Annotated in this window: 54 protein-coding genes and 12 tRNA genes (2 of these 66 running past the window's edge); 44 read left to right on the plus strand and 22 right to left on the minus strand. The window is 34.4% G+C overall.

All coding sequences use genetic code 11. The annotated features are described in order from the left end of the window. The 9 genes from Q0910_RS15320 to Q0910_RS15360 form a co-directional block, all read left to right on the plus strand. On the plus strand, positions 1-1,343 hold the 3' end of the coding sequence (locus Q0910_RS15320) for a DUF6443 domain-containing protein (protein ID WP_299218314.1). The gene continues 3,187 nt to the left of window position 1, outside the view; the window shows 1,343 of its 4,530 coding nt (coding positions 3,188-4,530); the start codon falls outside the window, past its left edge; it ends in the stop codon at positions 1,341-1,343. A gap of 192 nt (positions 1,344-1,535) precedes the next feature. After that, positions 1,536-1,952: a hypothetical protein gene (locus tag Q0910_RS15325; RefSeq protein ID WP_299218317.1), complete on the plus strand. Its 417-nt coding sequence runs from the start codon at positions 1,536-1,538 to the stop codon at positions 1,950-1,952. Between the two features lie 6 nt (positions 1,953-1,958). Beyond that, entirely contained in the window at positions 1,959-2,999 is a 1,041-nt protein-coding gene (locus Q0910_RS15330) for a S41 family peptidase (RefSeq protein ID WP_299218319.1), read from the plus strand. Then, a complete protein-coding gene (locus tag Q0910_RS15335; protein WP_299218321.1) occupies positions 2,999-3,739 on the plus strand; it encodes a hypothetical protein in 741 nt (246 codons plus the stop codon). The genes Q0910_RS15330 and Q0910_RS15335 overlap by 1 nt, the downstream gene beginning before the upstream one ends. A 233-nt stretch (positions 3,740-3,972) precedes the next feature. Further along, positions 3,973-4,149, plus strand: coding sequence for a hypothetical protein (locus tag Q0910_RS15340; RefSeq protein ID WP_299218323.1), 177 nt, complete (start codon positions 3,973-3,975; stop codon positions 4,147-4,149). 96 nt (positions 4,150-4,245) lie between these two features. Continuing rightward, positions 4,246-4,452 (plus strand): class I lanthipeptide, encoded by a 207-nt coding sequence (locus Q0910_RS15345; protein WP_299218325.1) that lies wholly within the window; start codon positions 4,246-4,248, stop codon positions 4,450-4,452. 82 nt (positions 4,453-4,534) lie between these two features. After that, on the plus strand, positions 4,535-4,744 hold the full coding sequence (locus Q0910_RS15350; RefSeq protein ID WP_299218327.1) for a hypothetical protein: 210 nt from the start codon (positions 4,535-4,537) through the stop codon (positions 4,742-4,744). Positions 4,745-5,099: 355 nt separating this feature from the next. Then, on the plus strand, positions 5,100-6,407 hold the full coding sequence (der, locus tag Q0910_RS15355; RefSeq protein ID WP_299218329.1) for a ribosome biogenesis GTPase Der: 1,308 nt from the start codon (positions 5,100-5,102) through the stop codon (positions 6,405-6,407). Between the two features lie 11 nt (positions 6,408-6,418). Continuing rightward, positions 6,419-7,033 (plus strand): hypothetical protein, encoded by a 615-nt coding sequence (locus Q0910_RS15360; protein WP_299218331.1) that lies wholly within the window; start codon positions 6,419-6,421, stop codon positions 7,031-7,033. A 16-nt stretch (positions 7,034-7,049) separates the two neighbouring features. On the opposite strand, the gene Q0910_RS15365 is transcribed toward Q0910_RS15360, so the two are convergent. The 3 genes from Q0910_RS15365 to Q0910_RS15375 are packed head-to-tail and all read right to left on the minus strand — an operon-like array spanning position 7,050 to position 9,483. Beyond that, positions 7,050-7,379: a MerR family transcriptional regulator gene (locus Q0910_RS15365; RefSeq protein WP_027395257.1), complete on the minus strand. Its 330-nt coding sequence runs from the start codon at positions 7,377-7,379 to the stop codon at positions 7,050-7,052. A 2-nt stretch (positions 7,380-7,381) separates the two neighbouring features. Further along, the gene (locus Q0910_RS15370; RefSeq protein ID WP_299218332.1) at positions 7,382-8,500 is read right to left on the minus strand and encodes a CapA family protein; all 1,119 of its coding nucleotides are present in this window, start codon (positions 8,498-8,500) and stop codon (positions 7,382-7,384) included. A gap of 5 nt (positions 8,501-8,505) precedes the next feature. Further along, positions 8,506-9,483 carry a peptidoglycan DD-metalloendopeptidase family protein gene (locus tag Q0910_RS15375; RefSeq protein WP_299218334.1) on the minus strand — a complete coding sequence of 326 codons (978 nt, stop codon included), beginning with the start codon at positions 9,481-9,483 and terminating at the stop codon, positions 8,506-8,508. A gap of 174 nt (positions 9,484-9,657) precedes the next feature. Between Q0910_RS15375 and alaS the strand changes: the two genes are divergently transcribed. Beyond that, complete coding sequence (alaS, locus tag Q0910_RS15380; protein WP_299218336.1) at positions 9,658-12,288, plus strand: alanine--tRNA ligase; 2,631 nt, start codon at positions 9,658-9,660, stop codon at positions 12,286-12,288. Between the two features lie 57 nt (positions 12,289-12,345). Continuing rightward, the gene (locus Q0910_RS15385; protein WP_299218338.1) at positions 12,346-13,293 is read left to right on the plus strand and encodes a GSCFA domain-containing protein; all 948 of its coding nucleotides are present in this window, start codon (positions 12,346-12,348) and stop codon (positions 13,291-13,293) included. 42 nt (positions 13,294-13,335) lie between these two features. Here the strand turns inward: Q0910_RS15385 and Q0910_RS15390 are convergent, their stop codons facing one another. Further along, positions 13,336-13,755, minus strand: a complete 420-nt coding sequence (locus tag Q0910_RS15390) for a hypothetical protein (protein WP_299218340.1) — start codon at positions 13,753-13,755, stop codon at positions 13,336-13,338. A 447-nt stretch (positions 13,756-14,202) separates the two neighbouring features. On the opposite strand from Q0910_RS15390, the gene Q0910_RS15395 reads away from it, so the two are divergent. Continuing rightward, positions 14,203-17,436, plus strand: a complete 3,234-nt coding sequence (locus Q0910_RS15395; protein WP_299218343.1) for a M14 family zinc carboxypeptidase — start codon at positions 14,203-14,205, stop codon at positions 17,434-17,436. 194 nt (positions 17,437-17,630) lie between these two features. On the opposite strand, the gene Q0910_RS15400 is transcribed toward Q0910_RS15395, so the two are convergent. Then, positions 17,631-19,391, minus strand: a complete 1,761-nt coding sequence (locus Q0910_RS15400) for an aromatic amino acid hydroxylase (RefSeq protein ID WP_299218345.1) — start codon at positions 19,389-19,391, stop codon at positions 17,631-17,633. A gap of 209 nt (positions 19,392-19,600) precedes the next feature. Here Q0910_RS15400 and Q0910_RS15405 point away from each other — a divergent pair, with 209 nt between their 5' ends. After that, the gene (locus tag Q0910_RS15405; protein ID WP_299218347.1) at positions 19,601-21,283 is read left to right on the plus strand and encodes a T9SS type A sorting domain-containing protein; all 1,683 of its coding nucleotides are present in this window, start codon (positions 19,601-19,603) and stop codon (positions 21,281-21,283) included. Positions 21,284-21,374: 91 nt separating this feature from the next. Here Q0910_RS15405 and Q0910_RS15410 read toward each other — a convergent pair whose 3' ends face one another. After that, positions 21,375-21,803 (minus strand): META domain-containing protein, encoded by a 429-nt coding sequence (locus Q0910_RS15410; RefSeq protein WP_299218349.1) that lies wholly within the window; start codon positions 21,801-21,803, stop codon positions 21,375-21,377. Between the two features lie 142 nt (positions 21,804-21,945). On the opposite strand from Q0910_RS15410, the gene Q0910_RS15415 reads away from it, so the two are divergent. The 23 genes from Q0910_RS15415 to Q0910_RS15525 all read left to right on the plus strand — a co-directional run bounded on the left by Q0910_RS15415 (position 21,946) and on the right by Q0910_RS15525 (position 42,627). Next, positions 21,946-22,515 (plus strand): TetR/AcrR family transcriptional regulator, encoded by a 570-nt coding sequence (locus Q0910_RS15415; RefSeq protein WP_299218351.1) that lies wholly within the window; start codon positions 21,946-21,948, stop codon positions 22,513-22,515. A gap of 78 nt (positions 22,516-22,593) precedes the next feature. Continuing rightward, on the plus strand, positions 22,594-23,667 hold the full coding sequence (gene paaE / locus Q0910_RS15420; RefSeq protein ID WP_299218353.1) for a 1,2-phenylacetyl-CoA epoxidase subunit PaaE: 1,074 nt from the start codon (positions 22,594-22,596) through the stop codon (positions 23,665-23,667). A gap of 70 nt (positions 23,668-23,737) precedes the next feature. Then, a complete protein-coding gene (gene paaA / locus Q0910_RS15425; RefSeq protein WP_299218355.1) occupies positions 23,738-24,694 on the plus strand; it encodes a 1,2-phenylacetyl-CoA epoxidase subunit PaaA in 957 nt (318 codons plus the stop codon). 55 nt (positions 24,695-24,749) lie between these two features. Continuing rightward, on the plus strand, positions 24,750-25,034 hold the full coding sequence (gene paaB / locus Q0910_RS15430; RefSeq protein WP_299218357.1) for a 1,2-phenylacetyl-CoA epoxidase subunit PaaB: 285 nt from the start codon (positions 24,750-24,752) through the stop codon (positions 25,032-25,034). Positions 25,035-25,067: 33 nt separating this feature from the next. Beyond that, complete coding sequence (locus Q0910_RS15435; RefSeq protein WP_299218360.1) at positions 25,068-25,418, plus strand: four helix bundle protein; 351 nt, start codon at positions 25,068-25,070, stop codon at positions 25,416-25,418. A 56-nt stretch (positions 25,419-25,474) separates the two neighbouring features. After that, positions 25,475-26,230, plus strand: coding sequence for a 1,2-phenylacetyl-CoA epoxidase subunit PaaC (gene paaC / locus Q0910_RS15440; RefSeq protein WP_299218362.1), 756 nt, complete (start codon positions 25,475-25,477; stop codon positions 26,228-26,230). A 46-nt stretch (positions 26,231-26,276) separates the two neighbouring features. Then, positions 26,277-26,831 carry a 1,2-phenylacetyl-CoA epoxidase subunit PaaD gene (gene paaD / locus Q0910_RS15445; protein ID WP_299218364.1) on the plus strand — a complete coding sequence of 185 codons (555 nt, stop codon included), beginning with the start codon at positions 26,277-26,279 and terminating at the stop codon, positions 26,829-26,831. A gap of 80 nt (positions 26,832-26,911) precedes the next feature. Continuing rightward, entirely contained in the window at positions 26,912-27,064 is a 153-nt protein-coding gene (locus tag Q0910_RS15450; protein ID WP_299218366.1) for a hypothetical protein, read from the plus strand. Positions 27,065-27,149: 85 nt separating this feature from the next. Next, the gene (locus Q0910_RS15455; protein ID WP_366142669.1) at positions 27,150-27,473 is read left to right on the plus strand and encodes a VOC family protein; all 324 of its coding nucleotides are present in this window, start codon (positions 27,150-27,152) and stop codon (positions 27,471-27,473) included. 54 nt (positions 27,474-27,527) lie between these two features. After that, on the plus strand, positions 27,528-28,307 hold the full coding sequence (locus Q0910_RS15460; protein WP_299218370.1) for an enoyl-CoA hydratase-related protein: 780 nt from the start codon (positions 27,528-27,530) through the stop codon (positions 28,305-28,307). 73 nt (positions 28,308-28,380) lie between these two features. Continuing rightward, a complete protein-coding gene (locus Q0910_RS15465; protein ID WP_299218372.1) occupies positions 28,381-28,743 on the plus strand; it encodes a four helix bundle protein in 363 nt (120 codons plus the stop codon). Between the two features lie 74 nt (positions 28,744-28,817). Next, the gene (locus Q0910_RS15470) at positions 28,818-30,014 is read left to right on the plus strand and encodes a 3-hydroxyacyl-CoA dehydrogenase NAD-binding domain-containing protein (RefSeq protein WP_299218375.1); all 1,197 of its coding nucleotides are present in this window, start codon (positions 28,818-28,820) and stop codon (positions 30,012-30,014) included. Positions 30,015-30,056: 42 nt separating this feature from the next. Continuing rightward, on the plus strand, positions 30,057-30,440 hold the full coding sequence (locus Q0910_RS15475; RefSeq protein ID WP_299218377.1) for a four helix bundle protein: 384 nt from the start codon (positions 30,057-30,059) through the stop codon (positions 30,438-30,440). Positions 30,441-30,446: 6 nt separating this feature from the next. Further along, positions 30,447-30,869 (plus strand): hotdog fold thioesterase, encoded by a 423-nt coding sequence (locus Q0910_RS15480; protein WP_299218379.1) that lies wholly within the window; start codon positions 30,447-30,449, stop codon positions 30,867-30,869. A gap of 30 nt (positions 30,870-30,899) precedes the next feature. Beyond that, a complete protein-coding gene (locus tag Q0910_RS15485) occupies positions 30,900-31,448 on the plus strand; it encodes a hypothetical protein (RefSeq protein WP_299218381.1) in 549 nt (182 codons plus the stop codon). Positions 31,449-31,511: 63 nt separating this feature from the next. Then, positions 31,512-31,880, plus strand: coding sequence for a four helix bundle protein (locus Q0910_RS15490; protein ID WP_299218383.1), 369 nt, complete (start codon positions 31,512-31,514; stop codon positions 31,878-31,880). 60 nt (positions 31,881-31,940) lie between these two features. Continuing rightward, positions 31,941-33,149 (plus strand): 3-oxoadipyl-CoA thiolase, encoded by a 1,209-nt coding sequence (locus Q0910_RS15495; RefSeq protein WP_299218385.1) that lies wholly within the window; start codon positions 31,941-31,943, stop codon positions 33,147-33,149. 394 nt (positions 33,150-33,543) lie between these two features. Beyond that, a complete protein-coding gene (paaZ, locus tag Q0910_RS15500) occupies positions 33,544-36,039 on the plus strand; it encodes a phenylacetic acid degradation bifunctional protein PaaZ (RefSeq protein WP_299218387.1) in 2,496 nt (831 codons plus the stop codon). Between the two features lie 17 nt (positions 36,040-36,056). After that, positions 36,057-36,809, plus strand: coding sequence for an enoyl-CoA hydratase/isomerase family protein (locus tag Q0910_RS15505; RefSeq protein WP_299218390.1), 753 nt, complete (start codon positions 36,057-36,059; stop codon positions 36,807-36,809). Positions 36,810-37,101: 292 nt separating this feature from the next. Next, the gene (locus Q0910_RS15510; RefSeq protein WP_299218392.1) at positions 37,102-37,698 is read left to right on the plus strand and encodes a transferase hexapeptide repeat family protein; all 597 of its coding nucleotides are present in this window, start codon (positions 37,102-37,104) and stop codon (positions 37,696-37,698) included. 139 nt (positions 37,699-37,837) lie between these two features. Then, positions 37,838-39,178, plus strand: coding sequence for a dihydrolipoamide acetyltransferase family protein (locus Q0910_RS15515; protein ID WP_299218394.1), 1,341 nt, complete (start codon positions 37,838-37,840; stop codon positions 39,176-39,178). Between the two features lie 142 nt (positions 39,179-39,320). Then, positions 39,321-40,394, plus strand: a complete 1,074-nt coding sequence (locus Q0910_RS15520; protein ID WP_299218396.1) for a branched-chain amino acid aminotransferase — start codon at positions 39,321-39,323, stop codon at positions 40,392-40,394. Positions 40,395-40,470: 76 nt separating this feature from the next. Next, complete coding sequence (locus Q0910_RS15525; protein ID WP_299218398.1) at positions 40,471-42,627, plus strand: alpha-ketoacid dehydrogenase subunit alpha/beta; 2,157 nt, start codon at positions 40,471-40,473, stop codon at positions 42,625-42,627. Positions 42,628-43,876: 1,249 nt separating this feature from the next. On the opposite strand, the gene Q0910_RS15530 is transcribed toward Q0910_RS15525, so the two are convergent. The 5 genes from Q0910_RS15530 to Q0910_RS15550 all read right to left on the minus strand — a co-directional run bounded on the left by Q0910_RS15530 (position 43,877) and on the right by Q0910_RS15550 (position 47,130). Further along, on the minus strand, positions 43,877-44,977 hold the full coding sequence (locus Q0910_RS15530) for a slipin family protein (RefSeq protein WP_299218400.1): 1,101 nt from the start codon (positions 44,975-44,977) through the stop codon (positions 43,877-43,879). 668 nt (positions 44,978-45,645) lie between these two features. Next, positions 45,646-45,705, minus strand: a tRNA-OTHER gene (locus Q0910_RS15535). Positions 45,706-46,095: 390 nt separating this feature from the next. After that, positions 46,096-46,290, minus strand: coding sequence for a hypothetical protein (locus tag Q0910_RS15540; protein WP_299218402.1), 195 nt, complete (start codon positions 46,288-46,290; stop codon positions 46,096-46,098). Positions 46,291-46,616: 326 nt separating this feature from the next. Beyond that, positions 46,617-46,781 (minus strand): hypothetical protein, encoded by a 165-nt coding sequence (locus Q0910_RS15545; RefSeq protein WP_299218404.1) that lies wholly within the window; start codon positions 46,779-46,781, stop codon positions 46,617-46,619. A 28-nt stretch (positions 46,782-46,809) separates the two neighbouring features. Next, the gene (locus tag Q0910_RS15550) at positions 46,810-47,130 is read right to left on the minus strand and encodes a hypothetical protein (RefSeq protein WP_299218407.1); all 321 of its coding nucleotides are present in this window, start codon (positions 47,128-47,130) and stop codon (positions 46,810-46,812) included. Positions 47,131-47,480: 350 nt separating this feature from the next. Here Q0910_RS15550 and Q0910_RS15555 point away from each other — a divergent pair, with 350 nt between their 5' ends. Then, positions 47,481-48,335 (plus strand): bile acid:sodium symporter family protein, encoded by an 855-nt coding sequence (locus Q0910_RS15555; protein ID WP_299218409.1) that lies wholly within the window; start codon positions 47,481-47,483, stop codon positions 48,333-48,335. Between the two features lie 80 nt (positions 48,336-48,415). On the opposite strand, the gene Q0910_RS15560 is transcribed toward Q0910_RS15555, so the two are convergent. The 11 genes from Q0910_RS15560 to Q0910_RS15610 form a co-directional block, all read right to left on the minus strand. After that, a tRNA-Ile gene (locus tag Q0910_RS15560) sits at positions 48,416-48,487 on the minus strand. A 10-nt stretch (positions 48,488-48,497) separates the two neighbouring features. Then, a tRNA-Phe gene (locus Q0910_RS15565) sits at positions 48,498-48,570 on the minus strand. A 3-nt stretch (positions 48,571-48,573) separates the two neighbouring features. Next, positions 48,574-48,648, minus strand: a tRNA-His gene (locus Q0910_RS15570). A 17-nt stretch (positions 48,649-48,665) separates the two neighbouring features. Then, positions 48,666-48,736: transfer RNA gene (locus Q0910_RS15575), tRNA-Gln, on the minus strand. A 209-nt stretch (positions 48,737-48,945) separates the two neighbouring features. Beyond that, positions 48,946-49,019 (minus strand) — tRNA-Leu (locus Q0910_RS15580). Between the two features lie 360 nt (positions 49,020-49,379). Further along, positions 49,380-49,452: transfer RNA gene (locus Q0910_RS15585), tRNA-Pro, on the minus strand. Positions 49,453-49,460: 8 nt separating this feature from the next. Beyond that, positions 49,461-49,547 (minus strand) — tRNA-Ser (locus tag Q0910_RS15590). A gap of 382 nt (positions 49,548-49,929) precedes the next feature. Next, positions 49,930-50,002, minus strand: a tRNA-Cys gene (locus Q0910_RS15595). Between the two features lie 4 nt (positions 50,003-50,006). Next, positions 50,007-50,081, minus strand: a tRNA-Asn gene (locus Q0910_RS15600). Between the two features lie 7 nt (positions 50,082-50,088). Continuing rightward, a tRNA-Ser gene (locus tag Q0910_RS15605) sits at positions 50,089-50,175 on the minus strand. Between the two features lie 167 nt (positions 50,176-50,342). Next, positions 50,343-50,415, minus strand: a tRNA-Lys gene (locus tag Q0910_RS15610). Between the two features lie 962 nt (positions 50,416-51,377). Here Q0910_RS15610 and Q0910_RS15615 point away from each other — a divergent pair. From Q0910_RS15615 to Q0910_RS15645, 7 genes are all read left to right on the plus strand, one after another. After that, complete coding sequence (locus Q0910_RS15615; RefSeq protein ID WP_299218411.1) at positions 51,378-51,881, plus strand: hypothetical protein; 504 nt, start codon at positions 51,378-51,380, stop codon at positions 51,879-51,881. Positions 51,882-52,009: 128 nt separating this feature from the next. Then, the gene (locus Q0910_RS15620; protein WP_299218413.1) at positions 52,010-52,690 is read left to right on the plus strand and encodes a hypothetical protein; all 681 of its coding nucleotides are present in this window, start codon (positions 52,010-52,012) and stop codon (positions 52,688-52,690) included. Beyond that, positions 52,691-53,704, plus strand: coding sequence for a hypothetical protein (locus tag Q0910_RS15625; protein WP_299218415.1), 1,014 nt, complete (start codon positions 52,691-52,693; stop codon positions 53,702-53,704). Positions 53,705-53,726: 22 nt separating this feature from the next. Next, entirely contained in the window at positions 53,727-55,274 is a 1,548-nt protein-coding gene (locus tag Q0910_RS15630) for a phosphate ABC transporter substrate-binding/OmpA family protein (protein ID WP_299218417.1), read from the plus strand. Continuing rightward, the gene (locus Q0910_RS15635; protein ID WP_299218419.1) at positions 55,274-56,242 is read left to right on the plus strand and encodes an ABC transporter permease subunit; all 969 of its coding nucleotides are present in this window, start codon (positions 55,274-55,276) and stop codon (positions 56,240-56,242) included. Before Q0910_RS15630 ends, Q0910_RS15635 begins: the two co-directional genes overlap by 1 nt. A 1-nt stretch (position 56,243) precedes the next feature. Further along, positions 56,244-57,053 carry an ABC transporter ATP-binding protein gene (locus Q0910_RS15640; RefSeq protein ID WP_299218421.1) on the plus strand — a complete coding sequence of 270 codons (810 nt, stop codon included), beginning with the start codon at positions 56,244-56,246 and terminating at the stop codon, positions 57,051-57,053. A 130-nt stretch (positions 57,054-57,183) separates the two neighbouring features. Beyond that, positions 57,184-57,671, plus strand: the beginning of a protein-coding gene (locus Q0910_RS15645; RefSeq protein WP_299218424.1) for an RNA-binding domain-containing protein. The gene runs 964 nt beyond the window's last position; the window shows 488 of its 1,452 coding nt (coding positions 1-488); its start codon is at positions 57,184-57,186; its stop codon lies off the right edge, out of view.

Consider the following 57,671-nt stretch of genomic DNA (forward strand, 5'->3'; position numbering starts at 1 on the left):
GATTTAAAGATGGAGCTAATACATCTGATGATTATGTATACGATATCAATGGTAATATGACGGTAGATCGCAACAAAGGAATTACTAATATTCGATACAATCATTTAAACTTGCCGACTGTAGTTACCATTAATGGAAAGCAGATTCGATATACTTATGATGCCACCGGTACAAAACTAACCAAATCAGCAAATGGGAAATTTACGCATTATGATGGTGGCTATGTATACGAAGGCAAAGATCTAATATTTATGAATCATCACGAAGGTTATATAGAACCTTCTGTCACCTCGAGTGGAGTCGAGAAGTTTGACTATGTCTACCAATACAAAGATCATCTGGACAACATCCGTTTAAGTTATAGTGATAGTAATAAAGATGGTAATGTTAGCAAAGATGAAATACGCAAAGAAAACAACTATTATCCTTTTGGATTAAAACATAAAGGATATAATAATACTATTGGAGGTGGTAGAGATCATAAATACGGATTTAATGGAATAGAATTAAATGAAGATAATAATCTTTATGAAATGGATCTTAGGAAATATGATCCGGCTATTGCCCGTTGGACATCCATTGATCCAGTTGTGCATTACTCATTATCAACATACAATGCTTTTGACAATAATCCAGTTTTTTGGGCGGATCCTAGTGGAGGTAATTCTATTATTTCTACAATACAGAAAATATGGGATCAAACTCCAAATGGAGAATCAGCTACATATGATGAAAATGGAAATAAAATAGATGATACGGACCCTAAGAAAGATAAAATAACAACAGATTCGTGCCCAGAACCTTGTGATAAAAAGTTTTTAGAACAAAAATTAGTAAAAAGAGATGCGACTAACCAAAATTTTGTTTCTAATAGATTAAAAGATTATAAGGTTTCTGTAATGAAAAAAGAGCAAGAGATACTAGATAAAAAAATAGAAGAGGTGAATAATCTTTTAAAGATGTTAACTTGGGAAGTTGCAATGGGAATTATTGATGAAACTAAATTGGGGGAAGTAGTGGGAAAGATAAACACTTTAAATACTTTTGTTGGATTAAGAGATGCAGGAACTCAACAAATAACCGCTGAAATGCTCAAATTTGTCATTTCTAGTACAGTAAAAAGAGGAGCGGTTGTAGTGACACTTTTAGATATAAGTATGGAACTTGGAAGGTTAAAGTATGAGCGTAATGTGGATAAAGCTATAGAGTTATATTTAAAAAGGACGGTCGTTGGGTATCCGTATGGTGATACTAATAAGCGTAGAGAATACTGGAAAAATTTTAATAAAAATAATAGTAAAAAAGAAATTAGAGAGTTTAGAGATGTTATATTTAAGAAGTAAAAAAAATAATTACTCTTCAAAGAATGGCTCGCGGCGTTTTGAGTAAGCAATATAGTAAGAAGGTAAATAGCAGTAAACAGTCAACTAGAGATAGTTGGCTGTTTTTTTATGCTTTTTAGAAAACAAGGGGTAACAGTTTCTATGTTTCTGACATAAAGTGCAAGGAAAACAAAAAAGTAAAACAAGTTAGCAATGAGATGTAAACAATTTTTTTGGAGTATACTATTAGTAATATCCTTGGTATCCTGTAGCCCAGATGAAGATATTCCATACGAATCAATCATTTTTGAACCACCATCTTGGATAATTGGGGCTTGGGATAATGAGGATCCAGAGGCTTTTACTGAAACCTTGATATTTACAGAAATTAATATCGTTTCGGAATTTAAAGATGGATCCACACTAGATTATAGTCAATCTATAGCTCCTAACAGAGATAATACAATCATTGAAGAGGTTGCTACAGATAATGAGTATTCCATTATAGTACGGGTAAGTTTTCCCGATGGAGAAGAACTTGTTTTCACTAACACCTTTAAAAAAACATCACTCACTTCTTTAACTGTTTACGACAATTTGCAAGAAATAGGAACTTTTGTTAAAAGATAAAAAATCGTGAAACTTAAATTAAAATTTGTAATTGCTATACTAACAATAGGATTTACAGCCACTTCTTATAGTCAAAATTATACAGTAAAAGACAGTATAACTCTTTACACAGATCGTGTTTTTGATATTTTACAAGAAAAAAACTTGTATCGCGAAAAACTAGATTGGGCTTCTTATAAAGAAAGATTCTTGAAGGTAGCCACTACCAAGACATCGTTTAAGGAGTTCTTACCTATGTTTGGTAAAGTATGGATGGATTTGGGAGATAAGCATACTTCTATAAACACATCAGATATGCAAATCAAAAACCCCACCGTAGGAAATTTTGATGGCAGTGAGTTTAGTGCAGCATTATTAGAAAGATACCAACAAGGGAATTTTAATTTTGAGTGTAAAATATTAGATAATCAATATGGCTATATTCTTATGCCAGGGATTGATTTGCCTGATGGTAAAGATATAAATGCAATAGCCCAAAAAATGTATGATCAAATCCATAAAATATCGAATACTCATAAAATAAAAGGATGGATTATCGATCTTAGACTTAATATGGGAGGGAATATGTGGCCGATGATAGGAGCCCTATATGAGTTGTTGGGTGATGGAGTGTTTGGTGGTTGGAAATTCGAGGATCGAATTGAGAAAATATACCTTAAAAACGGAAAAGCATATCAGGAAGAGGATATGATACTCACCATAAAAAGAAAACCTTCAAATGATATGGATACGGCCAAAGTAGCACTCATAACCGGAGTTTTTACAAATAGTTCCGGTGAGATTACTTCAATTGCTTTTAAAGGAAGAAAAAACACCATTTTTATAGGAGAAAAAACGATGGGATTAACTACAACGAACCATATATATAAAATGCCTTTTGATACGTATTTTAATAATGCAGAAGCTTACGATGTAGACCGAAATGGTCAGTTTTATGAGCAGATTATACCAGATATATCCATCCATAAGTCGGATAACTTTAAAAACCTATTAGAGGATGAGAATATTAAGCAGGCAATAAAGTATTTTAATAACGAGACTAAATAATGACAAAAAAGATAATATGGTTTGTAGTAACCTCACTTTTGGTTTCTTGTGCTAAGAAAAGAAATAGAGAAATAAAAAACACACTTCTTTCTAACTTCGTTGAGATAACTGAAAATGAAAATAAGGGAATAGATGAGGTTCTTGATTTTTATCAAGCAAATTGCGAATATTTCATTGGTTTTTCTTCCTCTAATACAGAAGACTCAAAAAAGTATTTTAAACTTAAAATGAGCAATAGCGAAAAGTTGTATCTACTAGAAGAAGAGCTCGAAATACCTGCTTCTAATATTGCTTATCGTTTTTATAAAAACCTGGAAAATGAAAGGTCAAACTACGATGAAATCCAAACCGTCTTTATAACTAGAGATGGTAATGAAGAGTCTTATGTTTTTAATCGTGAGACTTTAGACTTTATTCATAAAAAGGCCACTTTGGTAAATACAATTTTAGATTCAATGAAACTGAAGGAGTATGATTTTTTAAAATCAACCTTAAGTACCAGAAGTTACGGAGAGCATAAAGGGAGACTGATCAAGGACTTTAAAAAAATGGATAGTATGTATGGTGAAATAAGCAATTATAGCCCGTTAGGGTATAAGGTGTATAGAACAAAAAGTGATCTTAAGATACTTCATATTTCTGGATTTGCTTTAAGAGGAAGACAAAATCACGCACTTAGTTTTTATGTTGATTTCGAATCAGATAAAGATGAAATACTAAAAATACAAGGAGAATTATAACTTTTTCTATTTTCGAATACTGTTCTATTAAGAAAACTAAAAAGGCCAAGCGTAGAAGTTGGTTCTTTTTTAAATAGATATCTCGGATAAACAAATCCGAGATTTTTTTTGAATGGGGGGTAACATTTTCATTTCTGATTACATAAAAGGCACTGATTATGCAATAAAAGACATAAATCTCGAGTGTCTATAAACCAATTCGGGTTTCATAAATCATTAAATTTTTTAAAGTTATGTTACAAAACATGCTAAAATTACCAGGTGTTACTTCACTAAAGAAACAATCTCAAAAGTCAATAATAGGAGGACACGCAAATCCAGATTCCTGTCTTCGCACATGTCGAACGACAAGTGATTGCAGAAATGAAGCGCCAGGTGGCGTATGCATAGATGGGTATTGTCTTACTTAAAACCTCTAAAATTAGTTAGAGATAGCTCGGATGTATCATCCGAGCTTATTCCTATAGTAAGAAAAGTACATAATTCATTAAAAAATAAATAAAGTCATGAAAAAATCAAATAAGAAATCCACAATAGAAAAGCTCTCATTAAATAAGGTTTCTATAGCTAGGTTAAATCAAATGAATGCAATAAAGGGTGGCGCATTTACAAAAAATGGCACAACACCAATATTTGCTGGAAAAGAAAGAGCATATGAAAATATAGAAAGTATTGGTGATCCAGGTTCCGACTTTTATCCAACAAATGGTTAAGCCATTTGAAAAACAAAATAGACATACATCCCGAGTGTCTATAAACTAATTCGGGTTTCATAAATCATTAAATATTTAAGTTATGTTAAAAAACATTTTAAAATTAGAAGGAGCTACATCATTAAGTAAAGAAAAACAAAAATCAGTAAGAGGAGGAGGGTTTCTACCTTTCACTCCTTATGACGCAGAAACTTGTAGAAACGTATGTGGTGGGCAATGGGATGGTCTGTGTATGTTACCAGAAGATTCACCTTGTGTTCAAGACGTTATTTACAATGAACCAGGTATATAAGGTAACACATTAGTTATTTCAAAAAAGCTAGGATATCTCCTCTCCCAATAAGGGATAAAATTGCAATCGTGATAAAGGAATAGAATGGGGTTTTCTATGTTTACCTTTTCATACATTGCTATAATGCAGTTATGGTAGCGATGCTGATTTAATATATAGGAGATTAACATTTCGCTGATAACAGCCACAAACTAAAGTGCGTGGCTGTTATTTTTAAATTATGGACCAAAATTCACTTCTGAAGTATAAATACGTTTAATAGCTTCCCTTTTATTTTATTTGCCTCATATTCAAACTTCAATAGTTTAGGTAGAATAAAAAGACTAATTTTGCACAAATTTTAGAATTTAGGATAATGAGTAATATAGTGGCAATTGTAGGGAGACCTAATGTAGGAAAATCTACATTCTTTAATAGACTGATTCAGAGAAGAGAAGCAATCGTAGATGCGGTAAGCGGAGTTACTCGTGATCGTCACTATGGAAAAAGTGATTGGAATGGTAAAGAATTCTCACTTATAGATACGGGTGGTTATGTAGTAGGAAGTGATGATATTTTTGAAGCAGAGATTGATAAACAGGTAGAGCTTGCTATTGATGAAGCGGATGCTATCATTTTTATGGTAGATGTAGAATCTGGTGTTACTGGTATGGACGAAGAAGTTGCTAACTTACTACGTAAAGTGAATAAGCCAGTTTTTTTAGCTATCAATAAAGTTGATAATGGTAAAAGAGCGGAAAATGCCGTAGAGTTTTATAGCCTGGGGCTTGGAGAATATTATACTATAGCAAGTATTAACGGAAGTGGTACAGGAGAACTTTTGGATGCTTTGGTAGAAGCATTACCAGAAGTAGAAGAAGTAGAGGAAACTGAACTACCTCGTTTTGCAGTGGTAGGAAGACCTAATGCGGGTAAATCTTCATTTATTAATGCACTGATAGGGGAGGATCGATATATTGTTACAGATATAGCGGGAACGACTCGAGATTCTATTGATACTAAATATAACCGTTTTGGCTTTGAGTTTAATTTGGTCGATACGGCAGGAATAAGACGTAAAGCGAAGGTTAAAGAAGATCTGGAATTTTACTCGGTAATGAGATCTGTGCGGGCAATAGAACATAGTGATGTATGTTTAGTAGTAGTAGATGCAAGTAGAGGTTTTGATGCTCAGGTGCAAAATATATTTTGGTTAGCGGAGCGTAACCGCAAAGGAATTGTGATTCTTGTAAATAAATGGGATTTAATCGAAAATAAGGAAAGTAATACCTTAAAAGATTTTGAAAAACATATCCGTAAACAAATTGAACCGTTTACAGATGTTCCAATTGTATTTATTTCGGTATTAACGAAGCAACGACTTTTTAAAGCGATAGAAACAGCTGTAGAAGTGTTTAAAAACCGTTCTAAAAAGATTAAAACCAGTGTAATGAACGATACTATGTTGCCTATTATAGAAAGAAATCCTCCACCAGCATATAAAGGCAAGTATGTAAAGATTAAATACTGTATGCAATTGCCTACACCTCAGCCGCAATTTGTATTTTTCTGTAATTTACCTCAATATGTAAGAGAGCCTTATAAACGATATTTAGAAAATCAATTACGTAAAGAATTTGATTTTCACGGAGTGCCAGTAGCGGTGTATTTTAGAAAGAAATAGAAATCTTTATAATGAAAAAACCTGTTCTGATAATACTTTTATTATTAATATTTATAATATCAGGTATTAGTTTTCTTCTTGTTAAAAGTAGTAGAGATGTTATTTCTGCATTTGGAGAAATGGATAATAAATTGAGTAAGAGTAGTGTTTTTGTTGAAAAAGAAAATGATTCGTTATTAAATGCAATAAAAGACGAAAATCTTTTAGTTAAAGCCAACCAGGTAGATTCTTTAATAACTAATTTTAAAGAATATTTAGAATCTATAAAGCAGGAGATGTTAGGTGGAAAAGGGCCTAAAAATTATGAGTTAATGGATCAACAGAATAATATGTTTTTTACTGAAAGAGGTTTGTCTGAAAAAGGAAAAGAGTTTATTACAAAAACAGATCAGATCAGAGAAGAACTTTTAGAATTAGTAGAAACACCGGAATTAGAAACCAAAATAAGCAATATCTTAAGTACGGGAGAAGTGCATGATAGAGATGGTAGAAGGCGGAAATGGTTGGAATTCAATTTTAAAGATTTTCCATTAATTGCTAGTATAACAAGACTTACACAAATGCAATCAGGCGTTATTATACTTGAGTCAGATATTTATAAAAATTACATTATAGGACAGGAATAACTTCCTGAGAACTACATTAAAGCTGCTCTTTAATTTTTAGTAATTGCCCTCTAATAGATTCTAATTTTCTAATGATATCAAAGCTATCAAGAGCTTCTTGCTTTTGTTCTTTGAGGTGAATTTTTGCTCCTTCCAGTGTAAATCCGCGTTCTTTTACCAGATGGTATATCAATTCCAGGTTTTTGATGTCTTCAGGAGTGAACTTTCTATTTCCTTTGGCATTCTTTTTTGGTTTTAGGATATCAAATTCTTTTTCCCAAAAACGAATAAGAGAAGCATTTACATCAAATGCATCAGCTACCTCGCCAATACCATAGTACATTTTTTTTGGTAAGTCAACATACATAGTTAGTTCTCATTTTTTTGGGTAAAACTTCCATCTTCTTCAAAAACCAAGTTGCTTTCCGGAAAATCTTCCTCAGTCAGTTTTTTAATTTCTTTTAGCGCTCTTTTTTTATCATCCATAAAAGGATATACCTCATCAATTTGCTTAGCAGAATGAAGTTTTCCTTTGATAAAATTACCTTCTGGATCTACCTCTATTTCCGCAATAGGAGCATATCCTTTAATTCCGGTTAGATTAAACCTGGAATAGGTGCAAAAATTACCTAAACTATAGGCGATAAACTTATTGTTATATACCTCAAAAGCTCTTGATACGTGAGGACCATGCCCTAAAATAATATCAGCTCCTGCATCTATCAGTGTATGTGCGAATAGATAAACATTTCCACGATCTTCTCCATAAAAACGTTCCGTTTTTCTGGTTACATGAGTGTGATCTGTTCCTTCTGCACCTCCGTGAAAAGAAACAATAACAATGTCTACTTTTTTCTTTAGTTCTTTAACAATGCTTTTTGCCTTTGTTAAGTTATGAATTTTTACGCAATCTTTGTTTGGGGCAAAGGCACAAAATCCATATGTGATTCCGTTTTTTTCAAATATAGTAGATTCCTGAGCGAAAATACCGGCATAAGCAATGTTATGTTTTTCAAGTGTTTTAGCAGTATTCTTAATACCGATTGCTCCAAAATCTCCTATGTGATTATTCGCAATACTCATGATATCGAATCCGGTTTCTTCCAGGTATTTACCAAAAGATTCAGGAGATCGAAATGAATAACATTTAGAAGGATCAGAACATCGTTTTGCATTTTCACCTTCATCAGTGAGTGTGCCTTCTAGGTTACCAAAAAGGATATCGGCTTGTTTTAAAACAACATTTACATCATCAAAAGGACCTTTGTCACCTGGTGGCATATAATGTTCCTTAGGGAAATTTGTTCCCATCATAATATCTCCTACAGCCATCAACTTTATGCTTTTAGGAGCCGAAAGTTTTTCCATTTCCAACTTAAAATCCTCAACGATTACCGTCATGGAGTCAATAGCTTCTTTTGAAAATTTCTGTGCTTGTATAGTGTAACTAAAACCAATTAGAATTACAAAAAGAAGTGCTTTACGCATAAGGTTTAATCTAAGGTTTCATTAATCAATTTGGAAGCTTCTAGCATTATATTAAATTCTTCAGAAGTTAAACTTCCATAGTAAAAGTTCCGTGGATTGATGCGGTCACCATCTTTAAATATTTCGTAATGAAGATGAGGAGCAACTGATCTTCCTGTACTTCCTACATAACCTATGACATCTCCACGTTTTACCTTCTGTCCTTTTTTTACATTGTATTTGTTTAAATGGGCATAAAGACTCACATAGTTAAAGCCGTGGTCGATACGAACGTGTTTTCCATAACCCGTAGAATTAGCATCTGCTCTAGTAACTACACCGTTACCGGAAGCATATATTGGAGTTCCTGTAGCAGCAGAAAAATCCATACCATAATGAAACTTTCTTGCTTTCGTAAAAGGATCACTCCTCCATCCATATCCTGATGCCATGCGTTTTAAATCAGAGTTTTGTATGGGTTGGATCGCTGGTATTGTGGATAGCAATTCTTCTTTTTGCTCTGCCAAATCTTTGATTTCATCCAGAGAAATAGATTGTACTGCTATTTGTTTAGTGAGTTTATCTATTTGTTTTTGGCTTTCGATAATCATTTCGGAGTTATCATAACCTTCATAACCCTTATATCTATTAACTCCTCCAAAACCAGCTCGTCTTACTTCTGCAGGAATTGGTGGAGCACCAAAATAAAGTCGATATATATTATCATCTCTTTCTGCGATTTCATCTAGAACGGCATGATCTTTCTTCAGTTGTTTGTTCATAAGCTCATACTGAAGCTTCATATTTTCCAATTCCCGTTTATATGCTTTTTCTTTAGGAGTCTCTAATTGAGGAATATTCAGATAGATTAACAATAATACAAAACCAGCTAAAAAAGCACCAAGAACACCTAAAATGGCGAAGCCAAATTTGCGTCCTTTTTTTTGCTCAATTCTACGATAAGATAGCGTCTCGCTATCGTAGTAATATTTAACCTTTGACATAATCTAAAATATACTATTTTTGCAGGATGTTAGCCAAAAATAGGCTTGTTTATACTTTGGGGCTGGAACAAATATAATAAAATGTGACCAAGTCCAGAAAAAACTGACAAATATCGATAGCATATCTTCAGGTAGTTAACGATAATTAACTGATTATAAAGAAAATATAAAAAAATGAAATCCCAAGACATCAGAAACCAATTTTTAGCGTTTTTTGAATCCAAAAAACACAGTATAGTGCCTTCTGCACCTATGGTGATTAAGAACGATCCAACCTTGATGTTTACCAATGCCGGGATGAATCAGTTTAAAGAATTCTTTTTAGGAAACGGAATACCAAAAAATAATCGTCTTACAGATACTCAAAAATGCCTTAGAGTTAGCGGTAAGCATAATGATCTGGAAGAAGTAGGTATGGATACCTATCACCATACCATGTTCGAGATGTTAGGAAATTGGAGTTTTGGGGATTATTTCAAAACAGAAGCGATCGAATGGGCCTGGGAATTGTTAACAGAGGTTTTTGGGATTGATAAAGATATCTTATACGTTTCTGTTTTTGAGGGAGCAAAAGATGAAAATCTAAATATGGATCAGGAAGCTTATGATTTATGGAAAAATATAGTTCCAGAAGATCGTATCATCATGGGTAATAAAAAAGATAACTTCTGGGAAATGGGAGATCAAGGGCCTTGTGGACCTTGTTCTGAAATTCACGTAGATCTTAGATCTGAAGAAGAAAAAGCAAAAATACCAGGTCGCGACTTAGTCAATCAGGATGATCCATTAGTAGTGGAAATTTGGAATCTTGTTTTTATGCAATATAATCGTAAGGCAGATGGCTCTCTGGAAAAACTACCAGCACAACATGTGGATACAGGAATGGGATTTGAGCGTTTGTGTATGGCTTTACAAGGTGTGAAATCTAACTACGATACAGATGTGTTTACACCACTAATCAGAGAAATAGAGACTATTACCAATGCTACCTATGATAAAGATAGTTTGCCGACTGATGAAAACGGTAAAGTAAGTGTAGCAATCCGTGTGATTGCGGATCACCTTAGAGCCGTGTCATTTTCTATAGCAGATGGTCAATTGCCAAGTAATACGGGTGCAGGATATGTAATCCGAAGAATTTTGAGAAGAGCTATCAGATATGGATTTACATTTTTGGATACCAAAGAGCCTTTTATCTATAAACTGGTAGATACGCTTAGTAATCAGATGAGTGATGCTTTTCCTGAATTAAAATCTCAGAAAAATTTAATCACCAATGTTATAAAAGAGGAAGAGAACTCATTCTTAAGAACTCTGGACCAGGGATTAGTATTGTTAGATAATGTAATTAAGAATACGAAAGGTAAAGTGGTTTCAGGAGAAAAAGTATTCGAATTATACGATACATTTGGTTTCCCTGAAGATCTTACGGCTTTGATTCTGTCTGAGAAAGGATATGAATATGATATAAAAGTATTTAAAGAAGAATTACAAAAACAAAAAGATCGTTCCAGAGCCGCTTCTGAGGTGAAAGCCGGAGATTGGGAGATTTTGATTCCTAATGCCAAAGAGGAATTTATAGGATATGATCATACTTCAAGCAAGACAAAAATATCTCGATACCGCAAAGTGAACAGCAAGAAAGATGGAGAGTTGTATCAATTAGTTTTAGATAATACACCTTTTTATCCAGAGGGTGGAGGACAAGTTGGAGATAAAGGATATCTAGAAGCTTCTAATGGTGGTGTATGCTATATAATAGATACTAAAAAAGAGAATAACTTGATTATTCATTTTACAAAAAGTTTACCTAATCATATAGAAGATACTTTTACAGCAGTAGTAAGTGATAAGGCGCGTGCTACATCGGCAGCTAACCATTCTGCAACTCATTTGTTACATCAGGCATTGCGTTCAGTTTTAGGAACCCATGTAGAGCAAAAAGGGTCTATGGTACAAAGTTCGAATTTAAGATTTGATTTTTCTCATTTTGCTAAAGTATCCTCAGATGAGTTACAGCAAGTAGAAGATTTTGTGAATGCTAGAATAAGAGAAGCGTTACCACTGGAAGAAAAACGAAACATATCCTATGATCAAGCTATTGCCGAAGGAGCAATTGCTTTGTTTGGTGAGAAATATGGAGATGCTGTTCGTGCAATCCGTTTTGGAGAATCTATGGAATTATGTGGAGGGATCCATGTAAAAAACACTAGTGACATATGGCATTTTAAAATAACATCAGAAAGTGCGGTAGCGGCAGGAATCAGAAGAATTGAGGCGATTACCAGTGATGCAGCTAAGGATTATTTTACCAACCAATCCGAAGCGTTTTCTGAGGTGAAAACTATTTTAAAAAATCCAAAAGATCCTATTAAAGCAATTACTGCATTACAAGAAGAGAATACAAGTCTTAAAAAACAGATTGAAGCACTACTCAAGGATAAAGCAAAGAATCTAAAAGGAGAACTTAAATCAGAATTTGAAGAAATAAACGGGATTCAGTTTTTAGCTAAGAAAGTAGATCTTGATCCGGCAGGAATAAAAGATTTGTCTTTTGAAATAGGTGGAGAAATAAAGAATGCTTTTATGCTTTTTGGAGCAAATAATAATGGCAAAGCGTTATTGTCTTGCTATATTTCTAAAAACCTAGTCGAGGAAAAAGGACTAAATGCTGGTCAGGTTGTTCGTGAATTAGGGAAATATATCCAAGGCGGCGGCGGCGGTCAACCATTCTTTGCAACAGCTGGCGGTAAGAATCCAGCAGGAATAGAAGAAGCTTTAGAAAAAGCTAAACAATATGTATAACTAAAAATCAATATCCCTTAGTGCTCCTTTGTGGGAGAGGCTAAGGGTCATAAGTCAATGATTCTACAAACCAAAATACCCTTAAAACCTCAGCAGCCTAAAATTGATTACGATGCCGAGTTGTTTTTGTTAGGATCTTGCTTTGCCGAAAATATCGGAGAAAAGTTTGAGTATTTTAAATTCAAAACCTTGATCAATCCTTTTGGAATACTTTTTCATCCAAAAGCCATTGAAACCTTTCTTTGGATGGCTACTCAGAAGGAAAAGTATACTGAAACTGATTTGTTTTACCATAATGAACAGTGGCATTGTTTTGATGCACATTCTAAGTTAAGTCATCCGGATCAGAAACAGTTATTGCAATCTCTTAATATAGCATTGGATCAAACATATAAGAAGATTCAATCGGCTACCCATATCTGTATTACATTAGGTACGGCTTGGGTATATCGTTTACAGGCACTAGATATGGTGGTTGCAAATTGTCATAAAGTATCACAAAAGGAGTTTGCCAAAGAGTTATTGTCCGTAGAGGAAGTAGGTCAGTGTTTGCAAAATAGTATTGGTCTGATTAGAAGTCTAAATCCAACTGTAAAGATCATATTCACCGTATCTCCGGTTAGACATAGTAAGGACGGTTTTGTGGAAAATAATCTAAGTAAATCACATTTAATTGCTGCTGTGCATAAAACGATAACTTCTGATAATAACTGTGGTTATTTTCCTTCTTATGAAATTATGATGGATGAACTAAGAGATTATAGATTTTATGATACTGATATGATTCATCCGAGTAAAGTTGCTATTGATTATATATGGGAGTATTTTAAACAAACCTGGATTTCGGGAGAAGCGTTAAAAACGATGCATAGAGTTAAAGAAATCCAAAATGCAATCGCTCATAGGCCATTTAACCCAAAAAGCAAGCAACATCTTTCTTTTCTTCAAAATTTGGAACACAAAAAACATCAACTTCAACAAGAATACTCTTTTATCAAGTTTTAGGATCTTTCTTGTATGAAAGCTCTGACTTGAATAAAGACGTTTTCAATTAAAAATACTTGATATAAGTTGTAAGCTGCCCACTACGACCCCAGCTCCAAACGAATCAATTCCAAAAGGATTGTCCCAAGATTGTTGCTCTAATGAAATTTGTACAACTGGATCAAAAAGGGATTTATGAGTAAATGCGTTGTTTCTTATAACAAAGTATGGGCGTGACCTTGAAATTCCAAAAGATGGATAGTCTGAAACTCGCCAAGTTCCTACAAATAGCCTATAGTCATTATTGTTCTTACTAATCCCTGTTAAACGATAATCAATAGGAGTGGTAACCGGAATAGAGTCTATGATCAATGTTTTAGTTGTCTTCTTATAACTTAAGGATGGTGTTTGTATAGATTGAGAATATAGGGAACCAATAAAAGTAAAGAATACAGTAAAAAATAGAAGTTTAGAATTTCTCATACTAGAAAAATTAGTTGTTTAATTAGTTTGTTTACCGCATCAAAAAACATTCCATAAATATATATATCATAATGTTGACCTATTGATATTTAGTAACACTAAAGGTTAGGATAGATACATAAGTACAAAAGCTTTATTGTGAGGTTTTTTTACGTGAGATCGGGTAATAGCTATTATAGTTGTGCCCGATCTTTATTCTCTTATTTAGTTTAATACCCCGCATTTCCCCAGAGATTTTACTTATATTAATTACTTCTTTATGTAAATAAACAGACTATTTTAAATAGTTAATCTATTGATAAACTGGGGTGTAGGTTAGTGAAAAGATCTGTTGTTCTACGGCGATTTTATTCTTTTTTAACTTATCTTTAGGATTAATAAAACCAATTTAACTGTATTGACCGCTGCTTAATCAAAGTATGTCGCACACAAACACTCTTAAAAACCATGAAGAAAAAACTAAAGCTTGCCTTATGGGTCTGTATGATCCTAGGTACTTCATTATTTGCACAGCAAACCCAAAAAGAACGAGCTATTGAATACCTAAACCTAAAAGGAGAGGTGATATTCGATATCGTTATAAACAACCCTTCTCAATTACTGTCTATTACTCAAGAGTTGTCCATTGTTCATTATGATGAAGCTACAGGAATTGTAAAACTAATGGCTAATCAATTGCAGTTTGATCAGTTTCTACAAAAAAACATCCCTTTTACTACAACACAAGAAGATAATATTATAGGGTATAGAACGATGACATCAGACTTGTTGGTAAAAGCAGCTACATTTCCATTAACTGCATATCCTACATATGCAGATTATGTAAGTATGATGAATGATTTTGCTACTAATAATCCTACGATATGCCAATTAGAAAATATAGGTACTACTACAGAAGGAGATAAATCTTTGCTTTTTGTAAAGTTGTCGGATAACGTGGGGTCAAACGAACAAGAACCACGTGTAATGTATACTTCTTCAATGCACGGAGATGAGATTGCAGGATATCCTATGATGCTCAATCTTATTGATTTTTTATTGACTACGTATAATGATACGTCACATCCAAGACACGCAGAGATCAAGCAACTATTGGATAACAATGAAGTATGGATTAACCCATTAGCGAATCCAGATGGAACCTATAGAAATAGCGCTGGTAATACATCTGTAGCGAATGCAACTAGAGGAAATGCTAATAATGTAGATCTTAATCGAAACTATCCGGATCCAGATGATGGAGCTAATCCTGATGGGAATAGTCATCAGATAGAAACACAGCGATTTATGGATTTTGCAGCCTCTAAACATTTTGTGCTATCTGCTAATTTTCATGGAGGAATAGAGTTAATTAACTATCCTTGGGATACCTATGCCGGAGCACATCCTGATGAAGACTATTTTGTTCATGTATCAGAAGAATATAGAGATTTTTGTCAGCAAAATAGCCCTAATGGATATTTTGATGCACTTAATAACGGAATTACCAATGGCTACGCCTGGTATGAAGTACAAGGAGGACGACAAGATTATCAGATATATTATCATAAAGGAAGAGAAGTAACCGTAGAACTTTCTAATGCCAAAACACCAGCAGCAAATCAGCTGGTTAATTTCTGGAACTATAATCAGGAAGCATTGATTAGTTTTCTAAAGCAGATTAATTACGGAATACGTGGTGTCGTTACTGATGCGGTGACTAATCAAGCGATTGATGCTAAAGTAACTGTTGTAGGGAAAGAAACCTACGAAACCTGGACGCCAACAGAATTACCGGAAGGTGATTATTACCGGCCGATCAAAGCAGGAACTTATACTTTAGTGTATGAAGCAGAATGTTACGAATCAAAAACAATCACAGGCGTCACGATTGCAGACGGTCAAGCAGTAATTCAGGATGTACAATTAACTCCAATTGGAGCGGTTGCACCAACAGGATTGGTTGCGTCTTCGGTACAATCAACTAGCGCTAATCTAAGTTGGTCTGGTAGTGCTGGAGCTACTTTTGATGTTAGATATAGAGAAACGGGAACCACGAATTGGACGGTAGTTTCTACTAGTACTAACACTACAAATCTTACGAGTCTAACAACAGAAACGTCTTATGAAGCTCAGGTGCGTAGTATATGTGCCGGAGCAACTACGTCGCCTTACAGTAGTTCAATATCTTTTACTACAACAGGAGTACCTGCTTGTGCAGGGATTGTTACATTTCCATATACAGAAGGTTTTGAATCCAATATAGGTGTATGGACAAATGCTACAGGCGATGATATTAATTGGACACGTGATAGTAATGGAACACCGTCTAACGGAACGGGACCATCCTCAGCTCAAGAAGGTTCATTTTATATGTTTACCGAAGCTTCTGGTAATGGAAATGGGTATCCTGGAAAAATAGCTTTGCTTGATAGCCCTTGCATTGATCTAGAAGCGTTAACTGGCGCGACCTTAGAATTTGGATATCATATGAATGGAACCAATATGGGGTCTTTAGAAGTGTTAGCAAGCATAGATGATGGGGTGAATTATGTTTCGCTTTGGAGCAGAAACGGAAGTCAAGGAGATCAATGGAACCAAGCTTCTATAGATCTTTCTGCATATACTGGATCTGTAATTAAGCTTCAGTTTAAAGGTATTACTGGAAGTGGATTCCGAAGTGATATGGCTATTGATGATCTTAAAATTATTTCTACAACTCCTGATACTCAAGCTCCATCTACACCAACCAATGTAACAGTATCAAATATTACGGGAACTACTGTTGATTTATCCTGGAACGCATCTACAGATAATATTGGGGTATCTGAATATGAAATTTATCAGGGAGCTACCTTGATAGCTACTTCTGTCTCAGCTAATACTACGGTTAGTGGATTGAATCCTAATTCAGAATATACATTTGTTGTGGTGGCTAAAGATGCTACGGGAAATAGTTCTTCAGCAAGTGATTCTATAACTTTTACAACAACAGGAGTCGTAATAACCTATTGTAGTAGTCAAGGTAATAATGTGAATGATGAATACATCGATTATGTAAGTATTGGAGGAATCGATAATACTTCTGCAGCTACTAGTGGATATACAGATTATACAAACTTAACAGGTGCGGTGTCTTATGGACAAAATACAATTGTATTAAGCCTTAATTATACTGGAACAGTATATACAGAATATTGGAACGTTTGGATTGATTATAATCAAAATGGAACTTTTGATAGTTCAGAGTTAATAGTTTCAGAATCTACGCGTAGTGATGCAAATCAATCCTATGATTTTATAGTGCCATCTAGTGCATCAGCGGGAGCCACAAGAATGCGGGTAAGTTTGAAGTATAATGCTGCAGCCACCCCTTGTGAAACATTTACATACGGCGAAGTAGAAGATTATACTGTAAATATTGGAGGGGCGACTGCTTCCAGAGCAAATGTTGCAAGTAGCTTGAATACTAAAGGGACTTTTCAAATATATCCTAACCCTGTAACAGAAGGAATCTTGTTTATTAGTGGTCTTCCAGATCAAGAAGCTAATATTACGATCTATAATTACGCAGGCCAAAAGGTAATAAGTAAAGAAATGACAGATGGAAATATTGATGTAAGTGGTTTATCTAATGGATTGTATCTTTTACAAGTAGGAAATGATGCTAACAAAAAGATCAAAAGATTTGTAATACAATAAAAATTCCCTTTTTTAGAAAAGAGAATATGTAATTTTCCAGAAGGCTGGATGCTGTGGTTTTTTACCTAGGATTCAGCCTTGTTTTTTATTCCTGAAGTTACAGAATGAAGATATAGAGATATATTGTTTAGGTTTGCGGAAAGGAGAATTGCCTAAAAGTGATGTTTTATGCAAAATTAATAGATTCTATATTTTTAGCTTATCAAAGTTTCTTGTGTAATAATTTCAATGCCGCTATCAATGAGATGTTTTATCTCGGGTTTTTTAGTTTTGACGTTTTCTAGATGTTTAAGAATATGGTCAGCAAAGTTAGGATCTCTATCGTAAACCAGTTCATAAATCTCAATCGATAATAACCAATCTTCAGGATGATCTTTTTTTAAGATAGCAAAAACAGCCTCTAGAGAAAATTTAGTATTCTCACCATTCCTTACATTTTTAACTGCCTGATATAAAGCGTGTAATTCTTCTTCTTGTGCAGTGTAAGTTCTTTTTATAGTGTTCATATCTGGGTTATGTGTAACCATATCGAAGGAGTAATCATCTGCTGGTCCTGAGAAAGCTGATACAATTTCTTTTCCTACAGCAAAATCGAAGGTACCCCATTCAGGTTTAAACAAGTATTCATTTTTATACTTAATAGTGCATTCTTTAAATTGGATCAGAATAAGTTCTCCTTTGATGTTTCGCATTCCAGTGATATTTATTCCTGCAACTGTGATTCCACTTTCAAACTCGAATTCTATATATTCTCCATCATAAAAATTATATGCTTTCAGATCTCTTGGAGACATGTTTTCTATTGCAAGATTGATACCTTTTAATTTTCCAAGAGGAGATCTGAATCCGTTAGGATGCGCATTAACTCCCTGACCAATCAATTCTTTTTCTCGATGAGAAAGTGCAGTAGGTCCTTCTGTTTCAAAATAAATAACCTCATTATCTTCATTCTTGATCATTCTAGTGAAAATTCCAGAGATTTGTAAACCAGTACTAAGTTCTATGGTTCCCAGATTTTGAGATTCAATAAGCTTAGCAAGTCCACGATGTCCTCCTTTTCGTAATGCCATAGTATCTGCAAATTCTTCCAGAACCTGACACAAGTATGCAAAATCAGGAGTTACAAATAATTGTGGTTGAGGTTTTGTAATATCAAAATCCTGAAAAGCAGCATCTGGAGTATATGGAAGTTTCTTTACATTATCCGTCATACACCATTCGCTTTCTCCGATAGAAGAAAGTAATCCTGCGCCATAAATTTTAGGATCACCTATAGTGCCAATAAGGCCATATTCTACTGTCCACCAATGAAGATTACGGATCAAAGCCATTTCTGAAGGTTCCGACTTTTGATCTTGTAATTCGTTGACTCGATTTTCTGCATCTTGAATTGCTAAGGGATCGGCATTCGGTGATTCCTTCAATATGGAAAGCGTACGGACAGCCTCATATATATCATAGTCTCTCTTAGATGAAATAGCTTTGCATCCTATTTTTCCAAAACGGCGTAAATATTCTGCATAATCCGGATTAGCAATAATTGGAGCGTGTCCCGCAGCTTCATGAATAATATCAGGAGCGGGTGTATATTCTATATTTTCTAATTGTCTAATATCGGAAGCTATTACTAGAATGTTATAGGCTTGAAACTCCATGAAAGCATTTGGGGGAATAAATCCGTCTACAGCAACTGCTGCCCAGCCAATTTCTTTTAGAATTCGATTCATACCATACATACTAGGGATTTCATCTATAGAAATACCTGTTTTTTCTAATCCTTTTAAATAAGAATTATGGGCAACTTTACTTAATGAAGCAATGTTTTTACGCATCACATATCTCCATACGGCTTGATCAATAGGAGTGTACTCATCATAATTTTGAGGCTTTATAAATTGTTTAAGATGAGGAGGTAATCTATCAAGTAAAGGGTTGGATTCTATTTGTGATGACATTTATAAATCAGATTTTTAGCAGGGTTTTTGTTGCGGAAAAGTACTGGTTTTACCGCTAATATTAGAATTAATTAACTAATTTTGTTTATACAGTGTAGGGTTTTAACAATGTATGCTGTTATTATTATAAGTGACTATGTAATTTTTTACCGTCTCTAAAATATATAATCAATAAAAAATAGACTAACTTAATACATCACACAAATATTATGAAAAAAATTATTTTATGTACCGCAGCATTACTTTTTTGTATAATTGCTAGTGGTCAAGTTACAAACGAAGGAAAGCCAAGGAGTTGGGATACTGACTTCTTAAGTATTGAAAAACAATCTCTAGTGGCTATTGAAATGCCTGATTTTGACTTAATAAAAATTCAAAAAGAAGATGTTATAAATGATCAAGATAGGTCAAAAGTATATCGTTTTGGTTATGAGTTCGATGTGAATTACGACATAAATAATTCCGGTAAATGGAGTCAATTGTCAAATGGTGATTGGATTTGGAGAATTCGATTTAAATCTAAGAAAGCTCGCACCATGAACTTTGTTTTTGAAAAATTTAGATTGCCTGAAGGTGCATCATTATATTTATATAATATTGATAAGTCAGATTTGTTAGGAGCATATACAAGTACCTTTAATAGAGATGATGAAATGTTAGGAACTTGGTTAGTAGAAGGAGAGGATATAGTTCTTGAATATTTTGTTCCTAAGTCAGCAAAAGGAAAAGAAAAACTACAAATATCTAAAATTGTTCATGGATATCGTTCAGTTACTGATTTTGATGTTCAACAAAAAGCTTTGAACGATTCAGGAGACTGTAATCAGGATGTAGATTGTTCGGTAGGAACAGATTTTGATGATATAAAAGATAATTTAAAAAGAGCTGTAGGGTTAATGGTTGTTGGAAGTTCAGGTTTTTGTACAGGAACATTGATTAATAACACGAACAATGACGGAGCTCCTTATTTTTTGACAGCTAATCATTGTTATGAGGATGAATTGGGGAATACATCTAATACTTCGGTTTGGGCTTTCCGATTTAATTGGGTAAGTCCTAATCCATCTTGCGCGACTTTAACACCTAGTACAAATGGAACTTTTGATCAAACTACTAGTGGTTCTACTGTTTTGGCAAATAATACTGAATCGGATGTCTTATTGGTTAATATAGATTCGAGTCTTCCGGATAGTTGGGATTTATATTGGGCTGGATGGGATAGAACCGGAACGGCACCTAGTTTTGCTATAGGAATTCATCATCCGTCAGGAGATATTATGAAGGTGTGTAGAGAAGATCAGTCTCCAACCGAAAGAATTATTAGTTTTAATGGTAATGCTACTACTGAAATGTGGAATGTTGCCGATTGGGATCTTGGAGTAACAGAACGAGGTTCTTCAGGGTCTGCATTATTTGACCCTAATGGTAGAATTATAGGTCAATTAGCTGGTGGAGCTGCTGCTTGTACATCAGTTCCAGGAACCACTGATAATAATCAATTTGATGTGTATGGTAGATTTGATGTCTCTTGGGATTTCGGAACGACGGATGCTACAAGGCTTTCTAATTGGTTAGATCCTGCTAATACAGGTGCAACCACTTTAAATTCATTATCCGAAGAAATTACATTGAGTGTAAATGAGAATGAATTAGCAAGAAATACAATACTCTATCCTAATCCATCCGATGGAATATTTAACGTGTCTAATAACTCTGGAGGTAGATTAACTTATAATCTTTTCAGTCTAACAGGTCAACAAGTAGGGCAAGGTGAAGTTATTGATGATAATACAGTATTAGATATGTCTTCGAATGTTAGTGGAGTATATTTTATTTCTATTACGGATACATCAACCAATGCAAGTATTACTAAGAAGGTTGTGATCAAATAAGTAAAGAGCACTTCGCTATTAAAAATAAAAAGGTTCCTTGAATAGTATTCAAGGAACCTTTTTATATATATTATTAATTTTAGCTACTTTTTTATTGAGACTTTTTTGCTACAAGGATCTCTTTTTCATTTTCATTTTTGAAAGCTAAAGTAGTTTCTTTTAAGTTTTTGGTTTTTAATTCAGATAAGGCTTTAAAAAATTCTTTTTCTATTTCTGCAGTTTTTTCGCAATATCTTTTTGAAGCCATAGGAAAACCAGCAGAAAAAGTTTTTCCTTCTGAAGTATAGTTACATGAATAGGTATTGCATCCAGAAAACCCTGACATTGTTTTACTTTCAGAACTAATAACGATGGTGAGTTTATGTTCAGAAACATCTTTCCCATAGAGTGAAGTAACTAAATATGTGCCTTGCGGTTCTGATTGGCTTTTAGCTTCAGTGTTTTTAGAAGTAGCTGTATTTGTACTATTACAATTACAGAATAAAGTGAGAGAAATTAAAAGTAAACCTAAGTATTTCATAATGATTTGGTGTTATGTAAAACATCAAAGCGATGTATATTATTTCTAATATAACAAATTTATTATATTTTAGTCTTTAATCTGAGTTGCGATAGATTAATTAGAAATTATTTTTTTATCAAAAACACAAGCCCATTTGCCTATGAAACAAGAAAGTAGAAAGCAAGAAATAGTAAATGCTGCGGCGATTCTATTTAAGGAAAAAGGGTATAGTGCGGTTACAATGAGGGATTTGGCCACTGCTATGGGTATAAAAGCAGCAAGTTTGTACAACCATATTCAATCTAAACAAGAGATTTTATCAACGATTATTATTGAGCTTGCAGAAGAGTTTACTAGTGGGATGAATCAAATAGTAAGTTCCGATAGAAGTTCAATTCAAAAATTAGAGAATATAATAAGCCTGCATATCGATGTAACCTTACGAAATGCCGATGGCTTAGCTTCACTTAATAATGATTGGATGCATCTAGAAGAGGACAATCTCTTGTATTTTGAGAAAATGCGTCAAGATTATGAAGATAATTTCAGACAAATTGTTAAAAAAGGAGTGGATATGAATGAGATCAAATCCAATAATATAGAGATTATAGTATTTTCTACATTATCTACACTCAGAACGCTCTATTTATGGTATCCGAAACAAAAAAATATTGATGCCAATATTCTCAAAAAAGATATGATATCTGTACTACTGCAAGGAGTGGTTTAAAATTAATAGTTAATTAATTGTGTATAAAACTAACAATCGTTAGTTTTGTTATACTATAACGATATAGTATACCATTGCATGAGTGATTTTCATACCATAAAAGTAGCTGAGATTCTTAAAGAAACTAAGGATTGTACTTCAATAACTTTTGATATACCTCAAAGTTTAAAAGAAAAGTTTTCATATAAACAAGGTCAGTATTTAACATTAAAAACCATACTAGAAGGAGAAGAAGTAAGACGAAACTACTCCCTGTGTTCTAGCCCGATCGATAATCAATGGAAGGTGGCTGTAAAGAGAATAGATGGTGGATTGTTCTCTAATTATGCTTGTAATGTGTTAAAAGCTGGAGATGAATTAGAAGTTTTACCACCTAACGGAAGTTTTTTTACTGAAGTAGACGCAACTAAACCTAAGAATTATATTGTCTTTGCTGCAGGAAGCGGGATTACCCCTATTCTTTCAATAATCAAAACGCATCTGGCATTAGAACCTAATAGTACATTCAAGCTATTTTACTTGAATCGCACCGTTAAATCTATTATCTTTAAAGAAGAGATTGAGGCCTTAAGAAATACATATTTTGGAAGATTCGAAATATTTTATTTTTTAACTAAAGAGCATCGTGATATTCCATTACTCAATGGAAGGTTTACTTCGGAAAAGTTAAGAGAACTTACCGATAAAATTATTGATGTTTCTGATGTGGATGAATGTTTTATTTGTGGTCCTGAAGAAATGATCTTCTTAATAAGGGACGAGCTTGTTGAAGCTGGATTGTCCAAGGATAAAATTCATTATGAACTATTCTTTTCTGGAGTTACGGAAGAAGATAAAAAAAGAGCTGCGACAGCTATAGAACATAAGTTTGATGGAACCGAAGTTACTATCATTGATGGTGGTAAAGAATTTCACTTCGGGATGGATGATGAATATGACAACATCTTAGATGGCGCATTGGCAGCGGGAGCCGATCTTCCGTTTGCTTGTAAAGGAGGTGTTTGTAGTACCTGTAAATGCAGACTAGTAGAAGGAGAAGTAGAGATGAAAATAAATTATGCGCTGGAAGAAGATGAAGTCGCAAAAGGGCTAGTGCTATCTTGTCAAGCTGTACCAACTACAGAAAAAGTAGTAGTTGATTTCGATGTCTAGTTTAACGTAATAAAATCCTTGATGACTAAACACTTTTTAAGAAAGTTAGGAAATGTAAGGTATAGTTGTTATGAGTGAAAAAGAAATAAAAAACCTTGAAGAAATTTTTGAGCAGAGAATCGCCAGAGATGAAAAAATCGAACCAAAAGATTGGATGCCTGAAAAGTATCGAAAGACCCATATCAGGCAGATATCACAGCATGCGCATTCTGAAATAGTAGGTATGCTTCCAGAAGGTAACTGGATATCCAGAGCACCGTCTTTGAGACGTAAAGTAGCTTTATTAGCTAAGGTTCAGGATGAAGCTGGACATGGATTGTATCTATATAGTGCTTGTGAGACTTTAGGTATTTCTAGAGAAGAACTTTATGAACAATTACATACCGGAAAAGCTAAATACTCTAGTATATTTAATTACCCCACGTTAACCTGGGCAGATATTGGTGCTATTGGTTGGTTGGTTGATGGAGCAGCGATTATTAATCAAGTTCCTCTTTGTAGTACTTCTTATGGCCCATACGCGAGAGCAATGATTCGCGTATGCAAAGAAGAAAGTTTTCATCAACGTCAGGGATATGAAATTATGATGAAATTGGCAAAGGGTACACCTGAACAAAAAGAAATGGCGCAAGATGCATTAAACCGCTGGTGGTGGCCATCTTTAATGATGTTGGGGCCTACAGATGCAGAATCTGTGCATACTGAACAATCAATGAAATGGAAACTGAAACGTAAGACTAATGATGAACTTCGTCAACAATTTATAGATCAAACAGTTCCACAAGCAGATCTTATTGGGCTAACTATTCCAGATGCTGATTTGAAATGGAATGAGGAAACAAAACATTATGATTTTGGCGAAATTGATTGGGATGAATTCTGGCAGGTGGTTAAAGGTCATGGACCTTGTAATAAAGAAAGATTATCTGCAAGAGTAAATGCCTGGAATGAAGGTGAATGGGTTCGTGATGCTGCAATGGCATACGCAGATAAACAACAGGAGAATAAAATTAAGAAAGCAATTTAAAAAAGTTCCTCAGTTTCTCTTTCTGAAAAGAGTCAATTATGGGGATATATAAGATATGAAAAAAAACTGGCCACTTTGGGAAGTCTTCGTTAGAAGTAAAAATGGACTAGAACATCGCCACTTCGGAAGTATACGCGCTGCCGATGCAGAAATGGCGTTGGAGAATGCAAGAGATGTATACACCCGCAGAAGCGAAGGAGTTAGTATTTGGGTGGTAGAATCTAAAAATATCACTGCTTCTAATCCAGAAAATAATGGAGAATTATTTGAACCAGCTCAAGATAAAGTATACAGGCATCCTACTTTTTATACATTACCTGATGAGGTAAAACATATGTAAATAAGAAGTTGAAATCGAAAATGAAGACGAAATATGAATAATACTAAGTTTGATTTAAGCGAAAGATTAGAAGATTTTGCAGCTAAAATCATCTTATTGTTTGATAAAAAGCCCCTTTCGTTTGCAGGAGAATATTTAGCAAAGCAATTGATAAGATCTTCTTGTTCTTCAGTGTTAAATTATGGAGAAGCTTTAGGGGCGGGAACAAATAAAGATAAAATTAATAAGTTGAGAATTTGTTTGAAGGAGTTACGGGAATCATTGCGAAACTTGAATATTCAAACAAAAGCAAAGTTAATAACAGAAGATGATCTCAGGTCACTAAAAGATGAAAATGATCAATTGATCAGGATAATAGTTACAAGGATTAAAAATATTAATTGAACTTGAATTTGAAAAATAAATAGTTTCAACTTCAACTTCAATTTCAATTTCATTCTATGAAAAAAGAAAATCTAATACAATATATTTACGGGATTGCTGACAATGCTTTAATATTAGGACAGCGTCTTTCTGAGTTATGTGGTCACGGGCCAAATTTGGAAACCGATATTGCTTGTACTAATATGGCGTTAGATCTATTAGGACAAACGCGTAGTTACTATCAGTATGCAGCTCAATTAACCGGAGAAAATGTTACTGAAGATGATATCGCTTTTCTAAGAACTGAAAGACAATATAAAAATGTACTTCTAGTAGAACAACCAAATAATCATTTTGGATATGTGATTACACGTCAGTTTTTTTACGATGTATTCCATTTGTTATTATTACAGGAGCTACAAAACAGTAAAGATGTAACGCTTTCAGCAATAGCAAAAAAAGCAATTAAAGAGGTAAGTTATCATCAGCGCTTTTCTTCTGATTGGATTAAAAGATTGGGTGATGGTACAGAAGTAAGTCGCCAAAAAGTTCAGGAAGCAGTAAATGATCTTTGGAAATTTACAGATGAGTTATTCCAACTAACAGAAGACGATAAAAGTGTTGTTGAGTTAGGAGCTGGAGTGGATGTTAGTCTCTTAAAAGAAAAGTATTACCATATTGTTAAAGAAGTTTTAGAAGAGGCTACTTTGATAGTTCCCGAACTTAAGTGGTTCAGAAAAGGAGGAAAAGAAGGAGTACATAGTGAGCATATGGGGTATTTGCTTTCGGATTTACAATATATGCAACGCACGTACCCTAATATGAAGTGGTGATCATTCATAAATCATTAATGTTTTAGTGTAGACTAAAATTGATAATATGAATAAACAAAAGAACATAGAAACTGAAAATAGCTACCCTCTCCTTTCGGGAGAGGAGCTGGGGGTGAGGGCTATTGACCCTAAACTAGTCTCGATTCTCGAGAAAGTTAGTGATCCAGAAATTCCAGTATTGTCTATTATGGATATGGGAGTCGTACGATCTGCTCAAATGGTTAATGATGTTGTTGAGATTACAATAACACCAACATATAGTGGATGTCCGGCAATGGATGTGATCGGCGACGATATTGTCAATGCTTTTAAACAAGAAAACATTAAGGCTAAAGTGTCTCTCGTACTATCTCCGGCCTGGACTACGGATTGGATCACACCAAGAGGTAGAAAAGCACTAGAAGAATATGGAATAGCTGCACCTTTAGAAGAAGAAGCGGATAAAGAAGCGTTACTGGGAAATAAGAAGTTAGTAAAATGTCCTCAATGTGGATCTACTAATACCAAAATGATAAGCCAATTCGGTTCTACAGCTTGCAAAGCTTTATTTCAGTGTGAAGATTGCCTGGAACCTTTTGATTATTTTAAATGTTTAAAATGAAAAATAGTCATCTAATTATTGAAAGCGGAGCTTTTAAATCTTTTTCTACCAGTATAGTATTTATTTTCCGTTAAAAAATCTTGAAGCCTTGGAAAGATTTTAGGGAAATAAATACGGTTTTGGCTTTAGCCAAAAATACCTTAGAAAAAGTGTCTTTTCTTTTGGTTCGTTTTCTTTGGACAAGCAAAGAAAATGAACAGAAGGTCAAAGAAAAAGAATGGTTTTTAAAATGAATTGAAAAGATTATTTTTAAATAGATTTATAATGAATATTTGAAAAATGCTAGGACTAAGAACCACTATATATAAAGTCAGTAATTTGGAAAAAGCCAAAGAATGGTATGCAAAGGCTTTTGATACAAAACAATATTTTGATGAACCATTTTATGTTGGTTTCAATATCGGCGGATATGAACTTGGACTTTTGCCGGAAGAAGGTATTGTGAAAGATAAAGCGTATAGTGTACTTTCCTATTGGGGAGTAGATGATATTCATAAAACCTATCAAAAACTTATTGAATTAGGAGCTACAGAACACGAAAAACCTACTAATGTGGGAGGCGAACTGATGGTAGCTTCGGTAAAAGATCCTTGGAATAATATTATTGGAATCATATATAATCCAGAATTTAAATTAACATAATAAAAAGTTCCTCAAAGATTTTAAAAACCTTTGAGGCCTATAAAAGACTAAAGTTTGAACTCAATAGAATTAACAATAGAAAACGGAATTGCCAAAGTAACCCTAAATCGTCCGGAAACTTTTAATAGTTTCAATAGAGAAATGGCACTAAGATTACAGGATACTTTAGATGCTTGCGAAACTAACGATGAGGTTAGAGCGATAATTCTAACAGGTAATGGTAAAGCGTTTTGTGCCGGTCAGGATCTTAAGGAAGTTACTTCTCCTGAATTAAATCCCGGTTTTAGAAAAATACTAGAGGAACATTATAATCCAATAGTAAAAAGAATACGACATATTGAGAAACCAATAATAGCAGCAGTTAATGGTGTGGCAGCAGGAGCTGGAGCAAATATTGCTTTAGCTTGTGATATAGTTGTAGCTGTAGAAACAGCAAGTTTTATACAAGCATTTAGTAAAATTGGATTGATTCCTGATAGTGCGGGGACTTTTTTTCTGCCAAGATTGATTGGTTTTCAAAAAGCTTCTGCTTTGATGATGTTAGGAGACAAGATAAGTGCAAAAGAAGCAGAAGAATTAGGAATGTTATACAAAGTATTTCCTATCGAAACGTTCGAAGAAGAAGTACTTAAGTTAGCTTCCAAAGTTGCTCAAATGCCAACTAAAGCCTTAGGGTTGACTAAGAGGTTACTAAACCAATCTATGGTCAATAATCTAGATCAACAGTTGGTAATGGAGTCTGATTTACAGATAGAAGCAGCAGAAAGTGAGGATTATGCAGAAGGGGTAAATGCTTTTATAGAAAAAAGAAAACCAGTTTTTAAAGGAAAGTAAATAAAGAATGTCAAACAAAAGAATATCGAATGATGAAGAAGCATTTGGTTGAAAGTAAAAAATAGAAATAATAATGAATAGAAAGTATGATTTGGAAGAAAGGTTAATTCAATTTTCTATCGATATAATTATGCTTTGTGGAAAAATAGAACAAAATTTTGCTTCTCAACATTTATCAAAACAATTAATTCGCTCAGTGACATCTTCTGCATTGAATTATGGAGAAGCTCAAAGTGCAGAGTCGTCAAGAGATTTTCTTCATAAAATGAAGATTTGTCTAAAAGAACTTAGGGAGTCTTTAGTGAATTTGAAAATTCAAAAAGGGGCTCACCTTATTAAAAATGTAGAAAAGTTAGAATTACTTTTAAAAGAAAATAATGAACTCATTGCGATTTTTGTTTCAAGCATTCGAACTTCGCAAAATAAAAATAAATAAATGAATGTTTTTCAGTTATACGAAATTGAAGACTTCGATATTGTGTATTTAACATTTAATATTCGACATTAATTATGATTGTAGGCGTAATAGGATCCGGGACAATGGGCAGCGGTATTGCACAAGTAGCAGCTACTGCTGGTTGTAAGGTAAAAGTTTTTGATACAAAACAAGAAGCCCTTGATAGAAGTAAAAAATCTCTGGAAAAAATTCTTTCTCGTTTGATTGAAAAAGGAAGAATAGATGAGGTAGAAAAAAATCGAATTCTAACCAACATCTCCTATGTAAATACACTAAAAGACCTAAGCGACACGAACCTTACTATTGAGGCGATCATTGAAAATTTAGAAATTAAAAAGAAAGTATTTTCAGAATTAGAAAGCTATGTTACTGAGGATACTATTATAGCTTCTAATACATCTTCATTATCTATTGCTTCAATAGCATCTTCTTTAAAAAAACCAGAACGTTGTATCGGAATTCATTTCTTTAATCCAGCTCCATTGATGAGGTTAGTAGAAGTTATACCTGCTGTACAAACATCTGATCAAGTAAAAAATAAAACCGTAGACATAATAAAAGATTGGAAAAAGGTGGTAGCAATTGCTAAAGATACACCAGGCTTTATAGTGAATCGCGTTGCAAGACCATTTTATGGAGAATCACTGCGCATATATGAAGAAGGATTAGCCGACTTAGCTACAATCGATTCTAGCCTGAAGGAATTGGGAGGGTTTAGAATGGGACCTTTTGAACTGATGGATTTTATAGGTAATGATGTGAATTATACGGTAACCGAAACAGTTTTTGAAGCCTTTTATTACGACCCTAGATACAAACCATCATTTACACAAAAAAGGTTGTCAGAAGCTGGATATTTGGGAAGAAAATCAGGAAAAGGATATTATAAGTATGATGAACAAGGTAAAATAACATCTCAAAATATAGATAGTTCTATTACTTCTGATGGAACCGAAAAGTTATCCAAAGAAGAGCTCTCTCAGTATATTTTTAATCGGGTGTTGGTGATGCTAATTAACGAAGCTGCAGATGCCTTATTTTGGAATATAGCTTCTGCAGAAGATATTGACAATGCAATGAGCAAAGGAGTTAATTATCCAAAAGGATTACTGTCTTGGGCAGATAAAAAAGGAATCGATTGGTGTGTTAACAAATTAGATAAGTTGTATAATGAATATCGTGAAGACAGATATCGCTGTAGTCCATTACTTAGAAGAATGGAGCAAGAAAACAAAAAGTTTTTCTTATAGGATAAGGTATGAGGATTGAGGTATGAGAAACAATAGTTAAATATGGATTCTAAATATAATTTTAAATTCGAAAATTTAACAGTTTATAATAAGGCAATGGAGTTTGGAGAAATTGTGAATACATCAACGAAAAAGTTTCCAAAAGAGGAACGATTTGAGTTAAGTTCTCAGTTTAGGAGAGCCGCAGATTCTATAGCTCTCAATATAGCTGAAGGATCTGGAGGAACTGATCCTCAGTTTTATAATTATTTAGGAAATGCTTGGCATAGCGCTCATGAATGTGTTTCCTGCAGTTCTAAAGCTAGAATCAGAAGATACATAACTTTAGAAGAAGATGAAGAAAACAGAAGAATACTTACAGAGCTTTCAAAAATGATAACAACATTACGAAATAGAATTTCAGACAGAATAAAAAGTAAGAAATAGTAAAACATGAAAAACCTCACACCTACTCCCTCACACCTCATACCTGTCAAAATGCTTAGCAAAGACGCTTTTAGTCAGTGGCTGGGTATTGAGGTTCTGGAGGTAAAAAAAGGAAGATGCAAGGTAGGAATGACAGTTAGAAAAGAGATGCTCAATAGTATGGGGAAGGCTCATGGAGGAATTTCGTATAGCTTGGCTGATACTGCATTTGGATTTTCTGCAAATACTCACGGTAAATATGCAGTTTCTATAGAAACTTCTATCAATCATATTGAAGCATTAGAAGAAGGAGATTATTTAACTGCAGAAGCGGTGACCGATATAGCAAAAACTAAGATTGGTTTTAATATCGTTGAGGTTAAAAGAGGAGAACAGATTGTAGCGCTATTCAAAGGAGTGGTATATAGAACCAATAAAGACTGGCTATAATTTTTTAATATAACTAACTAACACAAACCAATGAGAACTTTTTTAGTAGCAATATTATTTTTATCAATTATTTCCTGTGGAAAGGATACAAAATCAAAAAAAGAAACATTAGAAGGAACAGATCCTATTGTCACAGAAACTAAAGAAGAAATATCAGAGGAAGTTCAAAATGCTTTGGGAGATCTTTTTAATGATGAGATAGTAATGGAGGTGGATGAAACCGTTTTTGTAATAGATAACGGAACAAATCGTGCTAATGAAGATATGTCTGCTGGTATTATGAAAATGTTAGCTCCTCAGCCGTATAACGCATTCAAAGAAAGGATGATGAACGAATCTGTAGAACAAAATGGAGTAACTTCTTTAGGAATTGAAGAGACCGAACTTGAAGGTAGAAAAGTTCTTGTTCAAAAGTCGATGACTATAGATGAGGTGGGTGATAAAATGATTATGATGATGTATGCATTACCTGCTGGAGAAAAAACAATAATGATATCTTCTTATTTTATGGAAAAAGAAGAATCTAAATATTTGCCATTAATAGAAAAATCAGTTGCTACGGCAAAATTGAAAAAATAAAGAATATTGAATAAGGAATAACGAATAACGAATGAAGAAGTTTTAAAAAACACACGATGAATAATGATGAAGAGTAAATATGATTTAGAAGATCGTTTGATTCGTTTTTCCGTTGATATTATTGTAGTATGCCGAGAATTGGAAGGAGATTATGCCTCGCAACATTTGTCTAAGCAATTAATCCGATCAGTGACATCAGCAGCTCTAAATTATGGAGAAGCACAAAGTGCTGAATCTCCACGTGATTTTTTGCATAAAATGAAATTATGCTTAAAAGAACTAAGAGAATCCTTGGTCAATTTAAAGATTCAAAAAGGTGTAAATTTAATTGGAGATTTAGATAGACTAGAGAATCTTTTGAAAGAAAATAATGAACTAATTGCGATTTTCGTTTCTAGCATTCGAACATCACAAAATAAAAACAAAACATAATTTTAAGGATGCTGAGTTATAGAAATATTTCAATATTCAGTATTCAAAATTTGATATTTAATGGAAGCATATATAATAGATGGAGTTCGAACTCCCATAGGAAGTTATAAGGGAACATTATCTGCTGTTAGGACGGATGATTTGGGAGCTTTAGTTATCAAAGAATTAGTAGAAAAACATCCTAATATCCCTAAAGAAGATTATGATGATGTAATTATGGGATGTGCTAATCAGGCTGGAGAAGATAATCGAAATGTAGCTAGAATGTGCTCTTTATTAGCTGGACTTCCCTTTACAGTACCAGGAGAAACTGTAAACCGTTTATGTAGCTCCGGGCTCTCTGCAATCATACACGCAAATAGAGCAATAAAAGCAGGCGATGGTGATCTTTTTATTTCCGGAGGAGTTGAAAATATGACACGTGGGCCATATGTCATAGCAAAACCATCTTCAGCATTCGGAAATGATTCTAAAATGTATGATTCTAGTTTTGGATGGAGATTTGTAAACAAAAAGATGCACGAGTTGTATGGTACAGATGGAATGGGGAATACAGCAGAGAATTTGGTAGAGAAATATAATATCTCTAGAGAAGATCAGGATGCATTTGCACACTGGAGTCAGATGAAAGCTACCAAAGCACAAGAATCTGGCAGATTAGCAAAAGAAATTACCACAGTAGAGATACCACAGCGTAAAAAAGATCCCATTCTATTTTCTAAAGATGAATTTATAAAATCTTCTACGAGTAAAGAGATTTTAGCGAAGTTGCGTCCAGCATTCAAAAAAGATGGTAGTGTAACTGCTGGAAATTCATCTGGATTAAATGACGGAGCAGCGGCAACTATTATTGCTTCAGAAGAAGCAGTTAAAAAATATAATCTAAAACCGATCGCGAGAATTGTAAGTTCAGCAGTAGTTGGGGTAGAACCAAGAATTATGGGTATTGGTCCTGTTCAAGCTTCTAATAAAGCCTTAGAAAAAGCAGGAATCACTATGAACGATATTGATGTCATAGAATTGAATGAAGCTTTTGCTTCACAAGCGCTAGCGTGTATAAGAGAATGGGGATTAAAAGATGATGATCCTAGAATAAACCCTAATGGTGGATCCATTGCTATCGGACATCCATTAGGTGTAACGGGAACAAGAATTGCATACTCGGCAGCTGTAGAATTACAAGAACAAAACAAACGATACGCATTAATAACTATGTGCATAGGGGTGGGACAAGGATATGCTTGTGTAATTGAGAACGTCAATTTTTAAAGACCCATTTAATGCATCATTTGTCATTCCAGCGGAAGCTGGAATCCAAAATAAAAGTAGTTGAAATTGAAGATAGTGTTTCTGAAGATAAATTGTTATTAGCAATTTTAAAGGTTAGAATAAAAACGTTCTAAGAAACTTCAACGTGAAAAAATGAAGTGAACAAAACGTAAAATTAAATTCGCAAAATGTTAGAATGAATAAGCTGCTTCAAAACATAATTGATCAAAAGAAAGTTCAAACTAATAATAAGGCTTCATTTAATTTAGTGAACAGAACGAAATTTTTAGTTGAAATTTCTTAAGACTAGACTTTTTTGTTGTCACCCTGAGCGGAGTCGAAGGGTTGGGCAATGCAAAAAAGAAATCATTAGATAATAAAGAAATATTTTAATATGAATGTATTAGAAAGTTACATAAACGGAAAATGGACAACTGGTTCAGGTGAAGGAATCATAATGAACGATGCCGTAACTGGAGAAGTTATAGGTACTTCCACTACCGAAGGCTTGGATATTCCTGAAGTTTTGCAATACGGTAGAACCAAAGGAGGAGAAGTGCTTAGAAAGATGACTTTTCAGGAGCGAGGAAATATGCTTAAATCATTAGCACTATATCTTACCAAAAGAAAAGAACAGTTCTATGAGTTAAGTTATAGGACAGGTGCTACTCGCGTGGACAGTTGGATTGATATAGAAGGTGGATTTGGTAACCTTTTTGCCAATGCATCATTACGTAAACTATTTCCTAATCAATCCTATCACGTAGAAGGAGACCCTATTGATTTATCAAGAGGTGGAAGATTTATGGCGCATCACATATTAGTGCCAAAGCGTGGAGTAGCGGTTCATATCAATGCCTTTAATTTTCCGATTTGGGGAATGCTGGAAAAATGTGCGGTAAATTGGATGGCAGGAATGCCAGCAGTGGTTTTACCAGCACCACAAACTGCATATCTTACCGAAGCTGCGGTTAGAGTAATTGTGGATTCAGGGATTTTACCAGAAGGCTCTTTACAGCTTTTAAGCGGAATGACTAAGAATATTTTGGATACGGTAGAATCCCAAGATGTAGTAACATTTACAGGTTCTGCACATACAGGAAGAATATTAAAAGCACATCCAAGATTGATAGAAGAATCTGTTCCGTTTACTATGGAAGCAGACTCATTAAACGCTTGTGTTCTTGGAGAAGATGCAGTACCGGGAACTCCAGAGTTTGACTTATTCGTAAAAGAAGTTCGAAAGGAAATGACCGTGAAAACTGGTCAAAAATGTACAGCGATTCGTAGAATTATTGTCCCATCAAAACTGGTGGAAGATGTACAAATAGCTTTAGGAAAGCAATTAGATAAAGTAACCATCGGAGATCCAAGATTGAAGGAAGTTCGAATGGGAGCATTGGCAAGTAAACAACAAGTAGAAAGTTTTAAAAATAATGTTTCAGAAATTGCTAAAACAGCTCAGATTGTATATGGTGATTTAGATAAAATAGAAACGCTTGGTGCAGATGCTCAAAAAGGAGCTTTTGTCAGTCCAATTTTGATGAGACAAGATAATCCGTTTCAGAATATTGATGTTCATGAGATTGAAGCTTTTGGACCAGTTTCGACTATTATGCCATATGATACATTGGATGACGCCATTACGTTATCACAAATGGGTAAAGGATCTTTGGTGTCTTCCATATTTACCTATGATGATCAGATTGCAAAAGAGTATGTTGTAGGAGCAGCATCGCATCACGGACGTATTTTAGTCGGAAATAGAGAAAACGCAAAACAAAGTACAGGTCATGGTTCTCCATTACCAATGCTTACTCACGGAGGACCAGGAAGAGCAGGCGGCGGAGAAGAAATGGGAGGAATGCGTGGCATCAAACATTATATGCAACGTTGTGCCATACAAGGAACACCAACTACTTTAACTGAAGTGACCGGAATCTATCAGGCGAATTCAAAATATAAAGAATCGGATAAACATCCTTTTGCATATCATTGGGAAGATATCCAACCAGGAATATCTCTTAAAACTCATAAGAGAACAGTAACAGATACAGACATTATAAATTTTGGTAACCTGACTTGGGATCATTTTTATGCCCATACCGATATCACCTCGTTAGAAGGAAGTATTTTCGAAAAACGTACTGCTCATGGATATTTCATTCTAGCCGCAGCTGCCGGATTGTTCGTATATCCTAATAAAGGCCCAGTAACAGCCAATTATGGGTTAGAAGAATGTAGGTTCTTACGTCCGATTTATCATAATGATACTGTCTATGTGAGATTAACGTGTAAACAAAAAATAGATCGAGATCATCGTGGTAAAGAATTACCTAGCGGAATTGTAAAATGGTTTGTAGAAGTATTTGACCAAGATGATGAATTGGCAGCAATCGCTACAATTTTGACAATGGTACAAAAGAAAACACCATTTGTACAAGTAAATCGATCAAATATTGAAAGATATTTAGCAAAGCTAACAGAAGATATCAGACCTAAATGGGGAATGATGACTGCACAGCATATGGTGGAGCACTTAGAAAAGACCATAAGAATTGGTGGCGGAGAAGTTCAGGATTTTGAGATTGCAACACCAGAAAAGTATTTAGAAAAAGTACAAGAGATGATCTATAATCATAAACCAATGCCCCAAGGGCATAAGCACCCTTTAATGAAAGAAGGAGTATTAGAAGAGTTGGTTCATGAAGATTTGGCAATGGCCAAAATTAAGTTGTTAGAAGCAATGGATGAATTTGAAATTTATTTCAAAGAAAATCCAGAAGCGGTAACAAAAAATGTAGTGTTTGGAGAGATGAATAAGTTCGAATGGGACTTATTAAACGTAAAGCATTTGAATCATCACCTTGAACAATTTGGATTATTATAAAATTTAAGAATAAAGAATTGACAGCACCATACGTAAACATAGAAATAGAAAACGGAGTAGGAACTATAGAGTTTTTCCATCCAGCCCATAACTCCCTACCAGGTGATATTCTGGCAAAGTTAGCTCAGACGATAACAGACGCTGGGAATAATGACGAAATTAAAGTTATTGTGCTAAAAAGTGGAGGTGATAGAACGTTTTGCGCTGGAGCCAGTTTTAAAGAATTGATCAATATTAACGACGCTCAAACTGGTGAAATATTTTTCTCGGGATTTGCTAATGTGATTAATGCAATGCGTAAATGCCCAAAATTTATTATAGGACGCGTGCAAGGTAAAACAGTTGGAGGTGGAGTTGGAGTTGCATCTGCCACAGATTATTGTATGGCTACAAAATTCGCTGCTATCAAATTAAGCGAATTGAATGTAGGGATAGGACCTTTCGTTGTAGGACCTGCTGTAGAAAGAAAAATTGGACTTTCAGCAATGACACAGATAGCTATTGACGCTAATTCCTTTTATGATGCAGAATGGGCAAGAGATAAAGGACTATTTACCAAAGTTTTTGAAGATACAGAAACACTAGATGAAGAGGTTAAAGCATTTGCAGAAAATTTATGCACCTATAATCCAGAGGCGATGCGAGATATGAAGAAAGCTTTTTGGGAAGGAACAGAACACTGGGATACTTTCTTAGCAGATAGAGCTGTGATCAGTGGGCGATTAGTATTGTCTGATTTTACGAAAGAAACCTTGAAAAGGTTTAAATAAGAGGTAAAATAGAGAAGATGAGAGTGAAGATTAATGGCAAGAAATATATAAAGTGTCCTAAGAAAGTTCAACGTAAAAAATGAAGTGAACGAAGCATAAAATTAAATTCGAAAAATGTCAGAAAGAATAAATTATTTCAAAATATAATTGATCAATGGGAGGCTCAAACTAGTAGTAAGGCTTCATTTAATTTAGCGTAGAGAGCGATATTTTTAGCTGAGGTTTCTTAAGACTAGACTTTTTTGTTTCTTTTTTGGGCAATGCAAAAAAGAAAAGAATAAAAAAACAAAACATGATTTACAGTTTTAAAGGATACATACCAGTAGTTCACGAAAGCAGTTTCGTGCATCCGTTAGCCGCAGTAACGGGTAATGTTATTATCGGAAAGGACTGTTATATAGGTCCGGGAGCTGCAATACGTGGTGATTGGGGCGAAATTATCCTTGAGGATGGAGTAAATGTGCAAGAAAATTGTACCGTACATATGTTCCCTGGGAAATCTATTGTACTTAAGGAAAGTGCCCACGTAGGTCACGGTGCCGTTATTCATGGAGCTAATTTAGGACGTAATTGCCTTATAGGAATGAATACGGTTATTATGGATGATGCAGAGATTGGAGATGAGTGTATTGTTGGCGCTATGTCTTTTGTAAAAGCAAATGTCGTTTTTCCAAAAAGAAGTTTGATTATTGGCAATCCAGCAAAAGTTATCAAAGAAGTTAGTGATGAAATGATTAACTGGAAAACGAAAGGAACAAAGTTATATCAACAATTACCAGCGGATTGCTTCGAGTCGTTACAGGAAGTAGAACCATTAAGAGAGTTACCAAAAGATAGGTCAACGCAAGAGGCGTTTTATAAAACACTAGAGGAGTTTAAAAATAAGTAAAGATACTCCTGCAGGGTGTTCAAAACCTAACAGGTGTTTTTAAAGAAAAAATAATAACTAACAAACATTAGTTCGTTGAAAACAGTAGGGTTATAATTATAAAAGTTAAACCGTAATTCTGAATTCATAATTATAAAAAATGTCAAGAGTAGAATTAAAAATGCCCAAAATGGGTGAAAGTATTTCCGAAGCAACCATTCTTAATTGGTTAAAGAATGTAGGTGATACTGTAGAAGAAGATGAAACTATTTTGGAAGTTGCTACAGACAAAGTAGATTCTGAAGTACCCTCTCCTTGTAATGGAACAATTACAGAGTTACTTTTTCAACCTAATGAAGTGGTTGAAGTAGGTCAGGTAATAGCAATTATTAGTGCAGAATCAGGAGCTATATCTAATGTAGATAAATCCGAGAAATCACAAAATCTTTCTTCTGATGAAGAAAAACGTGATCAAGTTTCTTTCCCTTTGGGAGACCTGCCTGCCGGCGAGGCAGGGATGTCCGCCAAAAGCGGACAGAGAGGGCAATTTAAGTCGGAGCTTTCCTCAGTAAATGATGTCTTCTTGTCTCCTTTGGTAATCAGTATAGCTCAAAAAGAAAACTTGACCATAGAAGAAGTTCAGAGTATTGCTGGTACCGGAGATGGTGGTCGTATTCGTAAGAGTGATGTGATGCAGTATCTTAAAAACAGAAAATATCCATTACCTAGCAGACCACAAGCTATTGCTCCAAAACCATCATATAATGCACCTCCAATTTCTTATATAGAAGGAAAAGATCGTATTGTAGAAATGGATCGTATGAGAACCATGATTGCAGATCATATGGTGTATTCTAAACATACATCACCTCATGTAACAAGTTATATAGAAGTAGATGTTACCCATATGGTCAATTGGAGAAATAAAGTAAAGCATGAGTTTTTAGAAAAACATGGAGAGAAATTAACGTTTACTCCGATTTTTGTAGAAGCTGTGGCCAAAGCGATTCAGGAATATCCAATGATCAATGTTTCTGTAGATGGTAAAAAAATTATAGTTCATAAAGATATTAATGTTGGTATGGCAACAGCATTACCTAGTGGAAACTTAATTGTTCCTGTAGTTAGAAATGCAGATGAAAAGAACTTACTAGGTTTAGCGAAAAATGTAAATCAATTGGCAAATAGTGCAAGAAACAATGCATTAAGACCAGATGAGATTGGAGGAAGCACCTTTACGATTTCTAATGTTGGAACTTTTGGAAGTCTAATGGGAACCCCCATTATTAACCAACCTGAAGTTGCCATTCTTGCGTTGGGGATTATTAAGAAACGCCCAGAAGTAATTACAACAAACAAAGACGACGAAATTGCAATCAGAAGTATGATGTATTTATCCTTGTCATTTGATCATCGAGTGGTAGATGGATTTTTAGGAGGCTCGTTCTTACGTAAAGTAGGAGATGAACTAGAAGCTTTTGATATAAATAGAGAAATATAGTAAATGCGCAAGGGATAGTAGTGACATCCTTTTTTACGTCAGTTCGAGTGTCCGCCGGAGGCGGATGTATCGAGAACAAGTAAAAAAGATATAACGAATAGCCCGACCTGCCTCTGGCAGGATGCGCCCAAAATAAATCAAAATGGAACAACAAATCAAAATTACGAGAACCTCAAACTCAAAACTAAAGGATATAGATTTTGATAATATTCCTTTAGGAACAACTTTTACAGATCATATGTTTATCTGTGAATATAAAAATGGAACATGGAATAATTCTAGAATTGAACCATTGGAGCTAATCCCAACGCATCCTGCAGCCATGGCGCTTCATTATGGTCAAGCAATTTTTGAAGGAATGAAAGCGACCGTAGGAAAAGAGAATACCCCATTACTTTTTCGTCCTGAAGAAAATGCAAAGCGTTTTAACCATAGTGCGGCTAGATTAGGTATGCCTTCAGTTCCTACTTACCTTTTTGTAGAAGCGGTAAAACAAATCGTTGGAGTAGAACATGGTTGGATTCCACCAAAAGATGGAAGTGCATTATATCTTAGACCTTTTATGTACGCTGATGAACCGTTCATAGGTATGCGAGCAGCGACGAGTTATAAATTCATTGTGATCTGTTCTCCTGCTGGACCATTTTTTACTAAAAAAATCCGATTGTACGCAGAAACTGAGTACATAAGAGCAGCAGATGGAGGTACTGGAGAAGCAAAAGCAGCAGGAAATTATGCAGCGGCTATTCTTCCTACTGAAAAAGCGAAAGCCAAAGGATACGATCAGGTATTATGGTTAGATGCCAATGAGCATAAATATATTCAGGAAGTTGGTACGATGAATATATTTTTCAAAATAGACGGTAAATTCATAACACCATCAACAGATGGTTCTATTCTGAAAGGAATTACAAGAGATAGTGTCATTTCTTTATTAAAAGATAAAGGTTTTGAGGTAGAAGAGCGTCCGATCACTATTGATGAGTTAATAGCATATGCTGGAGAAGGAAAATTAGAAGAAGCTTTCGGTACAGGAACAGCAGTTGCTATTGCGATGATAGAGGCAATTGGTTATAAAGATGAAGTAATTACGTTGTCTGATAATAATCCTGTAAGTCAGGATATAAAAAATACATTAGATGGGATCAAGACTCAAAAAGTAGAAGATAAATTTGATTGGATTATACCTGTTTCAATAGAAGAGAAAGTAGGATAAGTATTAATTACGAATTAAGAATTCAGAATTGCGAGTAATCGTAACTCATAAATCGTACATCAAAAATTAAAGAGAGATGTTAGCTGAAAAAACAATAGCAAAAGAAGTTCTGAAAAAGGCGTTTAGTACACTTTGTACTGCTAAAAGTATGACAGAACTATATGAAGAAAATTTTAAGACGGTTTCAAAATATGTTCATGCAACATCAAGAGGACATGAAGCTATTCAGATTGCTGTAGCGATGCAATTATTACCTCAAGATTATGCCTTTCCATATTATAGAGATGATTCGATGTTGTTAGGGATCGGAATGAAACCTTATGACTTAATGTTGCAATTGTTGGCGAAAAAAAATGATCCTTTTTCTGGAGGAAGAACCTATTATTCGCATCCGAGTCTTAGGGATGATGACAAACCAAAAATTCCACACCAATCATCTGCCACAGGTATGCAGGCGATTCCCGCTACTGGAGTTGCATTAGGAATGCAGTATAAAGAACTGGTTGGTATCGGTATCGATCATAATGATTCTCATAAGAGCGAGATACCAAAACCATCTATGATGGAGAGTGGGATACTAAAACCGTCTATGACGGAGAGTGAGATAAATAAACAGCCTATGGCTGCACCACTGGTGGTTTGCTCCCTAGGTGATGCTTCGGTTACCGAAGGAGAGATTGCAGAAGCATTTCAGATGGCAGCTTTAAAGCAATTGCCAATATTGTATTTGGTACAGGATAATGGTTGGGATATTTCTGCGAATGAAGCTGAAACAAGAGCGCAAAGCGCCTATGAGTATGCAGCAGGATTTCATGGATTAGATGCCATCACCATTGATGGAGCCAATTTTACAGAAAGTTATTTGGCAGTACAAGAAGCTATTCGAATTATAAGAGAAGAAAGAAGACCCATTTTAGTTCATGCGAAAGTACCATTACTAAACCATCATACATCAGGAGTACGAATGGAATGGTATCGAGATGATCTCGAAGAAGCTCGATCAAGAGATCCATACCCGGTATTAAGAAATCAGCTGTTAGAATCCGGTTTTACTGAAGATGAGGTAAAAACCATAGAAGCTGAAGCAAAAGAAATAGTTGCGAAAGATCTTCAGGAAGCAATGAAAGCAGAAGATCCTAAACCAGAGGATTTATTCACAAACGATTTTGCTCCAACACTGGTTACAGAAGAAACTGGCGAACGATCTCCAGCGGATAAAGAGGAGGTAGTTATGGTCGATTGCGCACTTTTTGCTGTAGAAGAATTAATGAGGAAGCATAAAGAATGTTTGTTATATGGTCAGGACGTAGGAGGACGATTAGGAGGAGTGTTTAGAGAAGCTGCTACATTGGCACAAAAATTTGGTGACGAACGTGTTTTTAATACACCTATACAAGAAGCATTTATTGTTGGATCGACAGTGGGAATGTCTGCCGTTGGTTTAAAACCCATTGTAGAAGTACAATTTGCAGATTATATATGGCCAGGATTAAATCAATTGTTTACAGAAGTAAGTAGATCTTGTTATCTATCCAATGGTAAATGGCCAGTATCTATGATATTAAGAGTACCTATTGGAGCATACGGTAGTGGCGGACCTTATCATTCATCTTCAGTAGAATCTGTTGTTACAAATATAAGAGGAATCAAAATTGCATATCCAAGTAATGGAGCTGATCTAAAAGGTTTGATGAAAGCTGCGTATTATGATCCTAACCCGGTTGTTATTTTGGAACATAAAGGATTGTATTGGTCCAAAGTAAAAGGAACTGATGCAGCTAGAACCATCGAACCATCGGAAGATTACATATTACCTTTTGGTAAAGCCAATATAGTACAACAGATATGGCCACAGGAAGAAAAGGAAACAATGACTGTAGTAACATACGGAATGGGAGTACATTGGGCATTGAATGCAACAAAAGATCTGAAAGATGTTGTAGAGATTATAGATTTACGTACCCTATATCCATTAGATGAGACCACTATTATGGAGTCTGTAAAAAAGACAAAGAAGTGTTTAGTAGTAACAGAGGAACCAACTAATAATTCTTTTGCCCGAGCTTTATCAGGAAAAATTCAGGAAGAATGTTTCCGTTATCTAGATGCACCGGTAATGACTATTGGTTCGGAGAATATGCCTGCGATTCCGCTAAATAGCACATTAGAACAAACCATGATTCCTTCTACAGAAAAAATAAGAACGAAGATAGAAGAGTTGTTGAAGTATTAAGAACATAAATGGAATGTATAATAAACCTCATTTGTAATGAAACAGATGAGGTTTATTTTTTAACCAAAAAAACAAATTGTAAGTTTTAACCTACAAAATAGGCTAAATAAGCTATTTTTAAGTTAAAAAGCAATTTTTTTAGACAAAATACACAAAAAGTTTGGTAGAATGAAAAATAGTTGTATCTTTACACCAGAGTTAATGAGTTAGCGTTTTCATCCTCCCCAAGATGAAAACATTTATAAAAAGTGAGTTTTAATTTTAGAATAAGCCCCTAAATTAAGATGATTTGTGTGAAGAAAAAGAGCGTGGAGACGCTCTTTTTTGTTTTCTACTATTTCCCGTAAATAATTCCTTCAGACTATCTTTTTGTTCAAAACCTGTTTTCTGGTTTCCTACCTTTTAGATAATCTAATAAAGTTTTCATTTTTATAGGATATACCATTTATTTCTTTGGAAAAATGGGAAGCTTGGATTCACTGAAGCGGAAGTAAAAGTAAGATTAATACTACATATTTATAAATTATCGCTTTTAAAAACGTTAAAAAGCATATTTTTTAAGATAAAATGCATTAAAAGTTTGGTGGATTGAAAAATAGCTGTATCTTTACACCAGAGTTAATGAGTTAGCGTTTTCATCCTCCCCTAGATGAAAACATTTATAAAAAGTGAGTTTTAATTTTAGAATAAGCCCCTAAATTAAGATGATTTGTGTGAAGAAAAAGAGCGTGGAGACGCTCTTTTTTGTTTTCTGCTATTTCCCGTAAATAATTCCTTTGTACTATCCTTTTATTCAAAATCTATTTTCTGGTTTTCTACCTTTTAGATAATTGAGAATTTTATAAAGTTTTTCATTTTTATAAGGTACACCGTTTATTTCTTTGGAAAAATGGGAAGCTTGGATTCACTGAAGCGGAAATAAAAGTAAGATTAATACTACATATTTGTAATTAAGCACTTTTAAAAACGTTAAAAAGCACATTTTTTAAGATAAAATACACAAAAAGTTTGGTAGAATGAAAAATAGCTGTATCTTTACACCAGAGTTAATGAGTTAGCGTTTTCATCCTCCCCAAGATGAAAACATTTATAAAAAGTGAGTTTTAATTTTAGAATAAGCCCCTAAATTAAGATGATTTGTGTGAAGAAAAAGAGCGTGGAGACGCTCTTTTTTGTTTTCCAATATTTCCATTTGATGCATTATATACAAAATGTGCTGATTATTATAATCAGCACATTTTTTTCACACCTACCTATTCACAGAGAATATATCCTTCAATTGTTTTACCATTCCACCATTACCAGAGAGAGTGATTTCACCGATCTTATCCGCAATTTTCTCTACATATTCCATTTCTTTCAATTTGTAGAGCATCTCATTATCTTCCATTAGTTTTGCTGTATTTAGCAAACTTCTGGTAGATGCAGTTTCCTCACGCCTGGTGATGATATTAGCTTGAGCTCTCTTTTGTGCTACCAGTACCTGGTTCATGATTTCTTTCATTTCACCAGTAAGAATAATATCTCTGATACCACAATTCAATACTTTTACACCTAGTTTGTTAGTTTGACTGTTGGTTGCTTCTAGTATAGCATCAGCCATACTGTCTTTGCGTTCCAAAAGTTCGTCTAGGGTATAATTTCCTACGAAAGCTCTAAGAGCTAATTGCATCAAGATGTATAATTGTTTTTCATATTCTTTGTTGTCAAGCAAAGCCTTTTCGATATCTACAACTTTATATTGTGTGTAGAAATTGATACGAATAGCAGCCTTATCTTTAGTCAATAATTCCTGACCTGCAATTTCTAGCTGTAATTGACGTAAATCAACTTTGGCAATTTTGATGGTTGTATCGTTTCTCCAGAAACGATAAGTACCACTGCCTAATGTTTTAGCAAATACATCATCTACAATTAATACTGCTTTTTCGTAAGCAGCAACTTCAAAAACTCGAATATATTTATTGAGTGCATAATTGCTGAATAGCGATTTGTCAATCTTTTCCGTAATGTAAATTTTGCTAAGATCCACTTTAGTAAATTCATACTCACGTAATCCTTTCCATAGCGTATATCTTCCGGCAGAGAATACACTTTTGAAGTTTCCATTTTCATTGACCAATACTATTTCATTATCCTTTACCTCAATTAGGTGTAGCATATCTTCCAACACTGTATCCTTTAGTAAGAGTTCCAGCGCTATTGGAGCTGCAAAAGGTTTAGAAAGATCATATTGTATAACATGCTCATTAAATCCTACCCAATGGATTCCTTGTGTTATTACACGATTGTAATCACCTTTTCTGAAAACCAAGCCTACTTTGCCAGCATTGATTCTTACTCTTTTCATTTTTTTCATTTTTATGTCTGCTTTCCAACAGACAGATTTAACATTAATTGGATGATAATCCCGTAACGGAGGCATTATCTACTTCTTTAAAATACCTTTAGATTAGTATTAGTAAAGAAGTATATTTTTAGGGCGTACTCCGCCTGAGGCGGATCGGGCTATCCGCGCTACATGGTAGCTTGCTTCTATCCCTTACGCAACTTCATATCGTAATTATATAACTCTCAAACTTCAGTTTCTATCCTTTTTAAGGAGAGATATCCGAAGGACGGAGAGGTTAAAAAAACTGTGAAAGCAAATCATCTTTCCAGTGCGGAAATCATAGCATGTGATATCTTCTACAATTAGTTTTTAGTATCGAGATGAAAGAATAGCTATCGAAAAAAGGATAGTTAATTCTAAAACCTGAACACAAAAAAGTAACTATTTCTGATGACAAGATTACTACCATCTCAAAGCACTTTTAAGACTGTTCTTATACCAAGAGTAGTATAAGAACGGATTTGCTAATCACTGTTTTTGTCATTTTTACAGCTTGACAAGCTGTGAATCAGTTTTAGAAGGTGACCCGAGCTTCGTGAAAACGGATTTTGAGTCCATTTTGGCTACATTAAAAGTGTAGTGCTCTACCAACTGAGCTACAAAAGCCAAGAAGTTTTACTTCAAGCTAATGACGGGAATCGAACCCGCGACATCCAACAAGTCTGTTGTTCTAACCACTGAACTACCTCAATACGCATTGAGAGTGGGAGTTGAACCCACGACCCACAGAGTTGAGACTATTATTTGGTTAATAGTCAAACCTTCAAGCCAAGTTGAATATAAAGTGATGATACAAACCTGCAATACTTCATACAATAGTGCCATACAGAAACACACAACAAGACTTGCTTGATATTTTTATTGTACCTCTTACCAGATTCGAACTGGTACTTTCGCCTAAGCGAACAGATTGGCTCTAAATGCGCTTCCCTACTTTGAATCCTGTTCATTTCGGTGCTTCTGCAAAACCTATTCATTAACGAGCGTGTCATTAACAACATCATCCAATCACTCCACGGTTAAGTAACTGTCTTTTTCCGTAGCACTTCCTTTTATGCTAAAGAGGTATATTAATACTAAAGAAGGATTTCTTTAGGAAAGGTCTCTAATATTTTAATTTCACCTTCGACTCTAAAAATATTTACACAGCATCCACATCCTTCATCTTCCGAAATGTAGGTTAGTGTATTTTTATTTTTATGAATCCAATCATAAAGTATATCCTGATTGTTTCTTTTTGCTTCAACAATATATTCTTCCTTTGCTTTCATAATGTTATCTTTTATAATTGCCCTGCTACTTATTTCCTCACTTAATAGCAGGGCACTACTACAAACCCTCATTTGTTTACCCCTTATTAAAGAAGGTTTGTTTTAATTACTATGCAAATATTTAATGTATGAACGCAATGTTTTTGCGTAGTAATTATTTATTAGTGAAATTCTGTTTTGAAAAGTTGCAAAGCAACGAATTCAAAATAGATGATTGAACTAATCCCGCTTTTTCAGCGGGATCTTAGGTTTAATACCTCGAAGCCTCTTCGAATTTTTAAAAATGATATTCCGTTGAATACCTCGTGGGCTTACTCCTAGGATGTTTATTTATAAAAAATACGATTTTGATCATTCTTACCCTTTGGAGTATCCGCATCGGGATATAAGGCCTTAGTCATGCTATTAACATAGTTAGATGCCCATTTTATAAGTAAAAGCTGCAAACCGTTTTTTCTTTTTTCTTTGGTAATTGTTAGTTGTGTTTTCATGATGAAAGTTTTTACATATTAATTTTGATTATAGATTTTTTAATGATTCATACTCATGATCACGTCTGTCAATTTCGCCCAGAGGACTTCCTTTAAAAATGGAGATGTTTTTAAATCCATTTTCTTCTAGAATTAATGACGCTGCTTTTTTAACGGCTCCTCTTCTAGAGTTTCCATAATCACCAGTTAGTTTTTTTGTAGCAGGATCCAGATCACCCCAAAGCTTATCCGGTTTACCATTGTCTATCGGTTCTACGAAATAGGTAATACCAGTAATTTTGGATTGAACTATGAATCTACCTGTGTCTTCGGTTTTACATAAAAACCTTTGTAATAAAATGTTTTTCATAGTTTTAAAATTTAATTATTAGTGTAACAGACAGGAGTCGAATACCGGATCTAGTCCGGCACGGGCTCTGTATCTTGGAAGCTTCAATCCAACACGCGTGCCTGTCTAAGCTACGTGCAGGCAGGTTGACCAACTCCGCTACTATTCCTTTTTAGGGTATACTCCGGGATTAGCTCTTGATAAATCGGTATTTGTGAATGCTTTGCATTTCGAACCCTATTCTTCTTATTCATAGTAAGGCGCTTTACCAGATAAGTTAGAGACACCATTTTATCGTTTTGTATTGTTCGATATTCAGAGTATTGATAAATAAATCTTTATATTAGTCCGTAGATTGGAAAACAGAGTTTATGGATAATATCTCCACGATTATTTTAGCAGCATCCTTATTTATCATCATGTTAGGGATGGGTTTATCACTCGTAACATCTGATTTTAAGAGAATACTTATTTATCCAAAAGCTATTTTGGTTGGTTTAACCAATCAGCTCATAATCTTACCACTTGTGGGGTTTTTTCTAGCTTCTGTTCTTTCATTAAAACCCGAAATAGCAATAGGAATCATGATATTAGCAGCTTGTCCAGGTGGAGCAACTTCTAATTTGATATCGTATCTTGCTAAGGGAGATATTGCTTTGTCAGTAACGCTTACTGCCTTTAGTAGTTTAATTACTATTATAACAATACCATTTATAGTTAATTTTTCGCTTTTCTATTTTTTAGAAGAAGATCAAACCATTCAGTTGAATGTGATAGAAACTATTATGCAAATTTTGATTATCATCATCATTCCAATAGGAATAGGCATGATCATTAGAAAATATAATGAAACCTTTGCTTTAAAAATGGCTAAACCTGTTAGAATAGCTTCTGCATTGGTCTTGGCCTTAGTAATCGTTGGTATTTTAGTCAAAGAAAAAGATAACTTTATTTCTTATTTTCAAGAAGCTGGGCTTGTTTCTTTATTACTAAATATAATAACAATGGCAATTGGTTACTACTCTGCAAAATTATTTAAGGTTCATCACAAAGGTGCAATATCAATTGGGATTGAATCAGGAATTCAAAACGGTACTTTAGCAATATCCATAGCTATTGTTTTATTAGGAAACACTTCTTTTGCAATTGCTCCTGCGGTATATAGCTTATTGATGTTCTTTACAGGAGGGCTTGCTATATTTTTTGGAATTAATAGTAAAAAATAGAAGAATCCTATAGTTTCACATTTGTACTTCATCTAAGTGAAGTGCATTTACCAATTTAGCCATTCCAGTAGTTGTAATATTTAAGGTATTGAGAATCGAACTCAAGACTTCCGCGATATATCCGCGGTACTCTACCACTGAGTTATACCTTATTATTTGATGTGGAACAGACAGGAGTCGAACCTGTATCTGCGGATCTTCAATCCGCCGCATTGACCAATTTTGCTACTATTCCGATTGGGTATACTCCGGGATTCGAACCCTGTTCTTCTCATTCACAGTGAGATGCTTTACCAGATAAGCTAGAGATACCATAAAGTATATGTATTGATGACCCGAAAGGATTCGAACCTTTACACCAAGAGTCAAAGTCTTGGATGCTGCCGTTACATCACAGGTCAATTTGTAAGCTCAATAGGATTTGAATCTATACTTCAAGGGTCGTAACCTTGGGTGTTTCCATTTACACCATGAGCCTATTTTGTACTCCACCTTGGATTACTCATTGATTCTTATTGTTATAAGAAATCGTGAATGCACAGCATTTCGAACCAAGACTGAACCGGGCTTAAACCGGATGCCTCTCCCATTTGGGCTAGCGGAGCATGAGTACAGGAAGAGAGATTCGAACTCTCAGAACCTTGATTCTAAATCAAGTGCGTATGCCAGTTCCGCCATTCCTGCATTAAAATTAAAATTGTACTCTTTAGGAGAATCGAACTCCTATTTCCTCATAGAAATGAGGAATGAATTCAACGAAACTTATTTATTAAATAAACTTCTTTGAGTTAAAGTGAGGTGTACTAAACCATTATACGAACAGAGCATTTGTATACCTACTAAGACTTGAATTTAGACTTAGGGATTAGAAATGCTGTGCATTCACGAACTCTTTAGTTTGAAATAAATAACATGTGAGCTAAATCCCTTGTGCTTCCAATTACACCATAGATATAAATCTAGTCTGAGAAGCAGGATTGACTTCGTCTTCCTGCAATGTCTCAGCTTGGACTCATTTCAAGTAAACTTGAATGAGTCACTTCGTCTGAGAAGCAGGATTCGAACCTGCGACCTCTCGCGTCCAAGGCGAGTAAACAAACCACCGTTATCTTCCCAGATGTATAGCGGAAGAAGTGAGAATCGAACCCACACGAGTCATTAGCTCCTAACAGTTTTCAAGACTGCGGCCACCACCTATTGGCTTGCTCTTCCGTTTTTTGCAGTACCGACCCCGCCTAGGCGGGGCGAGCTCCCGAGAGACAGTCGGGTGCACTAGCCACTGTGCTACGATACTATATTCCCTTGAAAAAGGGAATCTTTTAAATTTTAATCAATAACTTTTAGTTACTGTTAAAGTGGGAGTTATAGGATTCGAACCTATTCAGCTTTCGCAACAGTTTTTAACTCAAAGACCGTCATTTTTATTTTGGATTCGTTGAATTCGATTCCTCATTTCAGACTGCCCTGGCTCTCCAGCTCCAGCGAATTCCCTATTTTGAGATTGAAACAAGAATGAGATTGCTACGCTTTATCATTAAGCCTCAAAGTGGATTTCATAGCATCCAAAATAAATTTGATACTATTTTAATCATTGAGACAAGAATGAGATTCGAACTCATAAAAAACGGATTTGCAATCCGTTGGCTTTGCCATTCAGCCACCTTGTCTTAGCGATACCAGTAGGATTTGAACCCACATCTTGAGAGTTAACAGCTCATTAGTAAGCGACCGTTACCCTACAGTATCAATATTGCGGAGGACAAAGGAATTGAACCTTCACTGCCGTTAGACAGACTTGTTTAGCAGACAAGCGCAACAAACCAATATTTGCCTATCCTCCAAATCGGAAGAAGTGGGAGTCGAATCTACCTGAGACAGACAGGCCCACACGAGTCATTAGCTCCTAACAGTTTTAACTCTTGTTTGCTATTTCCCTTTTGGATTCGTTGAATCGCAAGCTTATTTCAAGACTGCGGTCACCGCCAATTGGCTTGCTCTTCCTTAAAGTTGACACAGAGGGATTTGAACCCACATCACCTCGATTAAAAGTCGAGTGCTTTTCCAGTTAAGCTACGTGTCAATTTTGGTTTTCAGTATGTCAATGAACTAATACTATCATCTTCAATTAAAACATGAAATGTTTTAGAAATCAGAATGTTAGTTTTTAGGGTCCCGCTCTTTTACGGGATGAGTTCAACTATTTTCTTTGTATAATCCACAAAAGTGGATTTCCAAAGCAAAGTTTTACTCATAAAAAAAGGCGCCTTATTCGGGCGCCTTTATATATCTTGTTGTTGTATGTCGGTTATAATCGCATACAATTTCTTTCTATATAATAGACACCATATATATTCCAATCGGAACAATATTCTCTTTGTTTGCTAAAGAGGCGGGTTACACTATGTTGTAAAATTTTCGGTATCATTCTTAATTCTTTTATTGTTGTAAATAACTCAATCACTATTGATTTTTGTTTCATTATGATTGCGATGCAAAGATCAAAACTTTTTTTAAATCTCCAAACATTTTTTTAATTTATTTTACTGATAATCAATTAGTTATGATTGTTTTAGGGTATAAGAATCCCTGTCCGTTTTTCAACGGATATTGGATTTTTTTGCAATCGTCTGTCTCTCTGATGCTTACTTTCCAAATACTATTCTTTATGTGCTAATTAGTTTTTAAACATTTTTTCGAAAATTTTTAATAAAAAAAGCGTCCAATTTCTTGGACGCTTGTACTATATCTGTTTTTATCTTTAAATCATATCAAAATAATAGTCAAAAATAGTTACAAAGCGTCCTTTTACCGGTATCAGATACTTCTATCCATCGGTAATCACACTGACTAAACAGTGATTTCGGCATAATATGTAATCTATTTTTTGTCATTTCTTATACAAATATTCAATAATATGGTAATACAATCCAAATATTGAATGTGTTTTCTGAGGGTATCCTAATAATTTAGAATCAATTTAAGTGTTTTTTCTGTAAAAAGCAAATAACATTATATGAAACTATATTTGTACTTTTATCAGCAATGACAGTTCAAGATTTTATCAATTGGTTTGGAAATAACCCTAATTTGGTATTAGGTTATTTCGCAATAATTATAGCATTTTCCTTAATAGGTTTACTTTTTGTAAAACCAATAAACTTTAAACCTCCTATTAATTACTTATATGGAATTTTAATTTATGCTATAACCATTCCGGGATTACTAGCCTTGGTTTTATTATTATATAGTTTTTTCTTTTTAAAAACCAATTTACTTCAGTTAGACTTGGTGACATACTTTGTCCCATTAATATCCATGATTATCACTTTGGTTATCATTAATAGAACGATACCAATGTCCCGAATACCAGGTTTCGGAAAATTATCGGGTCTTTTTATTATTATCATTATCACCTTTGTTATAACCTATATTTTACAACGAATGTTTTTTGGGGTATTCTTTGTAGGAAGATTTCAATACTTAATAGTATTCTTTTTGGCTTTGTTATTTGGATTAAAAATTGCCTGGGATCGAATAGTAAAATGATGATTTACAAAATAATTGTAACGTTTTGACAATAGATCATACGAATAATATACAGGTATGAGAGGAAAAAACACTCTTATCTCCTTATACAACACTTATTTTTTTAAATTTGTTTAAATTCACTAACCATGCTAAAAAATTTAAAGTCCTTATTTATAGTTGACGATTCTGAGGAAGAAAATAAAAAACCCGCTGAGTCAACAGAAAAAACTGATGTAAATTCGGATAAAAAACCGGTTGCATCAACTCCACCACCACTTCCTAATAATCCTGTGAGTTCTTCTTCTGAAGGTGCTTTGGATACTAAAATCGTAGAAAAGCTATTACAGGCAATTGAGAAGAATAATCTTGATGGATTTGACTACCTCGAATATAAAAAATCGCTAAAAGCTCTGGAGAAGATGCCAATGGACGAAGCGACTAAGTATCGTTCGGCTTTTGCTACTGCTTCGACAATGGGAGTGACGTTAGATAAACTTTTACAGACTACTAATTTTTATATTGGTGTACTTGACAAGGAAAATGAACAATTTACAGGAGCTTTTAAGAATCAATTCGACAGCAAAGTATCTGGAAGGGAAAGAGAAATTGCTCAATTTGAGTCTATAATAAAAGAAAAGTCAGAGGAAATTAAAAGATTGACAGAAGAAATTGCTAAACATCAACAAGAAATTAGCGATCTAAAAGCTAAGGTAGAAGAGAGTAATAGTAAGATTAATAAAACACAAAATGATTTCAAAGTGTCTTATGATCACCTGAAAGCTCAGTTCGAAGAAGATATTGTTAAAATGCAGAAATACTTAAAATAAATGGACAACAACTCACTAAAACCAAAAACATTTTGGAAAAGACCCGAAGGTAAAACCGGGATGTTATTTATGGGGCTTTTAGGAGCTGGAGGATTGTACGGATTGTACAAAGTGCTTCCGTTTCTAATTACTATTGTAGAGAATACTTTATATCTAGGAGTTTTATTAGCAGTCTTAGGAGCCTTAATCTATATTGTATTAGATCCTAAGATGAGAAATCTTATTTTCTATATGTATAAGTCTTTTATGCGTTGGTTAACAGGGCTTTTTATTCAGATAGATCCGATAGGAATTCTGAAAAGTTATATAGAAGATCTTCATGATAATCTAAAGAAGATGAATAAGCAGATCGCTTCTCTAAAAGGACAGATGAAGCGTTTACAAACGATCATCTATGATAACAAAAAGAATATCAACAATAATCTAAAGTTAGCTAGTGCTGCGAAAGAAAGGGATAAGAAAGGAATCATGATTCTTAAATCCAGAAAGGCAGGTAGATTAAAGGAGTCTAATATGAAGCTTGATGAGCTCTACAAAAAGATGGAAATTCTGTATAGAGTTTTAGTCAAAATGTATGAGAATTCTGAAATATTACTAGAGGATATAGAGGATCAGGTAATGGTTAAAGAGCAAGAGAGAAAGGCTGTGCGAGCTGGACATTCCGCAATGAAATCTGCAATGAATATTATCGCGGGGAATAATGACAAAAAAGAAATGTTTGATCGAGCGCTAGAAGCAATTGCAGATGATGTAAGTATGAAGATAGGAGAGATGGAGCGTTTTATGGAAATGTCCAATAACTTTATGGATTCTATTGATTTACAGAACGGAATATTCGAAGAAGAAGGTTTAGAACTTCTTGAGAAATGGGAGAACGAAGGGGTTTCTCTTATTTTAGGAAATCAAAAAGATTTATTGGTACACGATCAACATAGCGTAGATCTGGATGCACCAATAGTAAAAACTAAAACCCAAAATAATCAATACTCAGACTTATTTAATTTTGAGGATTAAAACATAACACTAATCAAAAATCATGGCAAAAGGAAGATTAACACCGTTTTCAAAAATTTTAATAGTAGTACTCATTATAGGAGGGCTATACTTTTTATTAAATAAACTAAGAGATCCGGCGGTAAAAGACAAGATAGAAGAAGTTACTTCTTCTTCTGATAAAGGAGAAACAAAAGAAGGATATAAAGATGTCATCAATGTTGGAGTGGTAACCTGGGGAGGATATGCTGGAGGACAGTATTTCAATGAAGGGTTCAAAGCCAATACGACATCTAGATTCTATAAAGACTATGGATTTAAAGTGAATTTTGAAGTAATTGATGACTTTGATGCTTCTAGAGATGCTTTTAAGAATGGTTCTATCGATTTAATGTGGGCCACTATTGATGCATTCCCAACAGAGGTAGAAGGGTTATCTCAATATCAACCACAAGTTGTGTTCCAGGCGGATTGGAGTCGTGGAGGAGATGCTATCGTAGCAGCTAGAGGAATCAATAAAGTAAGCGATCTTAGAGGAAAGAAAATTGCCGTAGCGCCTATGACGCCTTCACATTCTTTCTTGATTTGGTTATTAGAAGCGAGTGATATGACGACTAAGGATGTGCAATTGGTAGAAGTGCCAAGTGCTATTGATGCTGCTGATTCTTTTAAAAGTAATACCGTAGATGCTGCCGTCGTTTGGAGTCCGGATGATGCGGACTGTGTTGCAAAAGTAGCAGGTTCTAAAGTACTAGAAAGCACTAAAAATGCAACACATATTATTGCAGATGTTTTTGTTTCGAAAAAAGAATTTATTGAAACACATAAGGAGCAGTTACAGGATTTATACGAAGGATGGATGATCGGAGCTTCAGAATTAAACAACTCTGATAGTAATAAGAGAAAAGCGGCTAAGATTCTTGCAGAAGGATTATCACAGCCAGAAGATTTCTGTTATGATGCCATCAATAATGTACGATTAGCTACACATGGAGATAATAAAGATTTCTTTGGGTTAAATTCTAATTATACAGGTGTAACAGGAGAGGATCTTTATAATAAAATGAAGGTGAAATATAATGCTCTTGGATATAGTACTGCTGGTGCAAAGAGTTGGAGATTACTGTCTACAAAAGATTTAGTAAATAAGACTTCTCTTTCTGGTAATTCTCATAATGCAGAGCAACAAAAGCAGTTTACAGCGGTAGATGAGAGTTTAGCTAAAAAAGAATCGCTTTCTTCTAAAAAAGTAAGTATCAGTTTTAGAACTGGTGAGTTTCAGTTAGATGAAAATTCTAAGCAATTAATAGATCTTCAGTTTACACCAATTGCAAAGGCATTTGCTAATGCACGTATCAGAATTGAAGGAAATACAGATAATGTTGGTTCTAGAGGACCTAATGTTGCGTTATCTAAAAAAAGAGCACAATCTGTAGCTAACTATTTGATAGGACAACATAGTATGCCTACCAATAGGTTTATTATCATTGGTAATGGACCTGATAAACCACTTCCAGGATGTGAAAGAAATCAAAATGCTGACTGTAAGTCTAAGAATAGAAGAACAGATTTTGAACTGGTAGTAGACTAATGATAAAAATCAAAAAACTATTTGAACTTAGGGGTAACCTAGAATCAAAAGACAAAGGGATACTTACCGTTATAGGTGCTTTGATTCTAATTGGCTTATGGTTTTTGATGGCTGAGTTTCTATCAACATCCGTAATTACTCAGGATGAATCCATAGATATTTCTAAAATAGCTCAAAGTGAGCGGAAGTATTATGAAAATGATTCTCTACTGATCGCTAGTTATGATGCATTAGAACAAATGGGTATTGAGGAGTTAACATCATTTGGTCTAAAGAAAAACAAAGTATATCCTTTGTTACCATCACCAATTAAAGTAATTAAAGCATTTCCGGATCTGAATCAAAATGATGACGTAATAGGGAACACCTTTTATTCTATTAAATTGAATTTTTTAGGATACCTGGTAGCAATTCTGATATCCATTCCAATTGGTTTTTTATTAGGATTAATCCCATTGTTTAGAGGATTGTTTAGTCAGATTATAAACTCCTATCGCTTTATTCCCCTAACCGCAGTAACAGGTATTTTTATCATGTGGTTAGGATTAGGGAGCGATATGAAAGTGTCTTTCCTAGCATTTGGTATCATTGTATATCTGATACCCGTCGTCATCCAGCGGATCGATGAGGTCCAAAATGTATATCTCAATACCGTTTTTACCTTAGGAGCAACATCTTGGCAAACGATCAGAACTGTGTATATGCCATATGTTTTTTCTAAGATTATTGATGATATTAGGGTATTGACAGCAATTTCCTGGACCTATATTACGATTGTAGAAATGCTAAACAAAGGAGGTGGAATAGGTGAATTAATCTGGACTGCAAAACGACAAAGTAGAATTGATAAAGCTTTTGCAATACTAATTATCATTGTAGTTATAGGAATATTACAAGATCGACTTTTTGTGATGATTGATAGAATATTATTCCCTTTTAAACACATTAATAAAGGAAACAAACACTAATATGGCATTACAGTTTACAGATAATTCTCAGGCTCCTAATGTTATAGAACTAAGAGGAGTGTCTCAATCCTATGATGGAGGGAAATCCAAAATTATAGAAAACCTGGACTTACTGGTAGAGGATAAACCTATGCAAGGACAGTTTTCTGTCATATTAGGAATGTCCGGATGTGGTAAATCTACTTTATTAAGGTATATAGCAGGATTACAAGAACCAACTTCAGGGACGGTGTTGGTAAAAGGAAAACCTGTTAGTAAGGAGAATCGGGTGAGTATGGTGTTTCAGCAGTATTCATCATTACCTTGGATGACCGTATTAGATAATGTTGGTTTAGGACTACGTTTTAAAGGAATTTCTAAGAAAGAGCGAGACGAAAAGGCGATGGAAATGATTCAATTGGTTGGATTAGATGGTCATCAAAAAAAGTATGCACAATATCCTACACTCTCTGGAGGACAATTACAACGTGTGGCGATTGCCAGAAGTTTAATGTCTAATCCGGAAATCTTATTGATGGATGAACCTTTTGGAGCATTAGATATCAAGACGCGCTTGCAAATGCAGGATTTACTGATTGGTATCTGGGAAAAGTTTAGTCCTACGATATTATTTGTAACGCATGATATACAGGAAGCAGTGTATTTAGCAGATGATATTTATATCATGAAACATGCACCTTCTCATTTCGTGAAGCATATCGATATCGATTTACCATTTAATAGAACAAGGGAAACAAAACGATTAGCACATTTTGATGAATTAGTACATGAAGTAGAGGATGCAATGATGCAGATTGATGCTGGGAGTTAGGTTAATGATATAATTAAAAATGATTAGAGTTTATACTAATCTTTATTTGATAAATGAATGTGTATTTGCTAAAAAACATGTAAAAAGCCTTTAAAAATGAGGGTTACCTTATTTGATGGTTATTTGATAAATGACAGAAATAGAATTAAAATCACTTGTAAAAGAGCTTGTAAGTTATTCACAAGAAACAGAATGGTTAGAATTTAAATTAAACTTTCATTCTAATGAGGAGATAGGTGAAAGAATTTCTGCATTAGCCAATGGAGCTTGTTTAAATAAAAAACAATTTGGTTTTTTAATATTTGGCGTTGAAGATAAAACACACAATATTACAGGAACTACTTTTAGAGTCAAAACTGCAAAGAAAGGTGGTGAGGAAATAGAAAATTGGCTTATTCAAAGATTGGACCCGAGAATTGATTTTAAAACATTTGAATTTGATTATAGTGAAGGAGTAAGAATAAGTATGTTTGTTATTCCAGCTGCGGTTAATAGACCTGTTAAATTTAAAAACCAAGCGTATATTAGAATAGGCAGCTATACAAGATTATTGAAAGATTTTCCTTTGAAAGAATCTAAAATATGGAATAAAAAAGATAATATAAAGTTTGAATTACA

Origin of the sequence: uncultured Aquimarina sp. (assembly GCF_947495315.1) — a bacterium.
In the GTDB taxonomy this organism is placed as follows: domain Bacteria; phylum Bacteroidota; class Bacteroidia; order Flavobacteriales; family Flavobacteriaceae; genus Aquimarina.

Excerpts from the sequence above, each read along its gene's own strand:
- Q0910_RS15325 (WP_299218317.1), top strand. The coding sequence starts at position 1,536 with ATGAGATGTAAACAATTTTTTTGGAGTATACTATTAGTAATATCCTTG.
- Q0910_RS15335 (WP_299218321.1), top strand. The coding sequence starts at position 2,999 with ATGACAAAAAAGATAATATGGTTTGTAGTAACCTCACTTTTGGTTTCT.
- Q0910_RS15340 (WP_299218323.1), top strand. The coding sequence starts at position 3,973 with ATGTTACAAAACATGCTAAAATTACCAGGTGTTACTTCACTAAAGAAA.
- Q0910_RS15345 (WP_299218325.1), top strand. The coding sequence starts at position 4,246 with ATGAAAAAATCAAATAAGAAATCCACAATAGAAAAGCTCTCATTAAAT.
- Q0910_RS15350 (WP_299218327.1), top strand. The coding sequence starts at position 4,535 with ATGTTAAAAAACATTTTAAAATTAGAAGGAGCTACATCATTAAGTAAA.
- der (WP_299218329.1), top strand. The coding sequence starts at position 5,100 with ATGAGTAATATAGTGGCAATTGTAGGGAGACCTAATGTAGGAAAATCT.
- Q0910_RS15360 (WP_299218331.1), top strand. The coding sequence starts at position 6,419 with ATGAAAAAACCTGTTCTGATAATACTTTTATTATTAATATTTATAATA.
- Q0910_RS15365 (WP_027395257.1), bottom strand. The coding sequence starts at position 7,379 with ATGTATGTTGACTTACCAAAAAAAATGTACTATGGTATTGGCGAGGTA.
- Q0910_RS15370 (WP_299218332.1), bottom strand. The coding sequence starts at position 8,500 with ATGCGTAAAGCACTTCTTTTTGTAATTCTAATTGGTTTTAGTTACACT.
- Q0910_RS15375 (WP_299218334.1), bottom strand. The coding sequence starts at position 9,483 with ATGTCAAAGGTTAAATATTACTACGATAGCGAGACGCTATCTTATCGT.
- alaS (WP_299218336.1), top strand. The coding sequence starts at position 9,658 with ATGAAATCCCAAGACATCAGAAACCAATTTTTAGCGTTTTTTGAATCC.
- Q0910_RS15385 (WP_299218338.1), top strand. The coding sequence starts at position 12,346 with ATGATTCTACAAACCAAAATACCCTTAAAACCTCAGCAGCCTAAAATT.
- Q0910_RS15390 (WP_299218340.1), bottom strand. The coding sequence starts at position 13,755 with ATGAGAAATTCTAAACTTCTATTTTTTACTGTATTCTTTACTTTTATT.
- Q0910_RS15395 (WP_299218343.1), top strand. The coding sequence starts at position 14,203 with ATGAAGAAAAAACTAAAGCTTGCCTTATGGGTCTGTATGATCCTAGGT.
- Q0910_RS15400 (WP_299218345.1), bottom strand. The coding sequence starts at position 19,391 with ATGTCATCACAAATAGAATCCAACCCTTTACTTGATAGATTACCTCCT.
- Q0910_RS15405 (WP_299218347.1), top strand. The coding sequence starts at position 19,601 with ATGAAAAAAATTATTTTATGTACCGCAGCATTACTTTTTTGTATAATT.
- Q0910_RS15410 (WP_299218349.1), bottom strand. The coding sequence starts at position 21,803 with ATGAAATACTTAGGTTTACTTTTAATTTCTCTCACTTTATTCTGTAAT.
- Q0910_RS15415 (WP_299218351.1), top strand. The coding sequence starts at position 21,946 with ATGAAACAAGAAAGTAGAAAGCAAGAAATAGTAAATGCTGCGGCGATT.
- paaE (WP_299218353.1), top strand. The coding sequence starts at position 22,594 with ATGAGTGATTTTCATACCATAAAAGTAGCTGAGATTCTTAAAGAAACT.
- paaA (WP_299218355.1), top strand. The coding sequence starts at position 23,738 with ATGAGTGAAAAAGAAATAAAAAACCTTGAAGAAATTTTTGAGCAGAGA.
- paaB (WP_299218357.1), top strand. The coding sequence starts at position 24,750 with ATGAAAAAAAACTGGCCACTTTGGGAAGTCTTCGTTAGAAGTAAAAAT.
- Q0910_RS15435 (WP_299218360.1), top strand. The coding sequence starts at position 25,068 with ATGAATAATACTAAGTTTGATTTAAGCGAAAGATTAGAAGATTTTGCA.
- paaC (WP_299218362.1), top strand. The coding sequence starts at position 25,475 with ATGAAAAAAGAAAATCTAATACAATATATTTACGGGATTGCTGACAAT.
- paaD (WP_299218364.1), top strand. The coding sequence starts at position 26,277 with ATGAATAAACAAAAGAACATAGAAACTGAAAATAGCTACCCTCTCCTT.
- Q0910_RS15465 (WP_299218372.1), top strand. The coding sequence starts at position 28,381 with ATGAATAGAAAGTATGATTTGGAAGAAAGGTTAATTCAATTTTCTATC.
- Q0910_RS15470 (WP_299218375.1), top strand. The coding sequence starts at position 28,818 with ATGATTGTAGGCGTAATAGGATCCGGGACAATGGGCAGCGGTATTGCA.
- Q0910_RS15475 (WP_299218377.1), top strand. The coding sequence starts at position 30,057 with ATGGATTCTAAATATAATTTTAAATTCGAAAATTTAACAGTTTATAAT.
- Q0910_RS15480 (WP_299218379.1), top strand. The coding sequence starts at position 30,447 with ATGAAAAACCTCACACCTACTCCCTCACACCTCATACCTGTCAAAATG.
- Q0910_RS15485 (WP_299218381.1), top strand. The coding sequence starts at position 30,900 with ATGAGAACTTTTTTAGTAGCAATATTATTTTTATCAATTATTTCCTGT.
- Q0910_RS15490 (WP_299218383.1), top strand. The coding sequence starts at position 31,512 with ATGATGAAGAGTAAATATGATTTAGAAGATCGTTTGATTCGTTTTTCC.
- Q0910_RS15495 (WP_299218385.1), top strand. The coding sequence starts at position 31,941 with ATGGAAGCATATATAATAGATGGAGTTCGAACTCCCATAGGAAGTTAT.
- paaZ (WP_299218387.1), top strand. The coding sequence starts at position 33,544 with ATGAATGTATTAGAAAGTTACATAAACGGAAAATGGACAACTGGTTCA.
- Q0910_RS15510 (WP_299218392.1), top strand. The coding sequence starts at position 37,102 with ATGATTTACAGTTTTAAAGGATACATACCAGTAGTTCACGAAAGCAGT.
- Q0910_RS15515 (WP_299218394.1), top strand. The coding sequence starts at position 37,838 with ATGTCAAGAGTAGAATTAAAAATGCCCAAAATGGGTGAAAGTATTTCC.
- Q0910_RS15520 (WP_299218396.1), top strand. The coding sequence starts at position 39,321 with ATGGAACAACAAATCAAAATTACGAGAACCTCAAACTCAAAACTAAAG.
- Q0910_RS15525 (WP_299218398.1), top strand. The coding sequence starts at position 40,471 with ATGTTAGCTGAAAAAACAATAGCAAAAGAAGTTCTGAAAAAGGCGTTT.
- Q0910_RS15530 (WP_299218400.1), bottom strand. The coding sequence starts at position 44,977 with ATGAAAAGAGTAAGAATCAATGCTGGCAAAGTAGGCTTGGTTTTCAGA.
- Q0910_RS15540 (WP_299218402.1), bottom strand. The coding sequence starts at position 46,290 with ATGAAAGCAAAGGAAGAATATATTGTTGAAGCAAAAAGAAACAATCAG.
- Q0910_RS15545 (WP_299218404.1), bottom strand. The coding sequence starts at position 46,781 with ATGAAAACACAACTAACAATTACCAAAGAAAAAAGAAAAAACGGTTTG.
- Q0910_RS15550 (WP_299218407.1), bottom strand. The coding sequence starts at position 47,130 with ATGAAAAACATTTTATTACAAAGGTTTTTATGTAAAACCGAAGACACA.
- Q0910_RS15555 (WP_299218409.1), top strand. The coding sequence starts at position 47,481 with ATGGATAATATCTCCACGATTATTTTAGCAGCATCCTTATTTATCATC.
- Q0910_RS15615 (WP_299218411.1), top strand. The coding sequence starts at position 51,378 with ATGACAGTTCAAGATTTTATCAATTGGTTTGGAAATAACCCTAATTTG.
- Q0910_RS15620 (WP_299218413.1), top strand. The coding sequence starts at position 52,010 with ATGCTAAAAAATTTAAAGTCCTTATTTATAGTTGACGATTCTGAGGAA.
- Q0910_RS15625 (WP_299218415.1), top strand. The coding sequence starts at position 52,691 with ATGGACAACAACTCACTAAAACCAAAAACATTTTGGAAAAGACCCGAA.
- Q0910_RS15630 (WP_299218417.1), top strand. The coding sequence starts at position 53,727 with ATGGCAAAAGGAAGATTAACACCGTTTTCAAAAATTTTAATAGTAGTA.
- Q0910_RS15635 (WP_299218419.1), top strand. The coding sequence starts at position 55,274 with ATGATAAAAATCAAAAAACTATTTGAACTTAGGGGTAACCTAGAATCA.
- Q0910_RS15640 (WP_299218421.1), top strand. The coding sequence starts at position 56,244 with ATGGCATTACAGTTTACAGATAATTCTCAGGCTCCTAATGTTATAGAA.